The sequence below is a fragment of the Ensifer sp. ENS06 genome, from assembly GCF_014852205.1.
Taxonomy (GTDB): domain Bacteria; phylum Pseudomonadota; class Alphaproteobacteria; order Rhizobiales; family Rhizobiaceae; genus Ensifer; species Ensifer adhaerens.
Genome location: NZ_JACVBC010000001.1, coordinates 1,742,447 through 1,799,078, shown reverse-complemented (window position 1 = coordinate 1,799,078; position 56,632 = coordinate 1,742,447). Strand labels below are relative to the sequence as shown.

Below are 56,632 nucleotides of genomic sequence, written 5' to 3'. Positions count from 1 at the left end.
GGCGCCTTCACGCCGATCCGTGACTGGTTCGCCGGTCTGCCGGAAGCCAAGGCACGCGGATATCAGCCGGGCCGATTCTCCTTCAACGTCAAGGGCGGCCGCTGCGAGGCCTGCCAAGGCGACGGCGTCATCAAGATCGAGATGCACTTCCTGCCGGATGTCTACGTCACCTGCGACGTCTGCCACGGCAAACGCTACAACCGCGAAACGCTCGACGTGCATTTCAAGGGTAAGTCGATCGCCGACGTGCTCGACATGACCGTCGAGGAAGGCGTCGACTTTTTCGCCGCCGTTCCCTCGGTGCGCGACAAGCTCGTCACGCTCAACCAGGTCGGCCTCGGCTATATCAAGGTCGGCCAGCAGGCCAACACGCTCTCGGGCGGTGAGGCTCAGCGCGTCAAGCTCGCCAAGGAACTGTCGAAGCGCTCGACCGGTCGCACGCTCTACATTCTCGACGAGCCGACCACCGGCTTGCATTTCCACGATGTCGCCAAGCTTCTTGAAGTTCTGCATGAGCTCGTCAACCAGGGCAATTCGGTCGTCGTCATCGAGCACAATCTCGAAGTCATCAAGACTGCCGACTGGGTGATCGACTTCGGCCCTGAAGGCGGCGACGGCGGCGGCGAAGTCATCGCCAAGGGCACGCCGGAAGACGTGGTCAAGGAAAAGCGGTCCTATACCGGCCAGTTCCTGAAGGAGCTGCTGGAGCGCCGGCCGATGAAGAAGGTCGAAGCAGCAGAGTAAGTCTGCCGATCTGGTCGGCGCGCTTTAGGAGTGATCACGGCATGATGCGGCCTGCTCGTCTGGAAGATCTGGCCGCCGTGCAAAGCGTGACGGAGGCGGCCTATGAGCCCTATCGGACGCTCTTTGGTGGGCCGCCGCTCCCGGTCACCGAGGACTACGCGCCTCGCATCCTTCGCGACGAGGTCTGGCTTCGGGAGCGAGATGAGGTTGTCTCGGCGCTTGCCGTTTTCGAACGACACGCCGATCACCTTATGATCTTCAGCCTTGCGGTTGCCCCGGCCTATCAGCGCCAGGGGTTCGGCATCGAATTGCTGCGCTTCGTGGATGCCAAAGCAGCCGAGTGGGGCTTGCCGGAGGTGCGGCTCTACACCAATTCGCGCATGGAGCGAAACATCGCGCTCTATCGCGCCTATGGATTTCAAGAAACGGGTCGCCGACCCAATCCCTATCGTTCAGGGTGGACACTCGTGGACATGACGAAATCGATCAAAGACTGAAAAGCACGCGGTCAAGCGATGGCCGTTGATGAGGAGGATGGCATGGCAAAATCCGGAAAGATCCGCATTGGTATCGGCGGCTGGACCTTCGAGCCCTGGGAAGGCACCTTCTATCCCGACACGCTGGCAAAGAAGCGGCAGCTCGAATATGCCGGCAAGCAGTTGCGGGCAATCGAGGTGAACGGCACCTACTATTCGTCGCAGAAGCCGGAGACCTTCGCCAAGTGGGCGTCGGAAGTGCCCGATGATTTCATCTTCTCCCTGAAGGCGAGCCGCTTCGTCACCAACCGCAAGGTTCTCTCGGAAGCCGGTGAATCCATGGAGCGATTCCTGACGCAGGGACTGACCGAGCTAGGGCCACATCTCGGCCCCATCCTCTGGCAGTTCGCGCCGACGAAGAAGTTCGAGCCCGACGATTTCGAGGGCTTTTTGAAGCTTCTGCCGGAGAAGCAGGACGGCTTGCCGCTGCGCCATGTGGTCGAGGTCCGCAACCCGACCTTTCAGTCTCCGGATTTTGTCTCCCTGTTGGAGAAATACGGCGTCGCCGTGGTGCTCGCCGAGCATGCGGACTATCCGATGATCGCCGATGTCACTGCCGATTTTGTCTATCTGCGCCTGCAAAAGGGCAGCGACGACATCAAGACTTGCTATGCTGCCGACAAGCTCGACCTCTGGGCCGAGCGCGCCAAGGCGTTTGCGGCTGGCGACGAGCCGAGTGGGCTTGAAAAAAGTGCGCCTGATCGCACGGCCAGGAAGGAGCCGCGTGACGTGTTTGCCTACTTCATCACCGAGGGCAAGGTGAATGCGCCGAACGGCGCACGCGAGCTGCAAAAGCGCGTCGATTGAGATCAGCAGGGCCAGACCGCGCGCAGACGCGTCTGGCCCGCCTAGGGCGCATCCGCGCCCGAGAGCCCGACCACGCTTGGAGTTTCGGGCCTGTCGCAAGACGTTGATGTTCAGGCGTGCCGAGGCCGCGCCGACGTCGGCTGCGAACCAAATGCCGGTGCTTACGGGACCGCCAAAAAACGAATCACTGCCCCACCCCATATCGCTTTCACCGATGCAACCGAGCCTGCCGTAAGGGACACTTTTTATGCGGGTTTTTACCCGTCAAAATTTCGATTGCGTGCCGACCGTTGCGTCAGTCTCACAGGCAACCTCCGGAAGTGCCTGATTTTCATGGCGTTGACCGATGTCCCCGTTTTCCACAGCCGGTCCACACAACATCTAGGGCTCAAACTTCCGTCACAAACCACCCCTTGACGCCTCCGGACGATTCACGGTTAATGGATTTCACGTTGCAACGGCGGCGGACCGGATTGTTCAAGTCCCGGTTCCTCTCCCCAAATCGGCGGTTCTGAAAGGCGGCAGTCATGGATTTCACCATGGGGTCGCCCTGAGGATTTCTGTGCGATTTTTCGGGTCCACCGGGGCAATATTTGGCTGGCATCAAGAAGTTGTTGATACTATATTTAGTATTTGCAGACAGCCTATCTCACAAGATACAGGGTCACCCAGTTATGGGTTTCTCTCCAAGGACGGAAGCTGAGACTGGCTGCGGGATGCCCTCGCGGCCGGGCGGGGACAATTGCGCCTGTGGCGGGCGCTAGGCAACACGAAGGACCAGGGACAATGAAGATCGAACGTCGTTTCACAAAAGCCGGGCAATCCGCTTATGCGGAGATCGAATTCCGCAAGGCTACGAGTGAAATCAAGAACCCCGATGGTTCGATCGTTTTCCGCCTTGCCGATATCGACGTGCCGGCTCAGTTCAGCCAGGTTGCCGCCGACATTCTCGCCCAGAAGTATTTCCGCAAGGCCGGCGTTCCCGCCAAGATGAAGCGCGTCGAGGAGAACGATGTCCCCTCCTTCCTCTGGCGCGCGGTTCCCGACACGGATGCGCTGAAGGCGCTGCCGAAGGATGAGCAGTACGGTTCCGAAACCGATGCCCGTCAGGTCTTCGATCGCCTGGCCGGCACCTGGGCCTATTGGGGCTGGAAGGGCGGCTACTTCGACACCGAGGAAGACGCTTCGGCCTTCCAGGACGAACTTGCCTACATGCTCGCCACCCAGCGCGTCGCGCCGAACTCGCCGCAATGGTTCAACACAGGCCTCCACTGGGCCTACGGCATCGACGGCCCCGGCCAGGGCCACTTCTATGTCGACCCCTTTACCGGCAAGCTGACCAAGTCCAAGTCGGCCTATGAGCATCCGCAACCGCATGCCTGCTTCATCCAGTCGGTCGGTGACGATCTCGTCAACGAAGGCGGCATCATGGATCTCTGGGTGCGTGAAGCGCGCCTGTTCAAGTACGGTTCTGGCACCGGCTCCAACTTCTCTTATCTGCGCAGCGAAGGCGAAAAGCTCTCGGGCGGCGGCAAGTCCTCCGGCCTGATGTCGTTCCTGAAGATCGGCGACCGTGCTGCCGGTGCCATCAAGTCGGGCGGCACCACCCGCCGCGCCGCCAAGATGGTCGTCGTCGACATCGACCATCCGGATATCGAGGAATACATCAACTGGAAGGTCAAGGAAGAGCAGAAGGTTGCCGCCCTCGTCACCGGTTCCAAGGTCGTCGCCAAGCATCTGAAGGCGATCATGAAGGCCTGCGTCAACTGCGAAGGCACCGACGACGCCTGCTATGACCCGAAGCAGAACCCGGCGCTGAAGCGCGAGATCCGCGCCGCCAAGCAGGCGCTGGTTCCGGAAAACTATGTCCAGCGCGTTATCCAGTTCGCGAAGCAAGGCTACAAGGACCTTGAGTTCAAGACCTACGACACCGACTGGGATTCGGAAGCCTACCTCACGGTTTCGGGCCAGAACTCCAACAACTCGGTCTCGATCAAGGACGACTTCCTGCGCGCCGTCGAAGCCGATGGCGACTGGCACCTGACCGCCCGCAAGGACGGCCGCGTCATGAAGACGCTGAAGGCGCGCGACCTCTGGGAATCGATCTCCTACGCCGCCTGGGCGTCGGCCGATCCGGGCCTGCACTTCAACACGACCATGAACGACTGGCACACGAGCCCCGCTGCCGGCCCGATCCGCGCATCGAACCCGTGCTCGGAGTACATGTTCCTCGACGACACCGCCTGCAACCTCGCCTCCCTGAACCTGATGATGTTCAAGGATGCGGCGACCAAGCGCATCAACATCGCAGACTACGAGCACGCCGTCCGCCTGTGGACGATCGTTCTCGAAGTCTCGGTCATGATGGCGCAGTTCCCGTCCCGCGAGATTGCCGAGCTTTCCTATGAATACCGCACGCTCGGCCTTGGCTACGCCAACATCGGCGGCCTCTTGATGTCCTCGGGCATTCCCTATGACTCGACCGAAGGCCGCGCCATCGCCGGTGCGCTGACGGCGATCATGACCGGTGTCTCCTATGCCACCTCGGCCGAGATGGCCGAAAAGCTCGGTCCGTTCCCGGGCTTTGCGCCAAACCGCGACAACATGCTGCGCGTCATCCGCAACCATCGCCGCGCCGCCTATGGCGAGACGACCGGTTACGAAGCGCTTTCGGTCAACCCGGTCGCGCTCATCCATGCCGACAATCCGGACCAGGACCTCGTCATCCACGCCATGAGCGCCTGGGACAAGGCACTGGAACTCGGCGAAAAGCACGGCTATCGCAACGCCCAGGCAACGGTTATCGCACCGACCGGCACGATCGGCCTCGTCATGGACTGCGACACGACCGGCATCGAACCTGACTTCGCGCTGGTCAAGTTCAAGAAGCTCGCCGGCGGCGGCTACTTCAAGATCATCAACCGCGCCGTTCCGGAAGCGCTGCGCTCTCTCGGCTACAGCGAAAGCCAGATCGCCGAAATCGAAGCTTACGCAGTCGGTCACGGCAACCTGAACCAGGCTCCGGCGATCAACCCGTCGACACTGAAGGCCAAGGGCTTCACCGACGAGAAGGTGGAAGCCGTCAACGCCGCCTTGAAGTCCGCTTTCGACATCAAGTTCGTCTTCAACCAGTGGACGCTCGGCGCCGACTTCCTCAAGGGCACACTGAAGGTCTCCGACGAACAGCTCGCCGCGATGGACTTCAACCTGCTCGACCACATGGGCTTCTCCAAGAAGGACATCGAAGCGGCGAACATTCACGTCTGCGGCGCGATGACACTCGAAGGTGCACCGTTCCTGAAGAACGAGCACCTGCCCGTCTTCGATTGCGCCAACCCCTGCGGCAAGATCGGCAAGCGTTATCTCTCGGTCGAAAGCCACATCCGCATGATGGCGGCCGCCCAGCCGTTCATCTCGGGCGCGATCTCCAAGACGATCAACATGCCGAACGAGGCGACCGTCGAGGACTGCAAGAACGCCTACATGCTTTCGTGGAAGCTGGCGCTGAAGGCAAACGCGCTCTACCGTGACGGCTCCAAGCTGTCGCAGCCGCTGAACGCCTCGCTGATCGAGGACGACAAGGACGAGGATGCGCTGGAGGATCTGATCCAGGCGCCCGCCGCCGCCCAGGCCGTCACCATCACCGAGAAGATCGTCGAGCGCGTCATCGAGAAGGTGATCCGCGCCCGCGAAAAGCTGCCGAACCGCCGCCAGGGCTACACCCAGAAGGCCGTCGTCGGTGGTCACAAGGTGTATCTGCGCACCGGCGAATTCGGTGACGGCCGCCTCGGCGAGATCTTCATCGACATGCACAAGGAAGGGGCCGCCTTCCGTGCGATGATGAACAACTTTGCCATCGCCATCTCGCTCGGCCTGCAGTACGGCGTGCCGCTCGAAGAATATGTGGAGGCCTTCACCTTCACCAAGTTCGAGCCGGCCGGCATGGTCCAGGGCAACGACGCGATCAAGAACGCGACGTCGATCCTCGACTACGTCTTCCGCGAACTGGCGGTTTCCTATCTCGGCCGTCACGACCTCGCCCATGTCGACACGTCAGACTTCGGCAATACCGCGCTCGGCAAGGGCATTCAGGAAGGCAAGACCAACCTGATCTCGACCGGCTGGACCCGCGGCTACAAGCCGACGATCGTCGGTGGCACCGGTGACCGGGCCTCCAGCGAGCCGAAGGGCTCGTCGACGGCAGCCCCTGCCCGCGCCTCCTCTGGCGCAACCGTGACGGCGATCGCCGGAAACACGGTGCGCAAGATCGAGACGACGACGGCGATCGCAACGTCCGAAATCGTCGCCTTCAAGCGCGACTATGAAGAGCGCGCTGCGGAACTGGCAGAAGAGATCGCCGACGAAGTCGAGCAGGAAGTAACCGCCCTCTTCTCCGACAAGGCGGCCGCCGAAGCGGCATCGGCCAAGTCGGACGCCAAGAAGGTGGAAGCTGAGCGCCGCGCCCGCTCGATCATGCAGGGCTACACCGGCAACATGTGCACCGAATGCCAAAACTTCACGATGGTGCGCAACGGTACCTGCGAGAAGTGCGACACCTGCGGCGCGACGAGCGGCTGCAGCTAAGCGGCCCGTCGTCGTTGATGACGACGACGACCACCATCATTGCCAACCCGAGGTTTTCCTCGGGTTGGATTTCTCTAGAGAACAAAACGAGAATTTATAGACCGAACCACCATTCGACCAAGTTCCCATCATGCTCACCCCGATCATAGACATCCTTCTCGAAGACCCCAGTCAGAATGACCTCAGCGGCATCGTTGCGCCGCTGGATGCCTATAACGATGCCCATAGCGGCATGGTCGATCTGCCCGGTTTTGCAATCGTGCTTCGCGATCCGGAGACGAAAGTCGCGACGGGCGGGCTCTATGCGACGGATGGCTATGGCTGGGCCTTTATCCGTTACCTCGCCGTCCCTGATGAGTACCGCGGCCAGGGCCTTGGCCGGCGCCTTGTCGAAGAAGCGGAGAAGATCGCACGCCAGCGCGGCTATGTCGGCCTTTGGCTCGACACCTTCGAATTCCAGGCCAGGCCCTTTTATGAAAAACTCGGCTTCGAAGTTTTCGGCGAGCTTGAAGGCGGTGATGGGGCGATTGCGCGCTACTTTCTAAAGAAGCGATTCTGACGCCGGAAAGCCACGATCCGAAGAAGCAACCGCGATTTGGGGGCCCGAAAGCGAGAGTATGCGGCTGCCCCAACGGTATACACGGCCCGACGCTTATTCCGGACGGACGCCCTTGTTGCCCTGTAGCGCGTTTGTGGTCACCCGAATCGCCGGCTGCCGTTTACGTCCTTGCCGATGATCTCCCGGATAATGGTCAGGGTTTCCTTCGCCGCCTCCCTGGGTGCGAGTGCGGTATCGGCGACGTTGCTGACCAGCTTCGTCATATCGTGATCGATATCCTTCTCAGCCCAACGCTTGCCCTTCGCAACCGTGATGTAGACCGAGTAGGCGTGGTGCATGGTTCCGGGCCGCTCGCCGATGATGTGGAGAATTCCGCGAAACGTGTTGGGATCGGCGTCGGCAAACAGCATCTCGCCAATCCGGTAGCCGGCCCGCACTCTGCCGCTGGTGACCAGGATATTCTTGTCGCTCACCGACACGCCGGCATCGCCGAGCAGCCTGCGCATCTCCTCCAGGTAGGGCGAAAGATGGCCGTCATCCATGATGGCCTTGGCGTTCAGACCATCTGAGATGACAATCTGGCCCTTGGGCATATCGCCTTTCCAGGACGTCCTGATCGCGTCAATCGCCCTGATTGAGTCCGGGCTCAGCGTTTCACCGGTCGTCGGATGCGCGATGTAGTCGTTCCGGTCCTTGGACAGGGTGCGAACCGGAACGACGCTGGGCACTGCCGCTATGAACTCCGGCGTAAGCTCGGCCCAAAGAGAGAGTTTGGCGTCGTCATAAAGACCCCTCACTTTCGTCGCGAGCGACGGGTTGAGATCCCATATCTTCTCACCGTGGCCCGTGGCCAGGTCGACGCCTCTTGCCTCGACCTCCGTCATCATCCGCCTGCCCTCGGCGTAAACGGCGTCCTTGGAGCGCTTGTCCCCCTTGGCGAGGCGGTACTGATAATAGACCCAAAGAGGATCGCCGTATTTTGACGTGTAGCTGTTGTCCTTGCCGACAATTCCAAGGCGTTTGTAGAAATCCCACATCGCATCGTTGACCTTGAAGCCGAACTTATCCCTCACGCGTACGTGGTCCTGAAATGCGGTCGTGAGATAGCTCAACATCGGGTCGTTCTTGGTCGGCAGAGCAATCAGATAGGCCGGATTGGCCGGCATGATCTGATCCTGGCACCAATCCAGATCGTCCAGGCTGACGGTCATGTGCAGGGTCGTGCATATATCGAGACCGATGGTCAGCCCATGGAGCTTGCCCATGACCATGTCCTCGAGGCAGCACCGAACGAGTTGTTCTCGGCTCTTGAAGACCTCCGGCCCAATGAAGCCGGCGACGTCGTTGACATGCAGCCATGCGCCTTTCGGCTGCACTTTCGCAAGCTCCATGCCGACAGCCCGGCTGAACCCGTACTTCCGGGACTCAAGCACCATCATGTCGACGCCGTTTGCCGCGCCGTTGGTGAATTCCGAGCCCTGTCCGGTTTCGAAGTAAAGGCCGTACCGCTCCCCTGCCTTGGCGCGCGCATATTTCAGGATCTTCTCATTGGTGATGTCGAAGATCTTGTTGCAATCATCCGTACCGGCAAGGCTCTGGAACACGGTGGAAACTGTGCCGGGGAAGTCTTCGCTTACCTCACCTTGGACGTCGATGTGAGCGAGCACGCACCACGGAATGACGTCGACCAGCTTGAACGTATCCACGATGTCCTTGAGCGCCCGCTCCACCGTGACGACGCTGTCGACGGTGCTGTCCACCGGGTTGGTGCCGATGACGATGTCGCCGGTCGCATAGGAAAACGCATCGAAGACCTGCCACATGATGTCGTCGGGGTGGTCGGTCGGCGAATTCGGCTGGATACGTGCGCCCATGTATCCCTTGGCCCCCAACTTGGTGCCGGGCATGACATTGAAAATCTTCTGGCTGACGGCGATCAACTCTTCATTGCTCATCAGCTTCGGCACGCAGCCGATGGTATCGCTGGTCAGGCCATGCATGACGCCTTTGATCTCATCTTCCGATTTGGTCAGAAGAAATTCCTTCAGCTGGCCCATCGTCCAGTCTTTCAGCTTTTCTTGTTGAGCCCTGTCGGTGGTCTGCCAAATCAGTCGTTGCAGATCGTCCTCAAACAGCGGGTGCTGATCGAGGTCTGCGATCTTCGTTCTTGCCAGGAGGGCTCGGGCGTTCGTTCGGGACGTATCATTTTCCGCAGCCACAGCGATCGTCTGGTCTCCTTCCTTGAACGCATTCGCGCATCCCAGAACTTGCCGATAGGTCGTCTCGTCAAAGCCGCCCTTGATCCTGCTGATATAGGCAAAGATGTCCTCATCCTGCTTCACGTCGTCGATCACGAGGTTGCTTGGGCCTGGCGCGGCACGGGCAGCATGACCGTAGGCTGTAAGCGTGGCCGCCGCAGTTCCCGCCACCAGCAGGAGATCGCGCCTGGACAGTGCATGCTGGTCTGAGAACATGCCTTTGCTCATTGCCATTTCCTTTCTGCAAAAGGTCTATCGGCATCTCGCCCGACGGCCCTCTGGTGACCGGCGATCTAAGGAAGGCGCATAAGAGTAAATGCTCGACACGTGTCCCTTGGGCATCGACACGGACCCGGCGAGCCTCGACCAGCCGGGCCTGTCAAAGTCGATTACTGCAGGCTCATCACGATGCGACCGTCGATCTTCCCGGCTTCCATGCGGCGGAAGATCTCATTGATATTCTCGAGGCTATCCCACGAGAAATGCGGCGCGACTTTGCCTTCAGCGGCGAACTGGAGCGACTCTTCCAGGTCCTGGCGGGTGCCGACGATCGATCCACGCACGGTGATGCGCTTAAGAACAGTCTCAAAGACCGGCACCGAGATCATACCTGGGGGCAGGCCGACGAGCGCCATGGTGCCGCGCGAACGCAGGAAACCGAACGCCTGTTCCATCGCCGCGGGCGAGACTGCAGTCACAAGCGCTCCATGCACGCCGCCGGTGGCCTTGATCACCTGCTCGACCGCATCCTTGGCCTTGCCGTTGACTGTCAGGTCGGCGCCCAATTGCTTTGCAAGTGCCAGCTTGTCGTCGAAGATGTCCGCCGCGACGACATGCATGCCCATCGCCTTTGCGTACTGCACGGCCATGTGGCCAAGCCCCCCGATGCCGGAGATGGCAACCCATTCACCGGGACGGACTTCCGTTTCCTTCAACCCCTTGTAAACGGTGACCCCGGCACACAGAACCGGCGCGGCAGGACCGAACTCCAGCCCATTGGGCAGGCTGCCGACGAAATCAGGATCCGCCAGGCCATATTCGGCGAACGTCCCGTTGACCGAGTATCCCGTGTTCGACTGGGCCGCACACAGCGTCTCCCAACCGGTGCGGCAATGCGGACAGTAGCCGCAGGCGCTGTGAAGCCAGGGAACGCCGACCCTGTCGCCCTCTTTCACTCTTTTGACACCGGCGCCGACCGCCGAGACATAGCCGACACCCTCGTGCCCGGGAATGAATGGTGGGCTGGGCTTCACCGGCCAGTCGCCATTTGCAGCATGGAGATCGGTATGGCAAACGCCCGTTGCTTCGTATTTCACCAGGATCTGTCCCGGCTGCGGCGTGGGCACTGCCACTTCCTCGATCGTCAGGGGCGCGCCGAATTGCCGAACGACGGCTGCCTTCATCGCCTGAGCCATTTGCCAATCCTCCTCCAATCGCCGGGCCACGGAGAGGTTTCTTATGGGAACAGTGGGCCGGCAGGGGCCTATCTCACATACGAAAATCGTGTAATTGGCTCGAGCATCATGGCGCTCACAGCCAGTGCCCGGACGTCATTTCCTGCTTGGCGTATACCGCCAACATTTCAACGCAGTTCACGTAGCGCCATCGTCAGGTTGCAGCGTAAACCCGCCGGCAGAGTTCGACAATGGGTGGAGTGCAGAAGCGGTTCAGAGACCGACTGCCTTCGGCGCCCGGCCGGATCGAACAACGCATATCGTGCAACGGCGCTCGAGCGGGCGCGCTGGCGCGCGTATTGACAGGATCGGCGCCGGTCGTGTTGACTGAATGCTACGGGGCCGTAGCTCAGTTGGGAGAGCGCCGCAATCGCACTGCGGAGGTCGAGGGTTCGACTCCCTTCGGCTCCACCAAAACGATCAGAAGGTGCCCGGTTGCCGAGGTATCGGAACAGCGGCTGATTTGTCATCAGCAGATCGCCAGTTCGAGTCTTTCCGGGGACACCACCATGCTAAGCCACCGTTCGGCCTTCGCGAAACGCTGCCCGATCCCGTGGCCACCTGTTTTCAGAGGCTGAACGGATCCCGCGCCGATCGCTTCTCGCTCGGTGCACTGAACGGGTCGGCTTTCTTCTCCTTGGACTTGCGGCCCTCGTCGGCGATGATCTCGTCGACCGCCCTCTGGCACTTCATCAGCTCGTCGGCCGCCGGGCCGGTGCCGCGCAGGCTGAGATTTGCGATGACGCGATCTTCAAACGCGATGGCCAAGGCCCGCTTGCGCACGAAGCCCGTCAGGAACTCGGCGTCGGTGACGTTCACGAACAGAAACTTTTCGCTCGCATCACCGGCAGCGGTCGCCGAAGCGCTCCAGGGATCGGTCTTGTCGAAGCGGAAGGTCAGGTCGTACTCTTTGCCGACCTCGAGCGACCTCCAGTCGTCGCTGGCGAAGCTCATATAGAGCGGCGACTCGGAGCCCTTGGGATAGAACCCAAGGCGCAAGGTGACCCCGCCGTCGAATACCGACGAGATGAAGCAGGAGCCCTCCATCGAGGTGTCGGAAGCAACGGTCCAGCCGTCGACATCCTTCCACTTGATGATTTCGGACTCCTCAGCCGCGGCCGATCCCGCGGCGATCAGACAGCTTACCAATCCGACCAGCAATCTACGCATGCAAAACCCCCGTTTGCCCGCATTTTGATAGGTCCCCGCATCGCTGTCGAGGGTGCCTAGCCGATACCAGGCAATATTTTAGGAATATTCACCTCTCCGCGGCAAGCGGACTGCCCATCACATGGCGAAAGGATCTTTCGATGACTTGGTCTGGCCGCCGCCGGCAAAGGGATCGTTGTTCGGCGCATTGCCGCCGGCGCCCGCAAAGGGATCGTTCGCCGCTCCCTGACCGCCATTCGGGATCAAGGCGCTCACCGCCTCCTGGCACTTGAACATCTCGCTTACCGCCTTCATCGAATCACGCAGGCTGAGGCTCGCGACGACGCGCCCCTCGAAGGCCAGCGCCAAGGTGTTCTTGCGAACGAATTCGGTAAAGAAGTCGGTGTTGGAAAAGTTGACGACAAGGGCCTTGGCGCCGGTCAGATCAACACCGAACGCAACGGCCGGCCACTGACGACCACGGTCGAGCTGCAAGGCAACATCGTATTCCCGCTGCGGCTCGATGGATTTCCATTCGGCATTGCCGATCGAAAGAAACGCCAGGTTCGTCGATCCCCGCGGATAAAAGCCGATACGAAGGATAGCGCCGGCGTCATAGCTCGTCGCCGCGTAACACGAGCCTCCCAGGGAAGGATCGGATCCCACCGTCCAGGCGTTGATCCGTTTCCAGATATTCGAACGCCCTTCTTCGGCAGACGCCGCTCCAGCCGTGAGCAACAGGCCGAGCACCACCAACGACAATCTATGCATGCAACCACCCCACTTTCCACGCAAAGTTATCTTTTTTTAGAGGCCTGTCGAGACGGTGAAGGCCCTTCCCCGCAGGGATTTTTGCGCGCCCCAGGCCCGATGCGAAAGCTGGCAGCTCCGATGCATTCTCCGCGCCGGTCCATGAAGAACGGCCGAGACGAGGTTGAGATGGAGCGGCTGGCGCAAATCAGCCACAGCCTGCGGGCAAAGAGCTGTTGAACATGGCAGAGTGATCGCCATGCTTGCTGGACTTCGGAACGAAAGCGCGGTTCACATCGTTTACCAACCCGTAGTCCCACCCCTTCATCAAGTGGACGATCACCGTGCTTGCCGCCCTGCTTCTCGCTTCGATAGTCGCATCGCCCAATATGCCTGACGTCAAGCTCAGTGCCGCGACGGTGGATGAACTCCAGACCGATTTCGAACGGGCCGTGCCGTGCCATCAGATCGATGGACGCAATGTTTGGAAGGGCGCGCTCGCGTTCTACATCCAGTCCTTCGTTTATGACGGCGATACGCCCGTTGCGACCGATGCGGCCGACGCAGTGCTTCCGGAAGACAACAGCGCCGAGACGGTGAAGGAGTTCGAAGACGCCTGCTCGGCCTCGCAAGCGACTTAAGTCTCTCCGCGAAGAGAGCCGCGATTCGTTCGAATCACGCGCGCGACCGGCCTGCCCGGCGCTGTTTTGGGACGCAACCGTCGCCGAAAACCGCCCCGCTCCCGCAAAAGTGACCAATCGACCCCCACAGAAGCAGCCAGTTGCCTGAATTCACGGAATTTTAGGCACTTGCGGAACACATATGGAACAGATAGTGTCTGTTCTTGATTTGTTTCACGCCTCTGGAGCGACGTGCCATGCTGACCCGCAAGCAACAGGAATTGCTTCTGTTCATCCACGAACGCATGAAGGAGTCGGGCGTACCGCCGTCTTTCGATGAAATGAAGGATGCGCTCGACCTGGCGTCGAAGTCCGGCATTCACCGTTTGATCACGGCGCTCGAAGAACGCGGGTTCATTCGCCGGTTGCCGAACCGGGCGCGCGCGCTCGAAGTCATCAAGCTTCCGGAAGCCTACGCCGCCGGCCAGCAACAGCCGCGCAGAGGCTTCTCGCCGAGCGTGATCGAGGGCAGCCTCGGAAAGCCGCCGGCCGCCGCTCCTGCCACGCCGAAGCCGGCGCCGGTCGCCGAAAGCACGTCTGTTTCCGTCCCGGTGATGGGGCGCATCGCTGCCGGCGTGCCGATCTCGGCGATCCAGAACAACACCCATGACATTACCGTTCCGCTCGACATGATCGGCAGCGGCGAGCATTACGCCCTCGAAGTAAAGGGCGATTCGATGATCGAGGCCGGCATCTTCGATGGCGACACGGTGATCATCCGCAACGGCAACTCGGCCAATCCCGGCGACATCATCGTGGCGCTCGTGGACGACGAGGAAGCGACGCTGAAGCGCTTCCGTCGCAAGGGCGCGTCGATTGCGCTCGAAGCGGCCAACCCCGCCTACGAGACGCGCATTTTCGGACCAGATCGCGTGAAGATCCAGGGCAAGCTCGTCGGGCTGATCCGCCGCTACCATTGAATTCCAGGCAGAACGCCGAATCAAAAGAGCCTCGCCACTGAAAGTGGCGAGGCTCTTTCCATTTAAGGCGACCTGAAATCCAGATCGCTTATTCGTGGATCGTGTATTCGCCGAGTTCGCAGAGATCCTGCGTGTCCTCGGTCGTATCGAGGGCCGAGCCTTCCTCGAATTCGAATCGCATGTCGTATTTGCAGACGTCCCGCCCGTCGGCAATCGTGATCTCCATGCTCTCGCCGGGGTTCAGGACCTGCCGACCGAAAACATCGTCTTCCCATTCATTGACGCCGACCGGCGACGTATAGAAATTCGTCAGTACCGCGCCGGTGTTGTTCTTCAGCTGGAAAACCAGGTCGTCCGCGCGCGCCTCAATAGCGGTCGCAGCAAAACACGCCAACGCCGTCAGGATCAGTCTCTTTTTCATTGATGCCATTGCCTCCGTTCTTAATGTTGACGGACGCTACCGATGCGGTTGATCTCAGCGGAGTCATCGTTCCCCCTCTACCGAATTCACCGAAGCGATAAGATCCGACGGAGGCATAGGAGACGTGGCTTGCGCGGACGTGGGGTCGCGAATATTACCGCGCTGCCCTAAGGCAGAACGTCAAACCAAACTTCACGAGGTGAGATTTTTGGAGGCCTCGCCCGGAATTGAACCGGGGTACAAGGATTTGCAGTCCTCTGCGTCACCACTCCGCCACGAGGCCTCACAGCTCGGATAACCAAGCGTTGGCGCGGATTTAGAATGATTGCAGAAAAACCGCAAGAGGCATTTTCTGAAAAACGCGCCGTCGAATTGCAGGACGGATACTTTCCACAGAACGATCGACGATGTCCGCCGATCGTCTCCCAGGTGATCTCAGCACCAGGGCGTCGGGCGCCCTTCCCACGGCCGCACGAGCCCCTCGGAAACGAGTACACGTCCAAGAGATTGGTCACCGCGTGTGACCAGGCGCAGTTTCTCGCCGGCCTTGGCATCTGATCGCCCTCCCGCCGAGATCAGCCTGAAGTCGCCTGCATTCAGCAATTCGCGCAGGCGCTGCTTGGCGTAGAAGCCGCGCGAACGCTCCTTGTCGCAGCTTGCCTGGCGGATTCGCGGTGCATCGACATCGGCGACGCGGATCGTCTCGCCATGGAAGACGAAGGTCGCGCCATCGATCACGCAGTTGTCGTTGCGAATGCCGCAAAAATAGAACTGATCGGTACGGATGGATGCCGTCTTCACCTCTTCATTCGGCCGCACGAGAGGGGTTGGCGGCGTGACGCCGACATTCACCGACGGCACCGGGGCGGCCAGGACAACCTTCGTCGCTGGGTTGGGCTTCGGATTTGGTTTGTGCCTATCCGCCAGCTGCGCAACGCGCTCCTGCGCTTCAGGAACCGCGCGCTGAGGCTTCGGCTTCGTTTCCGATCGCGATGCAAAGGCCATGACATCCGAAACCACCGGCCAGTCCCGCAACTCGGCGCGATGGTCGTAGGCCATGACGCCGCCAAGGGTGAGCGCTGCGGCCAGATACCACGGCGCCATGCCGCCCTGTTTGCTGGTGCTTCGGCCCGAACTGCGGCGTCGACGTTTCGTAGTGGCTTTGGCCATCGGTCCCCATCCTGATTCGAGACCGCATTATGCGTTTGATGGGTTGCCGAAAAGTTTTCGAAAGCACCCCAACAGAGGGGAAGACCGCGAGGAACCGGTCATTCGCCTGCGCGGCCACGGCCCTTGTTGAGAGATTCGGAATTGGTACGTGACGGCCGCGAGGAACCGAAAACTGCCGACCGCCCTGCCTCGACAACAAGATCGTTAAATCGGCGTCCGGCTCAGGAGCCGTTCGAGGAGTTGGCCTTCCCGCGCCAGCGCGCCCACCAAACGGCCAGACGACGACGGCGGCGGCGAACCGAGGGAATGTCGTGGGAAAGCACGATCAGGCCCAACGGTATCATCCAGAAGCCCAGCACGGGCAGGAAACCGAGAAAACCGCAGAACACCAGCAGCGAACCCAGCAGGATGCGCAGCAGCGGAGAGTCGGGCAGCGCGATACGCCATTTGCCCAGCACGATCTGTCGTGTTTGCGGATCAATGCCAAAATGCGTCTGCTTCCTGTTTTTATTCATCATTCCCTATCCGGCGTGTTTTCCCACAATTGGGGACTTCTCCACAGCCTCGCAACGGAACTTGTCATTTTTTTTTAAAAAAGCGCTTGGCAAATCAGAAAAGCATGCGTATTAGCAGCCTCACTTCTGAAGCGCACAGCACAACAGCGGCGCGGATGATCCCTGGTAGCTCAGCGGTAGAGCATTCGACTGTTAATCGACAGGTCGCCGGTTCGAATCCGGCCCGGGGAGCCACTTTCTAAAAGAGCCATTTGCAGCGATGCGAATGGCTCTTTTTCATTTTGCACCTATGTTCTCCAGGTGATCAATCCCCAACCTCCCGATGGTTCTTCATGACAAAGGCCGCGGCGCCGCCCATCATCGTCTGGTTCCGCAAGGATCTCCGCCTGGCCGACAATCGCGCCCTCTCGGCTGCCGCCGGCGAGGCAGCCGTCATTCCCCTCTATATTCGCGAACCCGCCGACAGCGGCAACGGTCCGCTCGGGGCGGCGCAGGCGTGGTGGCTGCACCATTCGCTCGAGGCCTTGGGCGCAAGTCTCGCGCGGCACGCTTCTCGCCTCGTTCTTCGATCAGGCGCGCCGCTTGACGTGATTGTCGAGATTGCGCGCGCAAGCGGTACGGAGCGCATCTACTGGAACCGGCGCTACGACCCGAACGGCATCGCCACGGATACCGCGCTCAAGAAGGCGCTGGCCGAGCGGGGAATCATCGCGGAGAGCTTTGCAGGACAATTGCTGCATGAGCCCATGCGGCTGCTGACAACGACGGGCGGCCCCTACCGCGTGTTCACGCCGTTCTGGCGCGCGCTCGAACTAAAAAACGAGCTGGCACCGCCGATCGACCGGCCGCACCATATCGCAGCCCCGGGAGCATGGCCGCGATCGGAACGCCTTGACGACTGGTCGCTGCTGCCGACGAAACCGGACTGGGCGGCGACATTCAGCGAGGTCTGGACGCCGGGCGAAGACGGTGCGGCCACCCGTCTCGAGGAATTCGTCGATGAGAAGCTCGACGCCTACAAACGCTGCCGCGACATTCCCGACGCGGATGGCACATCCCTGCTCTCGCCTCATCTCGCCTTTGGCGAAATTTCGCCGGCGCAGGCCTGGCATGCGGCAGCTGGGCCCCAGGCCGATAGCGGCGAAGGGGCGGCCACCTTCCGCAAGGAACTCGCCTGGCGCGAATTCTCCTATCATCTGCTGTTTCATTATCCTGAGCTTGGCCGCCGCAACCTCGACCGTCGATTCGACCGCTTCCACTGGCTGAACGACGAGGACGATTTTACTCGATGGACCAGCGGACTCACCGGATATCCGATCGTCGATGCCGGCATGCGCCAGCTATGGCGTCACGGCTACATGCACAATCGCGTTCGCATGATTGTCGCCTCCTTTCTCATCAAGGACCTGCTCGTCGACTGGCGCAAGGGAGAAGCCTGGTTCCGTGACACGCTGGTCGACGCGGATCCGGCCAACAATGCCGCAAGCTGGCAATGGGTCGCCGGATCGGGCGCGGACGCCGCACCGTTCTTCCGCATCTTCAACCCGGTCCTGCAAGGGGAGAAATTCGATCCCGACGGTCTCTATGTGAAGCGCTTCGTGCCAGAGCTGGAGCGCCTCCACCCGCGCTATGTCCATCGCCCCTTTGCAGCGCCCGCCACGGCCCTTGCCGAAGCCGGCATCGAACTCGGCACAACCTACCCGAATCCGATCATCGACCATGCCCTCGCCCGCGATCGGGCACTGGCAGCCTTCCGGCAGATCACAAGCGCACCGGGAGTTTCCGAGGAGACGTAGAGCCTCCGGTAGAATTCCTCAGTTGGCGTCTCGCCCGATTGCGGCTAGGCTCACGTTACGGATGCAACAGCTGAGGGGGTGGTGTATGCGTAACCTGGAAGCCGATTTTGCTGCATATGCCGGTGCGCTGGAGCTATCTTCCGAAAATCTGGCGACGGCCGTGCGGGATTTTCCGCTCAAGGCGCGCATGGTGCTTGGCGCCCTGGTGCACCTTCAAGTGGGAACGTTGATGCTCGCCACGCCAGACGGCCGCAGGCTCGTGATCAAAGGCGCCAGGGCCGGCCCCAGCGCCATCCTCAACCTCAACAACTGGAACCTGCCGCAGCGTGCTATCTCGGGCGGCACCATCGGGGCTGCGGAAAGCTACATCGACGGCGACTGGGACAGCCCCGATGTCGGCGCCTTTCTCGAACTGTTCCTCGTCAACGCCGAAATCGGCAGGAATTTTCCGAACCGTGCGCGCGGGCTCCTGCGCCTTTTCGACAAGTTCCTGCACTGGCGCAATGCCAACACCCACTCCGGCGCGCGCCGCAACATCTCGGCCCATTACGACCTCGGCAACGCCTTCTACAGCGAATGGCTGGATCCGAGCATGACCTATTCGTCTGCGCTTTATGCAACGGGCGCCAATGATCTTCGCTCAGCGCAGAAAGCCAAATACCGCGCGCTCGCGGAAGCGACGAACCTGCGCACCGGCGATCATGTGCTTGAGATCGGCTGCGGCTGGGGCGGCTTTGCCGAATTTGCGGCAACGGAAATCGGCTGCAAGGTCACCGGGCTGACGATCAGCCGCGAGCAACTGGCCTTCGCACGCGAACGCATGCAGCGTGCGGGCCTTGCCGACCGGGTCGAATTGAAGTTCCAGGACTATCGTGAAGAAAAGGGTACCTATGACCGCATTGTCTCGATCGAGATGTTCGAGGCCGTCGGCGAAAAATTCTGGGCAACCTATTTCTCGCAGCTGAAGCGGTGCCTGAAACCCGGGGGCAAGGCCGGACTGCAGATCATCACGATCAAGCCCGAATCCTACGAGGAGTATCGTTCCAATCCGGATTTCATCCAGAAATACGTCTTCCCGGGCGGGATGCTGCCAACGCGCGAGCATCTGGTCGAGCTTGGCCGCAATGTCGGCCTGCGGATGATCAACGACTTCGGCTTTGGCGTCGACTATGCCCGCACACTCGGCGAATGGCGGGAGCGGTTCTGGGCGGTCTGGAACAGGATCGAGCCGCTCGGCTTCGACCTGCGCTTCAAGCGGCTGTGGGAGTTCTACTTCTACTACTGCGAGGCCGGGTTCCGTGCCCGCAACATCGACGTCCGGCAGATCGTCTTCGAGTGAAGCGCACGGGGCGTCTTTACCGCGTGACCCGTAGCGCTTAAGAGGCGGTCGATCCAAGTTTCTGTTCAAAGGTACAGCATGCGTCTTGCATGGTTTTTCCTCGCGCTCGCCATCGCGACCGAAGTGGTGGGCCTGACGGTGATGAAGGCCGCTTCCGAAAGCGGCTCCTATCTCGGCCACATCGTCATGTATGTCTCGATCGCACTCTCCTACGTCTTCCTGGCAAAGGCGGTGAAGACGATATCGGTCGGCGTCGCCTATGCGATCTGGGAAGGTTCGGGCGTCGCCATCATCACCCTGGTTTCGGTTTTCGTCTTCGGCCATGTGCTGACCGGACGCGAAATGCTCGGGCTTTCGATGGCGATCGTCGGCATCCTGCTCGTCAATGCCGGCGAGTATCATGATGAGGACGAGGCAGCGCGTGAAGGAGCCGCCGATGAGCGCGCCTAGCATCTACTTCGTTCTCGCGGTCGTGGCCGGCATCCTCGATATTGCGGCCAACCTCGCCTCGACGAAATCGGAAGGGTTCGCCCGCCGCGGCTGGGGCATCCTTTCGATTCTGCTAGTGCTCGCCGCCTTTGCCTTCCTGGCGGAAGCCATCAAGGGCATGGAGCTCGCCATCGCCTATGCCGTACTTGGCGCAACCGGGATCTTCGGGACGGCCATCTGCGGCCGCTTCCTGTTCGGTCAGAAGCTGAAGCCGATCGGCTGGGTCGGACTGGCGCTCATCTTCGGCGCGGTACTGGTGCTTCACACCGCCTGACGGGGACGGCCGCCGGGTCCGGCGCGCTTCTGTCCTTCCATGGCCTCCGCCTTGCCGCGGGTCAGCCAGTTCAGCAGGCGGAAATAGAGGCTGTAGGGCAGCAGGTCCATGAGCTTCACCGCGTAGGCAAACCGGCGTGGGAAGGCAATTTCGAACCTTCGCGACTTCAGGCCGGCAACGATGCGCCTTGCCGCCTCTTCACTGTTCACCGGCGCCGGTCGCAGAAAGCGAATGCGCGCGGTCCCGGGCGTATCGACGAAGCCGGGGCTGATGATCTGCAGCCGGACGCCGAGCCGGTCGAGATCGAACTTCAGGCTTTCCGCCATATTGATCAGCGCGGCCTTGGTGGCGCCATAGGCGGCACTGGTCGGCAGTCCGCCGTAGCCGGCCACCGACGAGACGATGGCGATGTGTCCGTACCCCTGCGTCTTCATGTGGTCCACCGCCGGCAAGAGACAGTTGACGACGCCGTTGAGGTTGACGGCAAAGCTCTTCTCGAAGGCCTCGCGGTGAAGCTCGTCTCCGCGCACCGGCAGCGCGACCCCGGCGTTCAGCACCACGAGCGAAAGGTGCCCATGATCATATTCGATCGCCGCCATCACCCGCTCCATGTCGGCAGGGTCAGTGACATCGCCGTCGAGCACGGTGATCCGCCCTTCGCTTGCTGCTTCATGCTGCAGGTCCACGAGCCTGTCGTGGTTTCTCGCCGTCACGACGACGGAATAGCCTTCCCGCACCAGCGCGAGCGCCAGTGCCCGCCCGGTTCCCGAGCTTGCGCCCGTCACCCAAGCCAGTTTCTGTTCCGATTTCGTAGATTGAATACTCATCACTCACTCCTCGGCACGCGCCGGGAAACACGTACGCATCTCCTTCTGTGGGCGAAAAATGACTTGCCCGGCCCTTCTTCGCGGCAGCGCTCCTTGCCGCCGGCTCTCGCAGTCCCTGGAGACGATTTTTGTTCGGGACAGAGCGACGGCGAAACGCTATTTCTTGCCTGAAGTGCAGGCTGAGCCGAAAACACGCCAACATTTCGGCGGTCCCGGAACGTTGTCGATATTCGCTGGCCGCCGTTCGCTTTTACCTGGTACGTGCCGCCTTACCGCGGTGCCTGTCCTCAAACACGAGGTTCTGAAAATGGCCATTCTCCCGTCCGTGCTCGAAGCAATCGGAAACACGCCTCTGATCCGGCTGAAATCCGTATCCGACGCGACAGGCTGCACGATCCTCGGCAAGGCCGAGTTTCTGAACCCCGGACAATCGGTGAAGGACCGCGCGGCGCTCTGGATCATTCGCCATGCGGAGCGCACCGGCCAGTTGCGGCCGGGCGGTGTCATCGTCGAAGGTACGGCCGGCAATACCGGCATCGGCCTGGCGCTGGTCGGCCAGGCGCTCGGCTACCGCACCGTCATCGTCATTCCGGAAACCCAGAGCCAGGAAAAGAAGGACGCCCTGCGGCTGCTCGGCGCCGAGCTGGTCGAAGTACCGGCCGTTCCCTACAAGAACCCCAACAACTACGTGAAGATCTCCGGCCGCCTCGCCGAGCAACTGGCCAAGACCGAGCCAAACGGGGCGATCTGGGCCAACCAGTTCGACAACGTCGCCAACCGTGACGCCCATGTGGAGTCCACGGCGCCCGAGATCTGGCGCGACACGGACGGTAAAGTCGACGGCTTCATCTGCGCCGTCGGCTCCGGCGGCACGCTGGCCGGCGTCGCCCAGGGCCTCAGAGCCAAAAACCCCGCGGTCAAGATCGGCCTGGCGGACCCGCAAGGGGCGGCCCTCTACAATTTCTACGCCAATGGCGAACTGAAATCCGAAGGAAGCTCGATCACCGAGGGCATCGGCCAGGGCCGAATCACCGCCAATCTGGAAGGCTTCACTCCCGACTTCTCGTACCAGATTCCCGATTCGGAAGCCGTGCCTTACGTCTTCGACCTGATCGAGCGGGAAGGCATTTGCGTGGGTGGCTCGACGGGCATCAACATCGCCGGGGCCGTGCGGCTCGCCAAGGACCTCGGGCCGGGACATACGATCGTGACGATCCTGTGCGACTATGGTAACCGCTATCAGTCGAAGCTCTTCAACCCGGACTTCCTCGCCTCCAAGGGGCTGCCGGTGCCGACGTGGTTGAAGACGGCTTCCAACATTGCAGTGCCATACGAATCAGTTGGATAGGAATGCGATGACCAGGACCGTGACTGCCCTCTTCCGTGACGACTTCTACCTCTCGACATGTGAGGCCAGCGTCACCGGAATCCTCGAAGATGGCGGGATCGAGCTTGATCAGACCTGCTTCTATGCCACCTCCGGCGGCCAGCCTGGCGACACGGGTTTTCTGGAGCGCGCCGATGGCAGCCGCATCGACATCGCGGTCGCCCGCCATGGGGAGACCAAGGATATCATCATCCATGTGCCGGCCGAGGGCCAGCCGGCGCCCGAGATCGGCGAGAAGCTGGTTCTGCACATCGACTGGCCGCGCCGCTACCGGCTGATGCGCATGCACACGGCCTGCCATCTGCTTTCGGTCGTCTGCCCCTTCCCGATCACCGGAGCGTCGGTCGGCGAGGACGAGAGCCGTGTCGATTTCGACATGAACGAGACGATCGACCGAGACGAGGTCACAACAGCGCTGATGAAGCTCGTCGATGAAAACCACCCCGTTTACGTCCAGTGGATTACCGACGACGAGTTGGCCGCCAACCCCGGCATCGTCAAGTCGAAGAATGTTCGCCCGCCGATCGGCCTTGGGCGCGTCAGCCTTGTCTGCATCGGCGAGAACTCGGCGGTCGACAGCCAGCCCTGCGGCGGTACGCATGTGTCGGAGACGCAGGAAGTCGGCCCCATCCACATCGCCAAGATCGAGAAAAAGGGTAAGGAGAACCGCCGGTTCCGTATCCGCTTCGGCACCGCCGAAGACCGCGCATCAGTTTGAGTAAGGAGTTGCGATCGTGACCAACAACAAGAGCGCCTTTGTCGTTTCCGCCGATTGGCTGCAGGAGCGCCTCGGCGATCCCTCGATCCGGATCCTCGACGCGTCGTGGTACCTGCCGGCACAGAAGCGCAACCCGAAGGCGGAATACGACGCCGGCCACATTCCCGGTGCTGTCTTCTTCGACCAGGATGCCATTGCCGACCATACGAGCGGCCTGCCGCATACGCTGCCTTCGCCGGAAGCCTTTGCTGAAGCCGTCGGCACGCTTGGCGTCAGCGAGACGGATACGATCGTCGTCTATGACGGCCCGGGCATCATGACGGCGCCGCGCGTCTGGTGGGAACTGCGCATCATGGGTGCCAAGAATGTCTATGTGCTCGATGGCGGCATGGACGGCTGGAACCGGGAAGGCCGACCCGTCAGCACGGATGTCCCCTCGCCCAAGCGGGCCACGTTCAAGCCGAGCTTTACGCCCACCGCCGTTACCTCCTTGGCCGGAATGAAGCAGATCGTCGCCGACGGCACGATCCAGATCGCCGATGCCCGTGGCGCCCCGCGTTTTTATGGCGAGGAAGCCGAGCCGCGTGCCGGCCTTCGTTCCGGTCACATGCCCGGCGCCCACAGCCTTCCTTCCGGCGTCTTTTCGGAAAACGGGAAGCTCAAGGATCTTGAGAACCTCCGCCAGACCTTCGCAGCGGCCGGCGTCGATCTTTCGAAGCCCGTGGTCACGACCTGCGGATCGGGCGTAACTGCCGCCATCATCACCCTGGCGCTACAGTCGCTCGGCCACACCGACAACACGCTCTATGACGGATCCTGGTCGGAATGGGGTGGCCGCACCGACACCGCCGTCGTCACAGGTCGCGAGTGACGCCATGCGCCCTCCGAAGCTCGCCTCACTGACGGCGCACGTCACCGAACTCGAAATGACCGCTCCGCCGAAGCAGAGCCTGCCGATGCCGGTCAATATCCAGACGGCGATCCTGCGCGTCTCCGACATTCCGCTCGGCTACTATCGGTTTCTCTATCTGCGCGTCGGACGTCGCTGGCACTGGACCGAACGGCTGCGGATGAGCGACGAGGATCTGGCAGCACTGCTTGGCGACAAGCGGAGGAGCGTGACGGTTCTTTACGTCAACGGCGCGCCGGCCGGATTCTTCGAACTGCATCAGGGCGACGACGATGTGGTCGAACTTGTGCATTTCGGGCTGATGGAACACGCACTCGGCCTCGGGCTCGGCAAATGGTTCCTGCTGCAGACGCTGTTTGCCGCCTGGGCGCTGAATCCGAGCAAGCTGAAGGTGACCACCAACAACCTCGACCATCCCCGCGCGCTGCAGCTCTATCAGCAATTCGGCTTCTCGCCAGTCGCGACCCGCGAGGCCACGGTCGAGCCTTTGACCGATGCCGAGCTTCTGAGCCTGGTGAAAAACCTCTGACGAACACCATCCGGCAAGTTCCGGGTGTCCCGATGGCTGCGGCCGGTGCACTCTCCTGATCGAACAATTCAAGCCGATCAAGGAGATACACCATGTCGCTGCGCTATATTCCGATGTCTGACGCGGAAGCCCGCCGGATGAGAGAGGGCGGGCTGGACGCGTATGGCAATGCGCCGGAGCGACAGATCTCCGATGGCGACGGCGTACCGTGCCGTCATTGCCTGGATTATGTCGAAGCCGGCGCGCCCTATTTGGTTTTCGCGCTTCGACCGTTTTCCTCATTGCAGCCTTACGCGGAAACCGGCCCGGTGTTCATGCACGCCGAGGCGTGCCCGGCGCATGATGGCGAAACCCTGCCGCCGATCCTGAGCTCGCGTGACAGCTATCTCCTGCGCGGCTACGGCCCCGACGAACGGATCGTCTATGGGACCGGTGACGTCATCACCAGGGAACAGCTTGAAACTCGAGCGAATGAACTACTGGCACGATCCGACATTTCAGCCGTCCATGTGCGCTCGACCATGTACAACTGCTACCAGTGCCGGATCGTCACCGCCTGACGCCTTCGTGGCAATCGGCCCGGCATCGCTTGCCGGGCCGCTGGATCAATTCCGTCAGGCGACGTTCAGCGCCGCCTCCGGCGCATAGGCATCATAGCCGAGCGCTTCGGCGACAGGCGCGTTGGTGACGCGACCGCGGTGCACGTTGAGGCCGGCGCGCAGATGCCGGTCTTCGGCAATCGCTTTCAGGCCCTTGTCGGCGAGCTGCAGACCATAATGCAGTGTCGCGTTGTTGAGCGCATGCGCCGAGGTCACCGGCACGGCACCCGGCATGTTCGCAACGCAGTAATGCACGATGCCGTCGACTTCATACGTCGGATCGGAATGGGTCGTGGCATGCGAGGTTTCGAAGCAGCCGCCCTGGTCGATGGCGACATCGACGATGACGGCCCCCTTCTTCATGCCGGTCAGCATTTCGCGGGTCACAAGCTTTGGTGCTGCTGCCCCCGGGATGAGCACGGCGCCGATGACAAGATCGGCTGAAAACACTTCCTCTTCCAGCGCGTCGATGGTCGAATAGCGCGTGTGCACGCGACCGGCAAAGAGATCGTCGAGCTGGCGCAGACGCGGGATCGAGCGATCGATGATGCTGACGTCAGCGCCAAGACCCGCCGCCATGCGGGCGGCATGCAGGCCGACGACACCGCCGCCGATGACGGTCACCTTGGCCGGCAGCACGCCCGGCACGCCACCGAGCAGGATGCCGCGGCCACCATTGGCCTTTTGCAGCGAGGTCGCACCGGCCTGGATCGCCAAGCGCCCGGCAACTTCCGACATCGGCGCAAGCAGCGGAAGGCCGCCGCGATCGTCGGTGACGGTTTCATAGGCAATCGCCGTGACGCCGGAATTCAACAGGCCCTTGGTCTGTTCCGGATCGGGCGCAAGATGCAGATAGGTATAGAGAATTTGGCCTTCGCGCAGTTGCGCCCATTCGGAGGGCTGCGGCTCCTTGACCTTGACGATCATGTCCGACTTTTCGAACACGTCCTTCGCCGTCGCGACGATTTTCGCGCCAGCGGCACGGTACGCATCGTCGTCCGCGCCGATCCCTGCCCCGGCCTTGGTCTCCACGATTACCTCGTGGCCATGGGCAACATATTCACGCACCGAGCCGGGCGTCAGGCCGACACGATATTCATGGTTTTTGATTTCCTTCGGGCAACCGACACGCATCCTTGCGTTCCTCTCCTGTTGGGCTTTGCGCCGCTTTTGATGAGGCAATCAGCAAAACACGCCGACAATCGAATGTCCTTGCAAAGACGAAAGCCAGCGCGCATTGATTTCGAAGAATGTTGCGACAATGGGCGCAGGATTGAGGGAAATCACGAATGAGCGAACTTGATGCCATCGATCATGCGATTCTGCGCATTCTTCAGCAAAACGGCCGGATCTCGAATGCCGACCTCGCAGCGAAGGTCGGACTCTCTCCGTCCGCCTGTTCTCGGCGCGTCGACATCCTGGAAAAATCGGGAACGATCGCCGGATACCATGCGCGGATCGCCCACAAGGCGCTCGACTACCAGATCATGGTCATCGTGCATATTTCGCTCTCGGAGCAGTTCGCAAAGACGCTCGCCGAATTCGAGGCAGCGGTAAAGCTCTGTCCGAACGTGCTTGTCTGCTACCTGATGTCGGGAGAATATGACTACATCCTGCGGGTCGCGGCCAAGGATCTGCAAGACTACGAACGCATTCACCGTGACTGGCTTTCGGCCTTGCCCCATGTGGTGAAGATCAATTCCAGCTTCTCGCTGCGCGAAATCATCGATCGGCCCAATGTCGGCATCTGAAAGCGGCCGAAAACCTATCGGCCGACGACGCAATTGCGGCCGCGTCCCTTGGCGGCGTAGAGCCTCAGATCGGCCTGCGCCAGTAAATCCTCGACAGAGACCCCATCGGCAGGCGTCGAAGAAAGCCCGATACTCGCCGTAACCGAGCGACCGTCCGGCGTCGCAATCTGATCTGAGATCGCAATCCGGATCTCCTCGGCGCGGCGCAGCGCATCGGCATGCATCATTGCCGGACACAGGATCACGAATTCCTCGCCGCCATAGCGAAACAGCCGGTCGACCGGGCGCAATTTCGACTTCATCGTTTCCACCAGACGCTGCAACACACGGTCCCCTTCCAGGTGGCCAAATCGATCGTTCACACCCTTGAAGTGGTCGACGTCGATGATCATCAGCGTCACGGCTGCGTTTTCGGCGCTCGCGGCGCGCAGCATTGCCGGTGCCTCGGCCTCGAACCGGCTGCGGTCGAGCGAGCCCGTCAGCGTGTCCTGCCCGGAGCGCGACAAGAGGTCCTCGTAGCGCTCACGGAAGGTCAACGTGTTGAAGATGTCGCCAAGCGGCCGGTCCGACATGGCAAGCGACGGGTGGCGCGAGAGGTTGAGATAAAGTCCGACGGAAATGGCATAGAAGGGTGCTGCCAGCATTTTCGCCATCCAGCCGCCCCAGAAGACCTCGGCCGGGGCGCCGTTCCACCAGCGCAGCGCCGCATAGAAGGCGGCCTGATCGAAGGTGAGCACCACGAAACCGCAGATGAGGAAACGGACGGTCACGAAGTGACGCAACCACCGCCCGAGGCGCTCGTAGAGCAGGATGATCATCAGCGCATCGAAGTAGAGGATCGTCGTTCCCCAGACCATCAGCCACCCCATCTCGTCGATGAAGGCGAGGTCGGCGGAGCGCTCCGCCACGATCGACACCGTATCGTGCTGCCGCAGCAGAAGGCTGAGCGCCACCGTCAGGAAATTGCCGGCGAGCAGACCATAGATCGGCTGGCGCACCGTTGCTGCGTCCTCCTTCACATAGAGGAGGAGGATCATCATCAGCTTGCCGGAAAACAGGACGGCCGATCCGGGAGAAATCACGCCGAACGGCAGTTGCACATAGAAGACCGCAGCGAGATAGGTTTCGATGAAGTGCATGACGCCGAGGGCGGCGACAAAGACCCCGAGACCCAACCGGGCACGAAGGTGCAAAAGCCCGATCATCGCCGTGACGTAGACCAGCGCCTCGCCGACGAAGAGAAGAAGGTTGGCGTTTGGCATGTGCTTGAGAAAGTTCCGTTTCCTCAAGCACCGTTAACCAGGAAACTTGAAGAAAACTTTACCGGATGTCCGCTGTCGCTCAACCTTTCAGTGCGAAAATCTGCCGCTTTCGGAAACGTCGGCTTTCCGGCATAGTCGGCGCCCACCCACCGTCGTTCGCCTTCCGACGAACAAAACTCCCGATTGCATCCCGTTTCCATGAAGACCCGCATTCTTGATCAATGGAGGACCGCATGACATCGATGACTTCCCCGCTTAACCTCACGCGCCGCTCGCTTCTTGCGGGGGCCGCAGCGTCCTCGGCACTCGTCATGTTGCATCCATTCTCGGTTCGCGCTGCCGCCAACCAGGCGCATCTCAGGATCATGGAAACGACGGACCTGCACGTCCACGTCTTCCCCTACGACTATTACGGCGACAAGCCGAACGACACGGTCGGACTTGCGCGCACCGCCTCCATCATCGACGCCATCCGCGCCGAAGCGACCAACTCCATCCTCGTGGACAACGGCGACTTCCTGCAGGGCAACCCGATGGGCGACTACATCGCCTATCAGCGTGGCATGAAGGACGGCGATCTCCACCCGATCGTCGCGGCCATGAACGTGCTCGGCTATGACTGTGGCACGCTCGGCAACCACGAATTCAACTATGGCCTGGACTTCATGTTCAAGGTGCTGAACGGGGCGAACTTCCCGCTCGTCTGCGCCAACCTGACGAAGGGAGCGCTTGCCGCCAGTGCGCGGGAGGACGAGCTGTTCCTGAAGCCCTATGTCATCCTCGACCGCAAGGTGAAGGACGGTTCCGGCCAGGAGCATCAGATCCGCATCGGTCTCATCGGCTTCGTACCGCCGCAGATCATGACCTGGGACGCCAAGCACCTGGAGGGCAAGGCCAATGCCCGCGACATCGTCAAGGCGGCGGAAGCCTGGGTGCCGCAGATGCGCGAGGAAGGCGCCGACATCGTCGTGGCGCTCTCCCACTCCGGCATTGGCCAGGAAGCCTATGCGGAGAACCTCGAGAACGCATCCGTTCCGCTCGCCGCGATCGAAGGCATCGATGCGATCGTCACCGGTCACAGCCATCTCGATTTTCCTGGGCCGAAGTTCGACGGTGTTGGCGGCGTCGACAACAAGAAGGGCCTGATCTCCGGCAAGCCCGGCGTCATGGGCGGCTTCTGGGGTTCGCATCTCGGCGTGATCGACCTCTTGATCGAGCGTGAGGGTGGAGCTTGGCGCGTCGTCAGCTCGACAAGCGAAGCGCGGCCAATCTATCGCCGCGTTGAAAAGAAAGTCGTGGCTGAAGTCGCCGATCGACAAGACGTTCTGGCCGCCGCACAAAAGGACCACGAGGCGACGCTTGCCTATGTGCGCACGCCCGTCGGCAAGACCAGCGCGCCGCTCTATTCCTACTTCGCCCTGGTTGCCGACGACCCGTCGGTCCAGATCGTCAGCCAGGCGCAGACCTGGTACATCAAGGACATGCTGAAGGACACCGAGCACCGCGACCTGCCGGTGCTTTCGGCCGCGGCCCCCTTCAAGGCCGGCGGCCGCGGCGGCGCCGATTACTACACCGACGTTCCGGCCGGCGACATCGCGATCAAGAACGTCGCCGATCTCTACCTTTATCCGAACACGGTGCAGGCCGTGGTCATAACAGGCGAACAGGTGCGCAACTGGCTGGAAATGTCGGCCGGCATCTTCAACGAGGTCAAGCCGGGGGCTTCCGACGCGCCGCTGATCAACGGCGGCTTCCCGTCCTACAATTTCGACGTCATCGACGGGGTCACCTATCAGATCGACCTTTCCGTACCGCCGAAGTTCGACAAGGACGGCAACACGATCAACGCCGCCTCGAACCGCATCAAGAACCTGCAGTTCAATGGACAAGCGATTGATCCGGCGCAGAAATTCGTCGTCGCCACCAACAACTACCGGGCCGGCGGCGGCGGCAACTTCCCCGACATCACCGCCGACAAGGTGGTGTTTGTGGCTCCCGACACCAACCGCGATGTGGTGGTGCGCTACATCATCGGCCAGGGCACGATCAATCCGTCGGCCGACGCCAACTGGACCTTCGTTCCGCTCGCCGGGACGAGCGTGACATTTGACAGTGGACCGAAGGCACGGCAGTTCCTGGCACAGGTGAAGGGCGTGACGATCGAGGACGCTGGCGACGCCGCCGAAGGTTTTGCGCGCTTCCGCATTAAGCTCTGAGCCCCCAACCGATCAGTGTGGGCTGCCGCTTGCGGCCGCCCACACACTTGGCGCGCAGTCGACCAGCCGGCTGAACCGCCGACACAAGTCCACGGCATTCCTACCGCAAGACATGAGCTTCGACAGGCAAGCTTATGTTTACATTAGATTATCTTGAAGAGACAGGCCGGCTCAGACCTGGCGCGACGAGGCGTCGTCGGAAAACAGCGACGGGCCAGTCTGGTCGATGATCTGGCGCCCCTTGCGCAGCGCCGCGTCGATCGCGTCCTGCTCGGACGTGAAGAGATCGGCACGGATGAAGCTGCGAACCTTGGCGCCGCCTTCGGCCGAGGCCTTCTCGATGTTACCCGCCAGACGGTACTGCGAGCCCTCGCGCATCGGTGTCGCACGGATGGTGCAATCCGCATAGGCCTCGGATTTCCCCGGTGCTGCCTGCGCCTGGTCTTCGGAGTTGCCGGATCGGCCGAACAATTTCGAGAAAAACGATGCCATGCCCAAGACTTAGACGCCGCGGCCGACACTGTCAAAGCCTAAGTGCCGATAATTGACCGCGACGCCCACTCCCGTCAGATGATGAGGTTGGAAAGGATCTCGTTCTCGGTAATGTCCTGGTAGCGCAGCCCCGCGGCGTCGAAGCGAGCCTTCAGCACCGGGAAATTCTCGGCATGTTTCGTCTCGATGCCGATCAGGATGGAACCGAAGTTGCGCGCTGACTTCTTCAGATATTCGAAGCGCGAGATATCGTCCTCGTCGCCGAGCAGGTTGAGGAAGTCGCGGAGCGCGCCCGGCCGCTGTGCCATGCGCAGGATGAAGTACTTCTTGAGGCCGGCGTGGCGCATCGCCCGCTCCTTGACGTCAGGCAGGCGCTCGAAATCAAAGTTGCCGCCGGAAACGACCGCGACCACCGTCTTGCCCGCAAGCGTCTCCGGTCCCAGCGCTTCCAGCGCCGAGATCGAAAGAGCGCCAGCCGGCTCAAGCACGACGCCTTCGACATTCAGCATGTCGATGATCGTCTGGCAGATCGCGTTCTCCGACAGCAACATGACCTGGTCAGGCGAGAAACGCCGAAGTGCCGCAAAATTGAGGTCGCCGATGCGCCCAACCGCGGCACCGTCGACGAAGTTGTCGACCTGATCGAGGGTCACGACGCTGCCGGTTTCCAGGCTTTCGCGCAGGCTCGGCGCACCCGACGGCTCGCAGAAGATGAAGTGATCGGCTGCAACCTTATCCTTGAGGTAGCCGGTGACGCCGGCGGCAAGACCGCCACCGCCAACCGGCAGCACGACGAGATCCGGAACCACCTCTTCCGGCAGTTGCCAGGCAATTTCCGCCGCGACGCTTGCCTGTCCCTCGATGATGTCGGCGTGGTCGAAAGGCGGCACCATGACACCGCCGATTGCGTCCACGTGATCGCGGGCCGCCTTGTAGCACTGGTCGAAGATATCGCCGACCAGCTTGATGGTGATGAACTCGCCGCCGAACATCCTGGTCTTGTCGATCTTCTGCTGCGGCGTCGTCACCGGCATGAACACGACACCCGGAACGCCGAAATGGCGGCAGACGAAGGCGAAGCCCTGGGCATGGTTGCCGGCCGAGGCGCAGACGAAGGTCTTACCCGAGGCGCCGGCACCGATCGCCTTGCGGAAGAAGTTGAAGGCGCCCCTGATCTTATAGGAGCGAACCGGCGAAAGATCCTCGCGCTTCAGATAAATATTCGCACCGTAGCGTGCGCTCAAATGCTCGTTGAGCTGCAGCGGCGTCGGCGGGAAGATCTCCCGCAAGGCTTCGGTTGCGGTTTCGACATCCTGCTTCATCACGTGCGGTCTTCCGTTGAGTTGGTCGCTGGCCGTCGCTATTGCACATCGCAACGCCCGAAGCCATGGCTTTGACTCGAATCGGGCCGGCGTTGAAAATGACGCACTGACCGTTCCGCCGGCACGGCCACACTGTTCTTCCGGGAAATAAACGCTTGAACGCAACCCTGATCCGGCATGCCGTGCACATTTCGGCGATCCTCGGCATATATCTTGCCTGCGCCATGTTGGTGCCGGCGATGGTCGATCTCTATTACGGCCATTCGGATTGGCAGATCTTTGCCGCTTCGGCGTTCATGGTCGGCGGCCTTTCGCTTGCGACCTTCATGGCGACGCGCATGGGCCCGCCGCCCTTCTCCAAGAAGTTCGGCTTTGTTCTCGTCAATATGCTGTGGGCCGTGTTCTCGGTTGTCGGCGCGATCCCGCTCTGGCTGTCATCGATGAAGCTCGATTTTGCCCAGGCACTGTTCGAATCCGTCTCGGCCATCACGACGACCGGTGCGACAGTGATCGTCGGTCTGGACGATGCGCCGCCCGGGCTCCTCCTCTGGCGGTCACTTTTGTGCTGGCTCGGCGGCATCGGCATCGTCGTGCTCGGCCTGTTCATCATCCCCTATCTCAGGGTCGGCGGCATGTCGTTCTTCAAGATGGAATCCTCCGACACCGGCGACAAACCATTTGCCCGGCTCGCGAGCTTCAGCCGCGCTTTCCTCGCGATCTATGTCGTCATCACGCTTCTCTGCACGATCGGCTATTTCCTGACGGGCATGAACCGCTTCGATGCGATCAACCACGCGATGTCGACGGTGGCGACGGGTGGCTTTTCCACCCATGACGCATCCTTCGCCTATTTCGGCAGCATTCCGCTGCTCTGGACCGCCACCTTCTTCATGGCGCTTTGCAGCCTACCCTTCTCGATCCTGATCGTGCTCGTCGCCCGTGGCAGGCTGGATGCGCTGCGCGACCCGCAGATCATCGTGTTCCTCGGCTATCTCTCGGCCTTCTCGATTGCCGTTGCCGTCTATCATCGGCTCGCCAATGGCGTGGAATTCCATCTGGCTCTGGCACACTCCTTCTTCAACATCACCTCTATCCTCTCGACCAGCGGCTATGCCAGCCAGGACTACAGCCTCTGGGGGCCCTTCGTCGTCATCGCAGCCTTCATCGCCACCTTCATGGGCGGTTGCTCCGGCTCGACCGCCGGTGGCATCAAGGCCTATCGCTTCATCGTGCTCTTCAATGCGATCCGGTCGGGTTTGAACAAGATCGTCTACCCCAATGCGATCTATGCGGTGCGCTATGGCGGCAACACCGTCGACGCGGACACGCAACGCTCCATCTTCCTGTTCTTCATCACCTATATGCTGCTCTGGGTGCTCGGCAGTCTCGCCATGGGCGCGCTCGGCTACGATCTGGTCACCGCAACCTCGGCCGTCATTACCTGCCTTTCCAATGTCGGCCCGGGCCTTGGTCCGATCATCGGGCCGGCCGGCAACTTCTCGACGCTCGGCGATCCCGAACTCTATCTGCTGTCGCTGATGATGCTGCTCGGTCGTCTCGAAGTGCTGACCGTGCTGGTAATCCTGACGCCGGTCTTCTGGAAGCATTGACCATTCGCCTGGCGGCCCTATCGTCTTGACTCGGTGCAGCAGATGCCGAAAGTCGGTCGAAACCGGCGATGGGGGAACGTCATGGTGAAACATATACGTCGTCTGGCGATGCTGACCGCCGCCGTGACGCTTTCGGCTGGTCTCGCGGCCCATGCCGGCCCGCTTGCCGACGCGGCGGTGCAGGCCGAAAAGCTCGCGGCTTCCGGCGACGCGGCGAAAGCCCATGACCTGCTCCGCCAGGCGATGAGCGACTTTTCGCAAACGTTGCCGCTGGCGATCGGCAAGGCGGTTTTCGTGACCAAGGCGCCGACTGGCTACGCCATGTACGATCCGCGCGAGGGCGCAGTCTTCAAGGAGGGAGAGTCGCTGATCTCCTATATCGAGCCGATCGGCCTCACCTGGAAGGATTCGGCAACGAAAGGCCAACTCGAAAGCCACTTCACCGTTGATTTCGATATTCTCAATCCGAAGGGCGACGTGCTCGCCGGCCAGAAGGCGTTCGGCGATTTCACCTTCACCGGCCACCTCAGAAACCAGGAAATCTATTCGACGCTGACCATCGACGTTTCCGGCGCGCCTGCCGGCGACTATGTGCTGCGCTTCCACTTCAATGACGTCAACAGCGGCAAAAGTGCCAGCGTCGACCAACCCTTCAAGATTGCCGGACCGTAATATTATGCCCCATACTGTAACGACCGTCGGCTTCGATGCCGACGATACACTCTGGCAGAACGAGCAGTTCTTCCGGCTGACGGAAGCGCGCTTCGCCGAGCTTCTGAGGCCGCACACCGACACCGAACATCTCTCCGACCGGCTGCTTGCCGCAGAGAAGCGCAACCTTGGGCTCTACGGCTTCGGCATTAAGGGCTTCGTGCTCTCCATGGTCGAAACCGCCGTTGACGTTACCGGTGGCAAAGTCCCCTCCTCGGTCATCGCAGAAATCCTCGCCGTTGGGCGCGACATGCTCGTGCACCCGGTCGAGCCGCTGCCGCATGTCAAGGAAACCCTCGAGGCGCTTCACGGCCATTTTCGCCTTGTCATGATCACCAAGGGCGATCTCTTCGACCAGGAGCGCAAGCTCGCCGCCTCCGGCCTTGGCGACTACTTCAACGCCGTCGAGATCGTCAGCGACAAGACCGTCGCCACCTACGAGCGCATCTTCAAACGCCACGGCGACGGAGCGCTGAAAAGCATGATGGTCGGCAATTCGCTGAAGTCGGATATCGTGCCTGCACTCGGTGCCGGAAGCTGGGGTGTCTATGTCCCGCACGCGCTCACCTGGTCGTTCGAACACCACGATAAGCCGGAGGACCATCCGCGTTTTCGCGAGATTGCGGATCTCGGCGGGTTGGCCACGGTCCTTGAGCGCTTGACACTGAAGGCTTGACTGTCGTCCGCAAGCGCCAAGTCGATTGGAACTATAAGATGATTCGTATCGATGATACACGCATCAGCTTATCGTCCCCATGGTGGCTTAGATGAGGGGAACCAATGTTGGCGCTTGTTTTCGGTGCAGCGATATCGATGGTGGTGGTGGGCATGCTCATTGGATGGCTGCTGAGGAAGGTTTCGGCTTTGAGCGTCTTTTCCTCGCGCCTCGCGGGTTTGGCGGTTCTGTTGTTTCCCGCACCCGCCATCTACTCGTTCAATTCGGGCTGGCCGTTTGTCGACGCGTTTATCGTCTACGGCCTTGGGGCGCTGATTGCCGCGGCCGTCTTCACTTTCATGAAGACGAGAGAACAGCGCGCCTAAGCGCGTTGTCCACCCCGAAACCCCCGATCACCCTTGACTGTTTGACCTGAGTGTTTGATCTAGGCTGTATGCGGGCGTGGCGAAACTGGTAGACGCAAGGGACTTAAAATCCCTCGGCCTTGGCTGTGCGGGTTCGATCCCCGCCGCCCGCACCAGGCAATCGGTTTTCAAGGATCAACAGGATAGGCGCATCCGACGCTCTCAGGAGAGCGATACGTTGCGCCGGCGAGACTGGCCGCTCAGTTGTTGTAGTAATAACAATCGCATTCCGCCTGGTAGGCGTCGTCGTGCCAGACGCGGACGGCGAGTTTCGTTGCGCATCCCTGGTTTTCCAGCCTGAGGCCGAGAAGCGAGACCGCTGCCGCCTTGGAATTGGGGGCGTCCACCTCGATTGCCGATCCGACCTGGTGGACACCCTGCCGCGGGGTCCAGGTGAAGATCTGAACGCTGTAGTGCATCGAATATCCTCCGTGGAGAGATGGTGTGCACGCAATACTAAACGCTATGTGTTCGCAATGAGCCGGTCGCCTTGACCGTTTCAGCCGTCTTCGACGGTCGCTTCAGGCCGATCGCCGCCATCCGTGTGTTCGAAGTGCCAGTGGCCCTCTTCGTCTTGGAAGCTGATCTCCTCGTCGTCGCCGCCGACTTGCTGTTCGGCGGCGGCGGCCTTGGCGGCGGCAAGCGCCGTTTCGCGGTTGGGAAAGGGTTCCGAAAAGGCGTCGGCGGCCTTATAGGCCCATCCGCCGTCATGAGGAACGATGGTGTACGTAATTCGCGCCATACTTCCCTCCCGATAATCCGAAAGACGTTTCCGTCTTCGGCGGGCCGTTGCCGCACGGCCCTGCATTCCTCCTCGTCAAAGGCATACTCAATGCCGAACGCCGCGGATATTAGCACAAGTGTGGTACGAATTGCCACATTCGCGAATCACCCGGAAAGGCTAGCCGCAAAACAAAAAGGCGGCCCCTTGCGGCGCCGCCTAAGCTCTTGAAACGATTGCGTCGAAATGATCAGGCCGAAAGCTTCGCAGCGATCTTGGCGACGTGCGCGCCCTGGAAGCGGGCCGCCTGGAGTTCGACCTCGGACGGCTGGCGCGAGCCGTCGGCATCGGTGATCGTCGAGGCGCCATAGGGCGAGCCGCCCTTGATTTCGTCAAGGCCCATCTGGCCCTGGAAGGCGTAGGGAAGACCAGCGACGACCATGCCGTGATGCATCAGCGTCGGAATGAAGCCGAGGATGGTGGATTCCTGACCGCCATGCTGGGTGGCCGAGGACGTGAAGACCGAGCCGACCTTGCCGACCAGCTTGCCAGACGCCCACAGGCTGCCCGTCTGATCGATGAAGTTGCGCATCTGCGAAGCAACGGTGCCGAAGCGCGTGCCGGCGCCGAAGATGATCGCGTCGTATTGGGCAAGCTCCTCGACATGGGCGATCGGCGCGGCCTGGTCGAGCTTGAAATGAGAGGCCTTGGCGATCTCGTCCGGCACCAGTTCCGGAACGCGCTTGACGTCGACTTCGGCGCCGGCAGACTTGGCGCCTTCGGCCACGGCGTAAGCCATGGTTTCGACGTGTCCGTATGCCGAATAGTAGAGAACGAGAACCTTGGCCATAATTGCTCCTTTGGATACAAGCGATCCCACTTGATCACTGCTGCGCGGAAGATTTATCAAAATGCAGCCGCATGCCAGGAGCCGTCCGGGAAACAGACTGTTCTCGCAATGTGAACAATAATAATTCACTGTTAAATGACTGACTAAACAAACAGGATCACCCGATGAGCAGCATAAAAGTCGTCACTGCCGCCATGGTCGCCATCGGCGACGAACTTCTGTCGGGGCGAACCAAGGACAAGAACATCGGTCACCTCGCCGACATGATGACCATGGTCGGCATCGACCTGAAGGAAGTGCGCATCGTCGCCGACGACGAGGCGGCGATCGTCGAGGCGATCAATGCGGTGCGCAGCCGCTACGATTACGTCTTCACATCCGGCGGCATCGGCCCGACGCATGACGACATCACGGCCGATGCCGTGTCTCGCGCCTTCGGCGTCGAATGCATCTACGAGCCCGAAGCGATGGCGCTGCTCGGAGCCATGTACGAACGCCGCAACATGGAGTTTACCGACGCGCGCAAGCGCATGGCGCGCATGCCATTCGGTGCACGCCATATCCCCAACCCGGTATCGACAGCGCCTGGCTTCGCCATCGGCAACGTGCATGTCATGGCCGGCGTGCCGCAGGTCTTCCAGGCCATGCTCGACGCGCTGCTGCCCGGCCTGAACGTCGGCTCGCCCCTCCTCTCCCGCACCGTACGCTCGCCCTTCGGCGAGGGCGATATCGGCAGCCCGCTGACCGAAGTGCAGAAGAACCATCCGGAGACGAGCATCGGCTCCTACCCGAAATTTGACGGCAAGACCTTCTCGACGGATATCGTCGTGCGGGCCCGCGATCCGGAAGCGCTTGCTGCAGCGGAGGCTGATGTCCAGGCGATGATCCAGGCAATCGCCGATGCGCGGGCAAAGGGATAGCGCGAAGCCCTTGCACTCAAGGCCTCAATGCCGTTATTGCATGTCGGCAAATCAGGATGACGCGTTCCCGCCTGCCCGATCTGCCGGACGCTTCGCCTTACCCTCGTTCAGACAAGCCGGAGCCCACCCATGTCGCTGCCCGATAAAGCCTTTCCCGTTTCCTGGGACCAGTTCCACCGCGATGCCCGGGCGCTTGCCTGGCGGCTAGCCGACAACGGCCAGGAATGGCGTGCCATGGTTTGCATCACCCGTGGCGGCCTGGTTCCGGCCGCGATCATTTCGCGCGAACTCAATATCCGGATGATCGAAACCGTCTGCGTCGCCTCCTACCATGACTACGACACGCAGGGGCAGATGAAAGTGCTGAAGGGCATCACGCCTGAAATCACCAAGGACGGCGGTGAAGGCGTGCTGATCGTCGACGACCTGACGGACACCGGCAAGACCGCGGCCGAAGTACGGGCAATGCTGCCGAAGGCGCATTTCGCTGCCGTCTACGCAAAGCCGAAGGGCCGGCCGCTCGTCGATACCTTCGTGACCGAAGTCAGCCAGGACACCTGGATCTATTTCCCCTGGGACTTGGGCTTCACCTACCAGGAGCCGATCGCCAAGGGCACGCGCGGCTAACTGCGCATACGTTCCGGATGCGGCGTACGTCGCCTTTTCAAGCGGTGACTTGTCGGGGCGCGCGTTTTCGATCAGCTGATCGGCGGTATCGCGCCGATTAGCGCTTCAGCGGTCAAGCCTGGCCCTGCCTTGGCGCCCGCTGCGCCATGGCGCCAGACCGCGGCGGCCGCCGCCTCGAAGGCCGGCATTCCTTTCGCCAGATGCGCGCCGACGATGCCGGCAAGTACGTCCCCCGATCCGGCGGTTGCCAGCCACGGCGGCGCATTGTTGTTGACGACGGCCCGTCCGTCCGGCGCGGCAACGACGGTGTCGGCGCCCTTGTAGACGATCACGGCATGGCTCGCCCGCGCCGCGGCCTGCGCCTTCTCGATTTTCGAAAGCCCATGGTCTCCGGCGATCTCCGGAAAGAGGCGAGCGAACTCGCCGTCATGCGGCGTCATCACCATTTGCCCGCCGCCTTTCGCCAGCGCCGCGAACAGTTCGCCGGGGTTTGTCTGGAACGAGGTGATGCCATCGGCGTCGAGCACCAGAGAGCGATCGCAGAGCGCAAGCGCAAAGTCCCTCGCCGTCTTGCCGATGCCAAAACCGGGCCCAAGCACGAAGCTTCCCAGGCGCTGGTCCTGTAGCCATTTGGTAAGCTCCCGCCTTCCGTCTATCTCCTTCACCATCACCGCCGTCAGATGAGACGCATTGATGCCGAGCGCGGCCTTGCCGGTGGCGACGGTAACCAGGCCAGCGCCAGCCGCAAGGCCCGCTGCCGCCGAAAGTCGCGCCGCGCCCGTTGCCTGGCGGTCGCCTGAGAAAACGGCCAGATGCCCGCGCTTGAACTTGTGCGTCGAGGCCGCCAGGTCACCTCCCCAGCCCGCCCAGAGGAACGGCGCGTTGAGGCGCAGCGAACCTGCGCCGGCACGCACAATGCGCGCGGGAATGCCGATATCGAACACCTTGAGTGTGCCGCAGAGGGATCGCCCGGGCAGAAGCCAATGACCGGGCTTGGGCGCCATGAACGTGACAGTGTGGCGAGCGGCAAAGGCGGCGCCCCGGATCTCGCCCGTCCGGCCGTCGATGCCGCTCGGCAGATCGATGGCAACGACCGGAACGCCGCTGGCATTGACCCGTTCTATAAGGTGAACGACGTCGTCAGGGAGGTCGCGTGACAAGCCCGCCCCAAAGAGCGCATCGATGACGACATCGCCAGCCTGTGGTTCGAATGCAGAGATTGGCGCAGCAGGACCACTCCAGTCGGACCAGGCCCGCGCTGCATCGCCTTGAAGCCTGGCGGGATCGCCGAGGACGAACACCGCGGCATCCGCCCCGCTTTCGGCAAGGCCGCGGGCTGCGATGTACCCGTCACCGCCATTGTTGCCTGGACCGCAGAGCACGACGAAGCGGCGGGCATCCGGAAAATGTCGCAGGGCCGCCGCCGTCACCGCCAGTCCGGCGTTGCGCATCAGCGTAAAACTATCGATGCCGGATTGGGTTGCCGCCCGGTCGATTGCCGTCATTTCGGCGGGCGTGATCAACAGGTGCTGAAGGTCGGAGCGCATGGGCCAGACTTATCCATGCCCACGCGCGTGAAGCAAGGCCTCAGCTCCCCCTTCACGATTGCCTTAAAATCATGCATTTGCACATAATTGTTGCTCAAATAACAAGCTTTGCGCCAGCAATGACGCGGAGGCGCCGCAAAAAGCGGGCATCTCTAGATCGGAAATCATAAAAAATAGGCAGATCGCGCCCGCCGAAGGTATGGAAATCCCGCAATCGGCGCGCCGACAGCAGATTTTTTGTCGTTCTGACAGATTTTCGCAGAAAAACTGGCATGCAACGTGCATATTCAGGGCGAGCGGGCATGATCCTGCTTTCAAGGGAGAAGCGGAGAGACATTTTCTCATGAAAAAGATCGAAGCGATCATTAAGCCCTTCAAGCTCGACGAAGTGAAGGAAGCCCTTCAGGAAGTCGGTCTGCAGGGTATCACCGTCACGGAAGCCAAGGGCTTCGGGCGGCAGAAGGGTCACACGGAGCTGTATCGCGGCGCCGAATACGTGGTGGACTTCCTGCCGAAGGTAAAGGTCGAAGTCGTGCTGGCGGATGAAAACGCGGAGGCCGTCATCGAGGCGATCCGCAACGCCGCGCAAACCGGCCGCATTGGTGACGGAAAGATTTTCGTTTCCAATGTGGAAGAAGTCATCCGAATTCGCACGGGCGAAACCGGCCTCGACGCCATCTGACATCACGGGCCGTTCGGCCCGGTTCTTTTCAAATCCTCGTCATCTCACACAGGGAATAACGGCAAATGACGACTGCAAGCGATATTCTGAAGCAAATCAAGGACAACGACGTCAAGTTCGTCGACCTGCGCTTTACCGATCCCAAGGGCAAGCTGCAGCACGTAACGATGGATGTGGTCTGCGTCGACGAAGACATGTTCGCCGATGGCGTCATGTTCGACGGTTCCTCGATTGGCGGCTGGAAGGCCATCAACGAGTCCGACATGGTGCTGATGCCCGATCCGGAAACAGCGCATATGGACCCGTTCTTCGCGCAGTCGACGATGGTCATCATCTGCGACATTCTCGATCCGGTTTCGGGCGAATCCTACAACCGCGACCCGCGCGGCACGGCCAAGAAGGCTGAAGCCTACCTCAAGGCATCCGGCATCGGCGACACCGTCTTCGTTGGCCCGGAAGCAGAATTCTTCGTCTTCGACGACGTCAAGTACAAGGCCGACCCGTACAACACCGGCTTCAAGCTCGACTCCTCGGAACTGCCGTCGAACGACGACACCGATTATGAAACCGGCAACCTCGGCCACCGCCCGCGCGTCAAGGGCGGCTACTTCCCGGTTCCGCCGATCGACAGCTGCCAGGACATGCGCTCTGAAATGCTGACGGTTCTGTCCGAAATGGGCGTCACCGTCGAAAAGCATCACCACGAAGTGGCGGCCGCCCAGCACGAGCTCGGCGTCAAGTTCGACGCGCTGGTGCGCAACGCCGACAAGATGCAGATCTACAAGTACGTCGTGCACCAGGTCGCCAATGCCTATGGCAAGACGGCAACCTTCATGCCGAAGCCGATCTTCGGCGACAACGGCTCGGGCATGCACGTACACCTGTCGATCTGGAAGGACGGCAAGCCGACCTTCGCCGGCGATGAATATGCCGGCCTGTCGGAATCCTGCCTCTACTTCATCGGCGGCATCATCAAGCATGCCAAGTCGCTGAACGCCTTCACCAACCCGTCGACGAACTCCTACAAGCGTCTCGTCCCGGGCTATGAAGCACCGGTTCTGCTCGCCTATTCGGCACGCAACCGTTCGGCTTCGTGCCGCATCCCGTTCGGCACCAACCCGAAGGCCAAGCGCGTAGAAGTCCGCTTCCCGGACCCGACCGCCAACCCCTACCTCGCCTTCGCAGCCATGCTGATGGCCGGCCTCGACGGCATCAAGAACAAGCTGCACCCCGGTAAGGCCATGGACAAGGACCTTTATGACCTGCCGCCGAAGGAACTGAAGAAGATCCCGACCGTTTGCGGCTCGCTGCGCGAAGCGCTGGAAAGCCTCGACAAGGACCGCAAGTACCTGACGGCCGGCGGCGTCTTCGACGACGACCAGATCGATTCCTTCATCGAACTTAAGATGCAGGAAGTCATGCGCTTCGAAATGACCCCGCATCCGGTCGAGTACGACATGTACTACTCGGTCTAAAACCATTGGAACCGGCGGCATCGGCAACCGGTTCAAGCCGTGCTCAAGGGCCGGCGGCTCCTCAAACGGAGCCGCCGGCCTTTTCTTTGGTGCGCACGATTGCGAGCGCACTGAACAAGGAGCGGCACGAAACCGTCGAATTGTGTGATATTATGTTGCCAACAACTTTTGCGCGTCCGCGGGACACGCGCGGCGAGATCGATCAATGGAGGGTGTAGGGAATTCCCTATTGATGTTTTGGGTTCGCCAACCCAGATAATCTCCTGAAAGGATGTGTTGCGTCATGAAACAGAGAAACGCCAAATTCGAGATCGGACAGGTGGTTCGCCATCGGGTTTTCCCGTTCCGCGGCGTCATTTTCGACGTCGACCCGGAATACGCCAACACCGAGGAGTGGTGGAACGCCATTCCGCAGGAGATCCGCCCGAGCAAGGATCAGCCCTTCTATCACCTGTTCGCCGAGAACGACGACAGCGAGTATGTCGCCTACGTCTCCGAGCAGAACCTGGAATTCGACGACAGCGACCGGCCGATGCGCCACGCGCAAGTCGATGCCCTGTTCGACAAAGATGGCGTCGGCCACTACAGGCCCAAGGCGACGTTCCGGCACTAAGGCACTGCGCTCTCGAACAAATGAAAACGCCCGGACCGCGAGGTCCGGGCGTTTCTTTATGAGTTTGCGGAGGACCGCTTAGTTCTGCTTGGCAGCCTTCTGGGCTTCTTCAAGCTTCTTGCGCGCGTCCTCGGCCTTCTTCTGCATTTCTTCCTGCAGCAGGCGCTGACGCTCTTCGAGCTGCGACTGCTCGATCGGCTCGCCGTCGAACACACCGGTGAAGCCCGTCAGGGCCATCTTGATCGGGTTCGGAGCGCGCTGGAAGTTGACCGAGGTGAAGACGACCTCATTGCCCTTCTTCAGGCTGGCGATCAGCTGGTCGGAAAGCGGCGCTTCTGCAACGCACTTGTCGGGCATGCAGATGGCGTAGTCGAGCTTGACCGGCTTGCCGCCGTCGATCTGCATCTGAACGCCGGTCGGAATGAGGCGCGCGGACGGTACGGAAACCTGCATGATCTTGCGGTTGACCTTGCCGGAGACGGTGATGAGGCCGACAGCGGTCACGAGCTGGCCGTTGTTGGCGGTCAGCAGGTTCTGAACGATGCAGACATCGTTGTCTTCCTGCTTGGTGCAAACCTTGAACCAGCCCTGCGGCGGCTTGCCGCCAGCCTGCTGTGCAGACGCAACGCTCGGAACGCCCGCAGCAGCTACAGTGAGCGCCAGCGCTGCCATGCCCGAACGTTTTGCAATATTCGACTTGAAGATCATTGTGATTCCGTCTCCTGAAATCCGGTAACGGAACAGTTGTTCCGCAGGTGAGTATCGTCAGCCGCCGTTGTCCTGTTGGCCAAATAAGGCAAATGCATGACCCCGTTTCCGGAAACACCTGTTACATTGGCTCGCTTCGATTATCCAGTGTTTCCTGTCATTTTTTGACTTCATACTAGGCGGAATTTGGACCGCGGATCGGTTGGATTCATCCGTCGGCATTGGTAACGTTCGGGGAATCGGCCTGTTGATACCCCTCACGGGAGGTGACCTTGCGTGCAATTCTTTCCGGTCTGGCGCTGATCCTGACCGCCACTTCATTCGGCACTGCTGCGGCAGCCGCTCCCGTGCATGCGATTGCCATGCACGGAGAGCCGGCGCTGCCTGCCGATTTCAAGAACTTTCCCTACGTCAATCCGGACGTAAAAAAGGGTGGAAAGATCTCCTATGGCGTCGTCGGCAGCTTCGACAGCCTCAATCCCTTCATCCTGAAGAGCATGCGCACCACCGCGCGCGGCATGTGGGATCCGGAATACGGCAACCTCGTCTACGAATCGCTGATGCAGCGTTCGCGCGACGAGGCCTTCACCATGTATGGCCTGCTCGCCGAAACAGTGGAGTGGGATGACGACCGGACCTTCATCCAGTTCAATCTCAACCCGACGGCCCGCTGGGCCGACGGGCAACCTGTTACCGCCGAGGACGTGATCTTCAGCTTCGAGCTGCTGCGTGACAAGGGGCGTGTCCCCTTCAGCAACCGCATGGCCAAGGTGGCGAAGCTCGAAAAGGTCGGGGAGCGCAGCGTGCGCTTTACCTTCACCGAGGATGCCGACCGCGAGCTGCCGCTCCTGCTCGGCCTGTCGCCGGTGCTGCCGAAACATGCCATCGACCTTGCGACCTTCGACCAGACCACGCTGAAGCCGCCGCTCGGCTCCGGCCCCTACCGCGTCGCAGAGGTGAAACCGGGCGAGCGCATCGTCTACAAGCGAAACCCGGACTATTGGGCCAAGGACCTGCCCTCGAAGGTCGGCCAGGACAATTACGACGAGATCTCCGTGGAGTATTTCCTCCAGGAGAACTCGCTGTTCGAAGCCTTCAAGAAGGGCGAGATCGACATCTATCCGGAAGGCAGCGCCACCAAGTGGGCGCGCGGCTACGATTTCCCGGCGGTTCGTTCCGGCGAGGTCGTCAAGGAAACCTTCACGCCGAAGACGCCGTCCGGCATGCTCGGCATCGTCTTCAATACCCGCAGGCCAATGTTCGACAACTTGAAGCTCCGCCAGGGCCTGGCGCTGGTCTTCGACTTCGAGTGGGTCAACAAGAACCTCTTCGACAGCGCCTATACGCGCACGCAGAGCTACTGGCAGAACTCGGCGCTGAGCTTTCTCGGCGCACCGGCCGACGACCGCGAACTCGGCCTGATCGGCGACGCCCGCGATCGAATCAACCCGGCGATCCTCGACGGCACCTATCGCCTGCCGGTGACCGACGCGTCCGGGCGCGATCGCAACGTGCTGCGTGTTGCTGTCTCGCTGATGCGCGAGGCCGGCTATCAGATCAAGGACGGCAAGATGGTCGACCCGCAGGGCAAACCGCTCGCGTTCGAGATCATGAGCCAGAATGCCGGCCAGGAAAAAATCGCCCTCGCCTACCAGCGATTTCTCGCACCTCTCGGCATCCAGGCGTCCGTGCGCACCGTCGACGATTCGCAGTACCAGCAGCGCAGCCAGTCCTTCGACTACGACGTGATCATCAAATCCTTCCCCTCGACGCTGTCACCCGGCATCGAGCAGGCCGGGCGCTGGACCTCACAGGCGCGCGACCGGCAGGGCAGCGACAACTTCGCCGGCGTCGCCGACAAGGACGTTGACCGGATGGTCAATAACATCCTGCAGGCCCGCACGAGCGAAGACTTCACGGCGGCGGTGCGTGCGCATGACCGGTTGCTCGTCAACAATTCCTATCTGGTGCCGCTCTATCACCTCGACGCACAGTGGGTGGCGCGACGCAAGCATATCGGCCGGCCCGATACCATGCCGCTCTACGGCTACCAGCTTCCGACCTGGTGGGATCAAAACGCACAATAGAGGGTTGGTTCCCTTTTGGTAACGCATTGAAAGCCGGATGAAACCGGCTTATCTCGCCTTCAACCGAACAAGGAAAGGCGCCCACACCATGCAAACCGTCAGCATCGATATTGTTTCGGACGTTGTTTGTCCCTGGTGTTATCTCGGCAAGGCGCGGCTCGACCAGGCGATTGCCAATCTTCCGGACGTGCTGGTCACGGTCAACTGGCGCCCCTACCAGCTCAATCCCGACCTGCCGCCCGAGGGGATCGATCACAAGCGGCATCTTGCCGAGAAGCTCGGCGGCCAGGCGGCCGTCGATCGCGCCCACGACACGCTGCGCGAACTCGGCAATGCCGACGGCATCGCCTTCGACTTCGATGCGGTGAAGATCAGCCCGAACACGCTTGACGCTCATCGGCTTGTCCGCTGGGCCGCGACCAACGGCGAGCAGGCGCAGTCGGCCGTCGTCGGCTTGCTGTTCAAGGCCAATTTCGAAGAAGGCCGCAATGTCGGTGATCACGCGGTCCTGCTCGATATCGCCGAGCAAGCAGGGCTCGATCGCCCCGTCGTTGCGGCTCTGCTTGGCTCCGATGCCGACAAGGATGCGGTCAAGGAAGAGGTTGGCATGGCCCGCGAGATGGGCGTGACCGGCGTTCCCTGCTTCATCCTCGAAGGACAATATGCCGTGATGGGCGCGCAATCGGTCGATGTATTGACGAATGCGCTGCGCGAAATCGCCGGGATGAAGGCGAGCGGCAAGCCGAACTGATCTCGGCACGACCTGAAACAGACTTGCTCGACAGACCTTGACCGTACTGCCGCACCACGCGGCAGTACGGTTTTTTCTTATTTCGCCAGCCCGGCGAGCTGCGTCATCACCATTGCTGCACCGGACAGGCGCTTTTCCGGCGTCGCCAGTTCGCGCTGGAAGAAGATGCTCTGGTCGGGCCGGATCTTCGAAAGCGTGCCCTGCTTGGCGATGTAACCCACCAGTGCCGCAGGGTTCGGGAATTCCTTGTTGCGGAACTGCACGACGACGCCCTTCGGCCCCGCATCGAGCTTCTCGACATTCGCCGTGCGGCAGAGCGACTTGATGTAGACGATCTTCAAGAGATGCTGGACCTCGATCGGCAGCGGACCGAAGCGGTCGATCATCTCGGCGCCGAAGCCGTCGATCTCCTCCAAGTCCGTCAGTTCGCCGAGACGACGATAAAGGCCGAGCCTCAGATGCAGATCCGGAACATAGTGTTCCGGGATCATGACGGGCGTTCCGACCGAAATCTGCGGCGACCAGCCGGTGTCGTGGATTTCTTCCTCACCCTTGAGTTCGGCGACCGCTTCCTCGAGCATCTGCTGGTAAAGCTCGAAGCCAACCTCCTTGATATGGCCCGACTGCTCTTCGCCGAGCAGGTTGCCAGCGCCGCGGATATCGAGGTCGTGACTTGCGAGCTGGAAACCGGCACCGAGCGTGTCGAGCGACTGCAGTACCTTCAGCCGGCGCTCGGCCATGCCCGTCAGCGTCTTGTTGACCGGCAGCGTGAACAGCGCAAAGGCGCGCACCTTCGATCGGCCGACGCGGCCGCGGAGCTGGTAGAGCTGCGCAAGACCGAACATGTCGGCACGATGCACGATCAGCGTGTTGGCCGTCGGTACGTCGAGACCGGATTCGACGATCGTCGTTGACAGCAGCACATCGTAACGGCCGTCATAGAAGGCGTTCATGATGTCTTCGAGCTCGGTTGCCGGCATCTGGCCGTGGGCGACGGCTACCTTCAGCTCCGGAACGTCCGACTTCAGGAAATCATGGATCTCCGACAAGTCGCTCAGGCGCGGGCAGACATAGAAGCTCTGGCCGCCGCGATAGTGCTCGCGCATCAGCGTTTCCCGGATCACCAGCGCATCGAAGGGCGAGATGAAGGTGCGCACCGCCATGCGGTCGACCGGCGGCGTCGTGATCAGCGACAGTTCACGCACCCCGGTCAGGGCAAGCTGCAGCGTGCGCGGGATCGGCGTCGCCGAAAGCGTTAACACGTGCACGTCGGACTTCAGCTCCTTCAGCCGCTCCTTGTGCTTGACACCGAAGTGCTGTTCCTCGTCGATGATCAAGAGGCCGAGATTGGCAAAGTTGACCGACGTGCCGAGCAGCGCATGCGTACCGACGACGACATCGGTCTTGCCATCGGCCACTTCCTTCTTCGTCAGCGCCAGTTCCTTGGAACCGACGAGGCGCGACGCCTGCTGGATGCGGATCGGCAGCCCACGGAACCGTTCGGAAAAGGTCTTGAAGTGCTGGCGGGCAAGCAGCGTCGTCGGCACGACGACCGCGACCTGAACGCCGTTCATGGCAGCGATGAAGGCGGCACGAAGCGCCACTTCCGTCTTGCCGAAGCCGACGTCGCCGCAGACGAGGCGGTCCATCGGACGGCCGCTGGCGAGATCTTCCCGCACCGCCTCGATCGAGTTCAGCTGGTCTTCGGTCTCGTCATAGGGGAAGCGGGCGGCAAACTCATCATAGACGCCGTCCTGTGCGGCGAGCACCGGCGCCCGGCGCGTATGGCGTTCGGCGGCGATGCGAATGAGGCCGCCCGCCATATCGAGCAGCCGCTTCTTGAGCTTGGCCTTGCGCGCCTGCCAGGCGACGCCGCCGAGCTTGTCGAGGATCGCATCGGTGCCTTCTGAACCGTAGCGCGACAGAAGCTCGATGTTTTCGACCGGCAGGAAAAGCTTGGCATCGTCGGCATAGACGAGCTCGAGGCAATCATGCGGGGCGCCGACCGCCTCGATGGTGCGCAGGCCGACGAAACGGCCGATGCCGTGTTCAGCGTGCACGACATAGCTGCCCTCGTCGAGACCAGCCACCTCGGCGATGAAGTCGGCGCCGCGCTTGCGCCGCTTCGAGCGGCGGACCATGCGGTCGCCCAGAATATCCTGTTCGCCGATAATGACGAGATCGCCCGTCTCGAAACCGGCTTCGATGCTGAGCACGGCCGAGGCCGCCTCGCCCGGCTTCAGCGACTTGATCTCGGCGAGTGCCTTGATGGGCTTGACGTTGCCGAGACCGTGTTCGGCGAGAACCTGGAGCAGGCGATCGAGCGATCCTTCGCTCCAGCCTGAAATCACCACCTTGGCGCCCTTCGAGCGCCGCTCGGCGATGTACTTGACCGCCTGATCGAAGACGTTGACGCGTTCGTCTTCGGCTTCGCCCTCACCCGCCGACTTCGCCCAACGCATGCCCTGGCGCGCATCGACCGAGATGACCTGGCGGGCTTCGCCCTCGTGCTCGTTGAAGGGCGACAGGCGAATGGCGTCGCGTGAGCTCAGGCCGGCGTTGAAGCCCTGCGAGCTCAGATATAGCAGCTCCGGCGGAACCGGCTTGTAGGGCGTACCCTGGGTGGCCTGCGCCTTGCCCGGAGACGCCGAGGCCAAACGGGCGTCGTAATAGTCGAGAATGAGCTTCGAGCGCTCAGCCGCAGCTTCGCGCGCCAGATGATCGGTGACGATACGGAAGCCGTCGAGATAGTCGAAGACTGTCTCCAGCCCGTCATAGAACAGCGGCAGCCAATGCTCCATGCCGGCATAGCGCCGGCCTTCGGAGACAGCCTGGTAAAGCGCGTCGTCGCGGGTCGTCGCGCCGAACAGCGACAGGTAGTGCTTGCGGAAGTGGCTGATCGTTTCGGGCGTCAGCGACACCTCGCTCATCGGATTGAGATCGAGGGAGCGGACCTGACCGGTGGTGCGCTGGCTTGCCGGATCGAACGAGCGGATTGTTTCGAGCGTATCGCCGAAGAAATCAAGGCGCAGCGGCTCGCCGCTCCCCGGCACGAAGACATCGAGGATGCCGCCGCGCACTGCGTATTCGCCAACCTCACGCACGGTCGCGACACGCTCGAAGCCGTTGCGCTCCAGCCGCATCGCGATGTCGTCCATACGCACCTGATTGCCCGGACGGGCCGAAAACGCCAGGCTCTGGATCACGTCCTGCGGCGAGATCTTCTGGAGGGCGGCGTTGACCGTCACCAGCACGATCGCCGCATGCGGCTTCTTCTTGTGCGCAATCAAGGCGCTCAGCGCCGCCAGCCGCCGTGCCGACGTGTCGGCGCTCGGCGAGACGCGGTCATAGGGAAGGCAGTCCCAGCCGGGAAGAGTGAGCACCGGAATGTCTGGCGCGACGAATGAGAGGACCTGCTCAAGATCGGCGATCCGCTGGCCGTCCGAAAGAATGTAGGCGACCGGCTGGCCGGCGCGGGCGAGCTCAGCAAGGATCAGCGCCTCGGCCCCGGAGGGCACCGGCCCGATCGTGATCTCTCGCTGTGCTTCGACAATCTTCTTCGGATCAAGGCCAGCCAGCATCATCGGTCTATTTCATCCCTTCGGGAAGCTTGTCGAAATCCGGACGATAGGCAGCGATGCGCTGAAACATCTGCGTCTGATAGCAAGCCGGCACCGGCTGTTCGCCGATGATCCACTTGACGAGATCGTTGTCTTCCTCGCCCATGATCGTCTCGAGTTCATCGAGTTGTGCTTCAGAAAGCGTCGAGAGCTCAGCCTCTGCAAATTGCCCGAGGATCAAATCCATCTCGCGAATGCCGCGATGCCAGGCGCGAAACAGGATCCGCCGTCGACGCGGATCGAGATCGGCGCTGGTGCGAGAGATGCCGGTCATGGGAAATTCCTTCCTGCCGCCCGCGATGACGCCTGCACGCTCGGACGAACGCGCGAGGCCTTTGGGGTACGGTTTGTCGTCAACGGCTCTATAAACTCTGAATAGCCGATTGTCAGCCTTGCCAAAGCCCGAATTATCATCGCAATTTCATCGCCATGCGCCCCGCCCTGCTAGATCCGCTCTTCTCCCCGCTCGACACGCTTCCAGGCATCGGCCCGAAGATCGGCGAACTCTATGCCCGTTTGCTCGGTCGCGAGACGATCGAAGACTGCCGCGTGGTCGATCTCGTTTTTCACGCGCCGCATTCGTTGATCGACCGGCGCCAACAGCCTGGCATCGCCCACGCGCCTCAAGGGGTTATCGTCACCATCACCGGTCGGGTCGATCGCCACCAGCCGCCCCCACGCGGAAAGCCCAACCTGCCCTATCGCGTCTTCCTGCATGACGAGACCGGGGAGCTGGCGCTCACCTACTTCCGCGTCAAGGGCAACTGGCTGGAAAAATCGCTGCCGGTCGATGAGACAGTCATCGTCAGCGGCAAGGTCGACTGGTTCAACGGCCGCCCCTCCATGGTTCACCCTGACTATGCGGTCCGGGCAAGCGAGGCGGAAAACCTGCCGCTGGTCGAGCCGGTCTACGGGCTGACAGCAGGACTTTCACCAAGGATATTGCGCAAGTCGATCGAGGCCGCCGTCGCCCGCGTTCCGGACATGCCCGAATGGATGGACGACGCGCTGCTGACGCGACAAGGTTTCAGCACCGCAGCCGAAAGTTTCCGCGCGCTGCATGATCCCCGCGACGCGACCGACCTTGATCCGCAGGCACCTGCCCGCCGCCGCCTCGCCTATGACGAGTTTCTCGCCGGGCAATTGTCTCTGGCTCTCGTTCGCCAGCGCCTGCGCAAGGTCGCGGGAGTACCGGTTCACGCGACCGGTGTGCTTTCCCGTCCGGTCATCGACGCCCTTCCCTTTTCCTTGACAGCCAGTCAGTCGACGGCGATCGCCGACATCCTGAAGGACATGGCCGGCACCGAGCGCATGCTCCGGCTGCTGCAAGGCGATGTCGGCTCCGGCAAGACGATGGTGGCGCTGATGGCGATGCTCGCCGCCGTCGAATCCGGCGGTCAGGCGGTGCTGATGGCGCCGACCGAAATTCTCGCCCGCCAGCACCATGCGACGCTTGCAAGGATGGCCGCATCCGCCGGCATCGCCATCGACGTTTTGACCGGCCGCACCAAGGGCAAGGAGCGCGACGCCATTCTCGAGCGCATCGCGTCCGGAGAAACGCGCATGGTGATCGGCACGCATGCGCTTTTCCAGGACACGGTGAGCTACAAGGAGCTGACACTGGCGGTGGTGGACGAACAGCATCGCTTCGGCGTTCACCAGCGCCTGCGCCTGACCGCCAAGGGCATCTCGCCGCATATGCTGGTCATGACGGCAACGCCGATCCCGCGCACGCTGGTGCTTGCCGCCTTCGGCGACATGGACGTTTCGAAGCTCACGGAAAAGCCCGCCGGACGCAAGCCGATCCAGACGGTGACGATCCCGACGGAGCGCGTTGGCGACATCGTCGATCGGCTCGACGCCGCCCTTCGCGAAGGCAAGAAGGCCTACTGGATCTGCCCGCTCGTGGAAGAGTCCGAAGCCGTCGACGTCATGTCGGCCGAAGAACGATACGAAGGCCTCGCCAAGCGCTTCGGCAACAATGTCGGCCTGGTACACGGCCGTATGAACGGGGCGGAGAAGGACGCCGTCATGCTCGCCTTCAAGAACGGCGAGATCCGCCTGCTGGTTGCGACAACAGTCGTGGAAGTCGGCGTCGACGTGCCCGACGCAACGATCATGGTGATTGAGCATGCGGAACGCTTCGGCCTTGCCCAGCTTCACCAGTTGCGCGGCCGCGTCGGCCGTGGCGACGAGGCATCGACGTGCATCCTGCTCTACAAGGGGCCGCTCGGCGAAACCGGCCGCGCGCGGCTCTCGATTCTGCGCGACAGCGAGGACGGCTTCCTTATCGCCGAGGAAGACCTGAAGCTGCGCGGCGAAGGCGAGTTGCTCGGCACGCGCCAGTCAGGCACGCCCGGTTTTCGCATCGCCAGCCTGGAGGCCCACGGCGATCTGCTCGAAATCGCGCGGAAGGACGCCGCCTACGTGATCGAGCGCGATCCGGACCTCACTTCGGAGCGCGGCGAAGCGCTCCGCACGCTGCTCTATCTCTACCGCCGCGATGAGGCGATCCGCTTCCTGCGCGCCGGCTGACCGACCACCCTGCCAAGGCGACGATCACGGCGGCCCGGCATCAAGATACGGGAATCTCAGTCTTCTGCTGACCGATTTTCAAAGGTGCATTGGCGAGCGGCTTCTGGTCGGGCGTCACGAGCCCCCCCGAGATCAGGAGCTTCGCCGCGTCCTCCGCGCTCATGTCAAGCGGGATGATCTTGTCGCGCGGGATGAACAGCAGGAACCCCGCCGTCGGGATCGGGGTCGGCGGCAGGAAGACCGCGACCATGTCCATGCCGCGTTCCTTGAATTTCGAGGCGATCTCGCCTTTCACATCCGTTGCGATGAACACCAGCGACCAGATGCCCGGGCTCGGATACTCGATCAGCCCGGCCTTCTTGAAGGAGGAGGACTGTTCCTGCAGCACCGTCTGGAATATCTGCTTGGTGGACTTGTAGATCGTGCGGACGAGAGGCGTCCGATTGAGGAGCGACTCGGCGAAATTCACGATCGACCGACCGACGAGGTTTGCGGTCATGAAACCGACGAAGGTGATCACGAAAATAGCGACGAGCAGACCGAAGCCGGGAATGGCGACGGGCGAATAGGTGTCCGGATTATAGAAGTTCGGCAGGTAGGGCTTCACCCAACCGTCGGCCCAGTCGATGAAGGTGCGCACGAGCCAGACGGTGATCGCGACCGGTGCGCAGATGATCAAACCCGTCAGGAAGTAGTTGCGCAGCCGGGTGCCGATATAGCCGCGTTTCGAATGTTCCGTCATGCTTCTTCCGTCTCAACCTCACTCGACGCCGAAGGCCGGATGATAGGCGACCGTACCGGCCGCCATCGCGCCGGAGAGAGCCAGCGCCATGAAATATTGCGGCGCACAACCGGGGAATACAAGAGCCGATTCGTTACGGAAACCGAACTTTTGATACAAGGCCGGATCGCCGACCACGACGCAGCCGGCGGCCCCTTCCGCCCGCAGCCATTCGAGCCCTTCGAGGATCAGCTGCCGGCCGATGCCCTGGGCCTGAACGTCCGGCTTGACCGAGACCGGCCCGAGCCCGAACCAGCCAGGCTCTTCCGGCGTCAGAGTGACGGGCGAAAAGGCGATGTGCCCAACGATTTCCTCGTTCATCTCGGCGACCAGCGACACGCTCAGCGCACCGGACTCACGCAGTCGCTCGATGATGAAGGGTTCGCTCTGGTCGCTGTGCGGATGCCCTTCGAATGCGGCCGCGGTCACGGCATGTATCGCCGCTTCGTCGCCGGGGCGCTCGTGCCGGACATAGATCATTCGACGGTCACCGATTTGGCGAGGTTGCGGGGTTGGTCGACGTCGGTGCCCATGAACACCGCCGTGTGATAGGCAAGGAGCTGGATCGGCAGCGAGAAGATCATCGGCGCGATGACCTCATCGACATCAGGCAGCACGATCGTCGCCATGGTCTCGAGCTTCGAGGCGGCGGCGCCCTTCTCGTCGGTGATGAGAATGATCCGGCCGCCGCGGGCCGCGACTTCCTGCATGTTGGAAACGGTCTTCTCGTAGAAGCGGTCGTGCGGCGCGATGACGATAACCGGCATGTTCTCGTCAATCAGCGCGATCGGTCCATGCTTCAGTTCGCCGGCGGCATAACCTTCCGCATGGATATAGGAGATCTCCTTGAGCTTGAGCGCCCCCTCCATCGCCAGCGGGAAGCTGGTGCCGCGGCCGAGGTAGAGAACATCGCGGCACTTCGACAGCTCGCGCGAAAGAAGCTCGATCTTCGGCTGAACGGCGTTCAGCACCTGCCCCATGATACGCGGCATTTCCGCGAGATAGCGAACCAAGACCTGCTCTTCCTCAGCACTCACCGTGCCGCGGGCGCGACCGGCGCCGATCGCGAGCGACGCCAGCACTGCGAGCTGGCAGGTGAAGGCCTTGGTCGAGGCGACACCGATTTCCGGACCGGCAAGGATCGGGAAGACCGCGTCGGATTCACGCGCGATGGTCGATTCGCGCGTGTTGACGACGGCGCCGATCTTCAGGCCGAGATCCTTGCAGTAGCGCAGCGAGGCCAGCGTATCAGCGGTTTCGCCGGATTGAGAGATGAACAACGCGGCCGCCTCGGAAGGCAGCGGGATCTCGCGGTAGCGGAACTCGGACGCGACATCGATTTCCACCGGCAGGCGGGCGTAACGCTCAAACCAGTACTTGCCGACGAGGCCAGCGAGATAGGCGGTGCCGCAGGCGGAAATCGCAAGGCTCGGAACCTTGGCGAAATCGATCGTGCCTGAGAGCGCCTTGATGCGGTTGCCGGCAAAATCGATGTAGTGGCTGAGCGCGTGCGCGATCACCTCCGGCTGCTCATAGATCTCCTTCTCCATGAAGTGCCGGTGGTTGCCCTTGTCGATCATGTAGGCGGCGGCCGTAGACAGCTGCTTCGGCCGGTCGACGACGTTGCCGTCGAGATCGAAGATATGCACGCCGTTCGCCCCGATCACCGCCCAGTCGCCATCGATCAGATAGGTGATCTCGTTGGTGAAGGGCGCAAGCGCGATCGCGTCGGAGCCGAGGAACATTTCGCCGCGGCCGTGACCGATCGCAAGCGGCGGGCCGTTCCGCGCCGCCATGATCGTCGAAGGATCGTCCTGGAAGAGCACGGCCAGCGCATAGGCGCCGGTGACGCGCTTCAGCATCGCGTGCATGGCTTCGCGCCGGCCGAGGCCTTCGCGACGGAACTTGGAGAGCAGATGGGCCACAACCTCGGTGTCGGTGTCCGTCTCGAACTTTGCGCCACTGGCGATCAGTTCGTCCTTCAGCTCGGCGAAGTTCTCAATGATGCCGTTGTGGACGACGGCGACCCCGTCGGTGAAATGCGGGTGGGCGTTGCGTTCGGTCGGCGCGCCATGGGTTGCCCAGCGCGTGTGGGCAATGCCGATCGTGCCGGCAAGCGGCTCTTCGCGCAGCCTGATCTCCAGATTGACGAGCTTGCCCTCGGCGCGCCGGCGCTCCAGCTTGCCGCCAATGACGGTGGCGACACCGGCGGAATCATAACCGCGGTATTCCAAGCGCTTCAGCGCATCGACCAGTCGTTCCGATACCGGCTGGTTGCCAACGATGCCTACAATACCGCACATAGTCGTCTCCGAATTCGTCCCCGCGCCGCGATCGGCGCCCCTGTTCAACGAGGGCGGAAATGCCGCCCGGCGCGCTGTCTTGGTAAAGCATTTGCCGGTCGAGGCAATCCGCCCCGATTTCACTTTCGATTTCAATGTTTAACGCCGCCGCATGTTCCCGCGAATCCTAGCAGAATCAAGCGACATGCAGCAAATCCGAGGCGAACCCGCGGACACGCGGGCACCACGGGCCTAACCGGCAGCCTTCGCCGCCTTCTTGGCTGCCTTCACCGCCTCGTACCGCTCGCGCAGCAGCCGTGCCCGGCCAGGCTTGATCTCCTGGCGTGCGCGGCCAAAGGCGACGGCGTCGGCCGGCACATCCTCGGTGATGACGCTGCCGGAGGCGACCAGGGCGCCGTCACCGATCGTCACCGGCGCAACCAGAGACGAGTTCGAGCCGATAAAGGCATTTTCGCCGATCCGCGTCTCGTGCTTGTTCACACCGTCGTAATTGCAAGTGATCGTGCCCGCGCCAATGTTGGTGCCTGCGCCGACGAAGGCATCGCCGATATAG

Annotated in this window: 53 protein-coding genes and 4 tRNA genes (2 of these 57 cut by a window edge); 33 read left to right on the top strand and 24 right to left on the bottom strand. The window is 61.6% G+C overall.

Features of this window, described 5'->3' with window-relative positions; all coding sequences use genetic code 11:
* The 5 genes from uvrA to IB279_RS08900 form a co-directional block, all read left to right on the top strand.
* Positions 1-744: the 3' end of an excinuclease ABC subunit UvrA gene (uvrA, locus tag IB279_RS08920; RefSeq protein WP_034791261.1), read on the top strand. It extends 2,178 nt beyond the left edge of the window; the window shows 744 of its 2,922 coding nt (coding positions 2,179-2,922); its start codon lies off the left edge, out of view; its stop codon occupies positions 742-744.
* A 44-nt stretch (positions 745-788) separates the two neighbouring features.
* Entirely contained in the window at positions 789-1,241 is a 453-nt protein-coding gene (locus IB279_RS08915) for an N-acetyltransferase (RefSeq protein WP_113188742.1), read from the top strand.
* Positions 1,242-1,283: 42 nt separating this feature from the next.
* Positions 1,284-2,087: a DUF72 domain-containing protein gene (locus IB279_RS08910; protein ID WP_113188741.1), complete on the top strand. Its 804-nt coding sequence runs from the start codon at positions 1,284-1,286 to the stop codon at positions 2,085-2,087.
* Between the two features lie 786 nt (positions 2,088-2,873).
* A complete protein-coding gene (locus IB279_RS08905; RefSeq protein WP_089045908.1) occupies positions 2,874-6,671 on the top strand; it encodes a vitamin B12-dependent ribonucleotide reductase in 3,798 nt (1,265 codons plus the stop codon).
* 130 nt (positions 6,672-6,801) lie between these two features.
* Positions 6,802-7,230 carry an N-acetyltransferase gene (locus IB279_RS08900; protein ID WP_060517123.1) on the top strand — a complete coding sequence of 143 codons (429 nt, stop codon included), beginning with the start codon at positions 6,802-6,804 and terminating at the stop codon, positions 7,228-7,230.
* 137 nt (positions 7,231-7,367) lie between these two features.
* Here IB279_RS08900 and IB279_RS08895 read toward each other — a convergent pair whose 3' ends face one another.
* Both IB279_RS08895 and adhP read right to left on the bottom strand, forming a co-directional pair.
* Positions 7,368-9,716, bottom strand: coding sequence for an ethanolamine ammonia-lyase (locus tag IB279_RS08895; RefSeq protein WP_113188677.1), 2,349 nt, complete (start codon positions 9,714-9,716; stop codon positions 7,368-7,370).
* Positions 9,717-9,877: 161 nt separating this feature from the next.
* Complete coding sequence (adhP, locus tag IB279_RS08890; RefSeq protein ID WP_034791206.1) at positions 9,878-10,903, bottom strand: alcohol dehydrogenase AdhP; 1,026 nt, start codon at positions 10,901-10,903, stop codon at positions 9,878-9,880.
* Between the two features lie 377 nt (positions 10,904-11,280).
* Between adhP and IB279_RS08885 the strand changes: the two genes are divergently transcribed.
* Positions 11,281-11,356: transfer RNA gene (locus IB279_RS08885), tRNA-Ala, on the top strand.
* Positions 11,357-11,509: 153 nt separating this feature from the next.
* Here IB279_RS08885 and IB279_RS08880 read toward each other — a convergent pair.
* Together IB279_RS08880 and IB279_RS08875 are read right to left on the bottom strand one after the other, a co-directional pair.
* Positions 11,510-12,112: a hypothetical protein gene (locus IB279_RS08880; protein WP_162741263.1), complete on the bottom strand. Its 603-nt coding sequence runs from the start codon at positions 12,110-12,112 to the stop codon at positions 11,510-11,512.
* A gap of 117 nt (positions 12,113-12,229) precedes the next feature.
* Complete coding sequence (locus IB279_RS08875; protein WP_060517113.1) at positions 12,230-12,862, bottom strand: hypothetical protein; 633 nt, start codon at positions 12,860-12,862, stop codon at positions 12,230-12,232.
* A gap of 323 nt (positions 12,863-13,185) precedes the next feature.
* On the opposite strand from IB279_RS08875, the gene IB279_RS08870 reads away from it, so the two are divergent.
* Together IB279_RS08870 and lexA are read left to right on the top strand one after the other, a co-directional pair.
* Positions 13,186-13,482 (top strand): hypothetical protein, encoded by a 297-nt coding sequence (locus IB279_RS08870; protein WP_034791202.1) that lies wholly within the window; start codon positions 13,186-13,188, stop codon positions 13,480-13,482.
* Between the two features lie 236 nt (positions 13,483-13,718).
* Complete coding sequence (gene lexA / locus IB279_RS08865) at positions 13,719-14,441, top strand: transcriptional repressor LexA (RefSeq protein WP_034791199.1); 723 nt, start codon at positions 13,719-13,721, stop codon at positions 14,439-14,441.
* An 88-nt stretch (positions 14,442-14,529) separates the two neighbouring features.
* Here lexA and IB279_RS08860 read toward each other — a convergent pair whose 3' ends face one another.
* The 4 genes from IB279_RS08860 to IB279_RS08845 all read right to left on the bottom strand — a co-directional run bounded on the left by IB279_RS08860 (position 14,530) and on the right by IB279_RS08845 (position 16,547).
* On the bottom strand, positions 14,530-14,871 hold the full coding sequence (locus IB279_RS08860) for a hypothetical protein (protein WP_060606451.1): 342 nt from the start codon (positions 14,869-14,871) through the stop codon (positions 14,530-14,532).
* A gap of 200 nt (positions 14,872-15,071) precedes the next feature.
* A tRNA-Cys gene (locus IB279_RS08855) sits at positions 15,072-15,145 on the bottom strand.
* Positions 15,146-15,297: 152 nt separating this feature from the next.
* Complete coding sequence (locus tag IB279_RS08850; protein WP_113188675.1) at positions 15,298-16,032, bottom strand: thermonuclease family protein; 735 nt, start codon at positions 16,030-16,032, stop codon at positions 15,298-15,300.
* Positions 16,033-16,253: 221 nt separating this feature from the next.
* Positions 16,254-16,547, bottom strand: a complete 294-nt coding sequence (locus IB279_RS08845) for a hypothetical protein (protein WP_034791391.1) — start codon at positions 16,545-16,547, stop codon at positions 16,254-16,256.
* Positions 16,548-16,706: 159 nt separating this feature from the next.
* Between IB279_RS08845 and IB279_RS08840 the strand changes: the two genes are divergently transcribed.
* The 5 genes from IB279_RS08840 to IB279_RS08820 all read left to right on the top strand — a co-directional run bounded on the left by IB279_RS08840 (position 16,707) and on the right by IB279_RS08820 (position 20,445).
* A tRNA-Asn gene (locus tag IB279_RS08840) sits at positions 16,707-16,781 on the top strand.
* Between the two features lie 98 nt (positions 16,782-16,879).
* Positions 16,880-18,343, top strand: a complete 1,464-nt coding sequence (locus IB279_RS08835) for a deoxyribodipyrimidine photo-lyase (protein WP_113188674.1) — start codon at positions 16,880-16,882, stop codon at positions 18,341-18,343.
* An 85-nt stretch (positions 18,344-18,428) separates the two neighbouring features.
* The gene (locus IB279_RS08830; RefSeq protein ID WP_113188673.1) at positions 18,429-19,682 is read left to right on the top strand and encodes a cyclopropane-fatty-acyl-phospholipid synthase family protein; all 1,254 of its coding nucleotides are present in this window, start codon (positions 18,429-18,431) and stop codon (positions 19,680-19,682) included.
* A 78-nt stretch (positions 19,683-19,760) separates the two neighbouring features.
* A complete protein-coding gene (locus IB279_RS08825; protein WP_060517105.1) occupies positions 19,761-20,132 on the top strand; it encodes an SMR family transporter in 372 nt (123 codons plus the stop codon).
* Complete coding sequence (locus tag IB279_RS08820; protein WP_034791131.1) at positions 20,119-20,445, top strand: SMR family transporter; 327 nt, start codon at positions 20,119-20,121, stop codon at positions 20,443-20,445. Before IB279_RS08825 ends, IB279_RS08820 begins: the two co-directional genes overlap by 14 nt.
* On the opposite strand, the gene IB279_RS08815 is transcribed toward IB279_RS08820, so the two are convergent.
* Positions 20,433-21,275, bottom strand: a complete 843-nt coding sequence (locus IB279_RS08815) for an SDR family oxidoreductase (RefSeq protein WP_051659213.1) — start codon at positions 21,273-21,275, stop codon at positions 20,433-20,435. The genes IB279_RS08820 and IB279_RS08815 overlap by 13 nt on opposite strands.
* Positions 21,276-21,579: 304 nt before the next feature.
* Here IB279_RS08815 and IB279_RS08810 point away from each other — a divergent pair, with 304 nt between their 5' ends.
* From IB279_RS08810 to IB279_RS08790, 5 genes are all read left to right on the top strand, one after another.
* On the top strand, positions 21,580-22,620 hold the full coding sequence (locus IB279_RS08810) for a cysteine synthase A (RefSeq protein ID WP_060517101.1): 1,041 nt from the start codon (positions 21,580-21,582) through the stop codon (positions 22,618-22,620).
* A 7-nt stretch (positions 22,621-22,627) separates the two neighbouring features.
* Positions 22,628-23,377: an alanyl-tRNA editing protein gene (locus tag IB279_RS08805; RefSeq protein ID WP_113188672.1), complete on the top strand. Its 750-nt coding sequence runs from the start codon at positions 22,628-22,630 to the stop codon at positions 23,375-23,377.
* Positions 23,378-23,393: 16 nt separating this feature from the next.
* Positions 23,394-24,248: a 3-mercaptopyruvate sulfurtransferase gene (gene sseA / locus IB279_RS08800; RefSeq protein WP_162741262.1), complete on the top strand. Its 855-nt coding sequence runs from the start codon at positions 23,394-23,396 to the stop codon at positions 24,246-24,248.
* A gap of 4 nt (positions 24,249-24,252) precedes the next feature.
* Positions 24,253-24,816 carry a GNAT family N-acetyltransferase gene (locus tag IB279_RS08795; protein WP_034791121.1) on the top strand — a complete coding sequence of 188 codons (564 nt, stop codon included), beginning with the start codon at positions 24,253-24,255 and terminating at the stop codon, positions 24,814-24,816.
* Positions 24,817-24,908: 92 nt separating this feature from the next.
* Positions 24,909-25,376: a DUF1203 domain-containing protein gene (locus IB279_RS08790; RefSeq protein ID WP_113188671.1), complete on the top strand. Its 468-nt coding sequence runs from the start codon at positions 24,909-24,911 to the stop codon at positions 25,374-25,376.
* A gap of 54 nt (positions 25,377-25,430) precedes the next feature.
* Here the strand turns inward: IB279_RS08790 and ald are convergent, their stop codons facing one another.
* Entirely contained in the window at positions 25,431-26,549 is a 1,119-nt protein-coding gene (ald, locus tag IB279_RS08785; RefSeq protein ID WP_060517092.1) for an alanine dehydrogenase, read from the bottom strand.
* A 155-nt stretch (positions 26,550-26,704) separates the two neighbouring features.
* Between ald and IB279_RS08780 the strand changes: the two genes are divergently transcribed.
* The gene (locus IB279_RS08780; RefSeq protein ID WP_192339148.1) at positions 26,705-27,166 is read left to right on the top strand and encodes an Lrp/AsnC family transcriptional regulator; all 462 of its coding nucleotides are present in this window, start codon (positions 26,705-26,707) and stop codon (positions 27,164-27,166) included.
* Between the two features lie 14 nt (positions 27,167-27,180).
* On the opposite strand, the gene IB279_RS08775 is transcribed toward IB279_RS08780, so the two are convergent.
* Complete coding sequence (locus tag IB279_RS08775; protein WP_192339147.1) at positions 27,181-28,428, bottom strand: diguanylate cyclase; 1,248 nt, start codon at positions 28,426-28,428, stop codon at positions 27,181-27,183.
* A gap of 242 nt (positions 28,429-28,670) precedes the next feature.
* Between IB279_RS08775 and IB279_RS08770 the strand changes: the two genes are divergently transcribed.
* On the top strand, positions 28,671-30,644 hold the full coding sequence (locus IB279_RS08770) for a bifunctional 2',3'-cyclic-nucleotide 2'-phosphodiesterase/3'-nucleotidase (protein ID WP_113188740.1): 1,974 nt from the start codon (positions 28,671-28,673) through the stop codon (positions 30,642-30,644).
* 171 nt (positions 30,645-30,815) lie between these two features.
* On the opposite strand, the gene IB279_RS08765 is transcribed toward IB279_RS08770, so the two are convergent.
* Positions 30,816-31,136 (bottom strand): HlyU family transcriptional regulator, encoded by a 321-nt coding sequence (locus IB279_RS08765; protein WP_113188669.1) that lies wholly within the window; start codon positions 31,134-31,136, stop codon positions 30,816-30,818.
* A gap of 74 nt (positions 31,137-31,210) precedes the next feature.
* Entirely contained in the window at positions 31,211-32,458 is a 1,248-nt protein-coding gene (gene ilvA / locus IB279_RS08760) for a threonine ammonia-lyase (protein ID WP_090295555.1), read from the bottom strand.
* A 155-nt stretch (positions 32,459-32,613) separates the two neighbouring features.
* Here ilvA and IB279_RS08755 point away from each other — a divergent pair, with 155 nt between their 5' ends.
* The 5 genes from IB279_RS08755 (at position 32,614) to IB279_RS08735 (ending at position 35,975) form a co-directional block, all read left to right on the top strand.
* Positions 32,614-34,068: a TrkH family potassium uptake protein gene (locus IB279_RS08755; protein ID WP_034791099.1), complete on the top strand. Its 1,455-nt coding sequence runs from the start codon at positions 32,614-32,616 to the stop codon at positions 34,066-34,068.
* 81 nt (positions 34,069-34,149) lie between these two features.
* On the top strand, positions 34,150-34,740 hold the full coding sequence (locus IB279_RS08750; RefSeq protein WP_034791097.1) for a hypothetical protein: 591 nt from the start codon (positions 34,150-34,152) through the stop codon (positions 34,738-34,740).
* A 4-nt stretch (positions 34,741-34,744) separates the two neighbouring features.
* A complete protein-coding gene (locus IB279_RS08745) occupies positions 34,745-35,455 on the top strand; it encodes an HAD family hydrolase (RefSeq protein WP_210187439.1) in 711 nt (236 codons plus the stop codon).
* Between the two features lie 104 nt (positions 35,456-35,559).
* On the top strand, positions 35,560-35,820 hold the full coding sequence (locus IB279_RS08740; RefSeq protein WP_113188668.1) for a hypothetical protein: 261 nt from the start codon (positions 35,560-35,562) through the stop codon (positions 35,818-35,820).
* A gap of 70 nt (positions 35,821-35,890) precedes the next feature.
* Positions 35,891-35,975, top strand: a tRNA-Leu gene (locus IB279_RS08735).
* Between the two features lie 84 nt (positions 35,976-36,059).
* On the opposite strand, the gene IB279_RS08730 is transcribed toward IB279_RS08735, so the two are convergent.
* The 3 genes from IB279_RS08730 to wrbA all read right to left on the bottom strand — a co-directional run bounded on the left by IB279_RS08730 (position 36,060) and on the right by wrbA (position 37,430).
* Entirely contained in the window at positions 36,060-36,278 is a 219-nt protein-coding gene (locus IB279_RS08730; protein ID WP_034791089.1) for a hypothetical protein, read from the bottom strand.
* Between the two features lie 80 nt (positions 36,279-36,358).
* Entirely contained in the window at positions 36,359-36,601 is a 243-nt protein-coding gene (locus IB279_RS08725; RefSeq protein WP_034791085.1) for a DUF2188 domain-containing protein, read from the bottom strand.
* A gap of 229 nt (positions 36,602-36,830) precedes the next feature.
* Positions 36,831-37,430 carry an NAD(P)H:quinone oxidoreductase gene (gene wrbA / locus IB279_RS08720; RefSeq protein WP_034791083.1) on the bottom strand — a complete coding sequence of 200 codons (600 nt, stop codon included), beginning with the start codon at positions 37,428-37,430 and terminating at the stop codon, positions 36,831-36,833.
* A 164-nt stretch (positions 37,431-37,594) separates the two neighbouring features.
* Here wrbA and IB279_RS08715 point away from each other — a divergent pair, with 164 nt between their 5' ends.
* Positions 37,595-38,350: a competence/damage-inducible protein A gene (locus tag IB279_RS08715; protein ID WP_112975409.1), complete on the top strand. Its 756-nt coding sequence runs from the start codon at positions 37,595-37,597 to the stop codon at positions 38,348-38,350.
* 129 nt (positions 38,351-38,479) lie between these two features.
* Positions 38,480-38,977, top strand: a complete 498-nt coding sequence (gene gpt / locus IB279_RS08710) for a xanthine phosphoribosyltransferase (protein WP_034791068.1) — start codon at positions 38,480-38,482, stop codon at positions 38,975-38,977.
* A 71-nt stretch (positions 38,978-39,048) separates the two neighbouring features.
* On the opposite strand, the gene IB279_RS08705 is transcribed toward gpt, so the two are convergent.
* The gene (locus tag IB279_RS08705; protein WP_113188667.1) at positions 39,049-40,524 is read right to left on the bottom strand and encodes an NAD(P)H-hydrate epimerase; all 1,476 of its coding nucleotides are present in this window, start codon (positions 40,522-40,524) and stop codon (positions 39,049-39,051) included.
* Positions 40,525-40,867: 343 nt separating this feature from the next.
* Between IB279_RS08705 and IB279_RS08700 the strand changes: the two genes are divergently transcribed.
* The 3 genes from IB279_RS08700 (at position 40,868) to hspQ (ending at position 43,294) form a co-directional block, all read left to right on the top strand.
* Positions 40,868-41,206, top strand: coding sequence for a P-II family nitrogen regulator (locus IB279_RS08700; protein WP_003528058.1), 339 nt, complete (start codon positions 40,868-40,870; stop codon positions 41,204-41,206).
* 65 nt (positions 41,207-41,271) lie between these two features.
* Positions 41,272-42,681, top strand: coding sequence for a type I glutamate--ammonia ligase (gene glnA, locus IB279_RS08695; RefSeq protein WP_034791062.1), 1,410 nt, complete (start codon positions 41,272-41,274; stop codon positions 42,679-42,681).
* Positions 42,682-42,964: 283 nt separating this feature from the next.
* Positions 42,965-43,294 (top strand): heat shock protein HspQ, encoded by a 330-nt coding sequence (hspQ, locus tag IB279_RS08690; protein WP_034791060.1) that lies wholly within the window; start codon positions 42,965-42,967, stop codon positions 43,292-43,294.
* A 78-nt stretch (positions 43,295-43,372) separates the two neighbouring features.
* On the opposite strand, the gene IB279_RS08685 is transcribed toward hspQ, so the two are convergent.
* Positions 43,373-44,002, bottom strand: a complete 630-nt coding sequence (locus IB279_RS08685) for an invasion associated locus B family protein (RefSeq protein ID WP_034791027.1) — start codon at positions 44,000-44,002, stop codon at positions 43,373-43,375.
* 272 nt (positions 44,003-44,274) lie between these two features.
* Here IB279_RS08685 and IB279_RS08680 point away from each other — a divergent pair, with 272 nt between their 5' ends.
* Entirely contained in the window at positions 44,275-46,089 is a 1,815-nt protein-coding gene (locus IB279_RS08680) for an extracellular solute-binding protein (RefSeq protein WP_113188739.1), read from the top strand.
* Between the two features lie 88 nt (positions 46,090-46,177).
* A complete protein-coding gene (locus IB279_RS08675) occupies positions 46,178-46,840 on the top strand; it encodes a DsbA family oxidoreductase (RefSeq protein ID WP_113188738.1) in 663 nt (220 codons plus the stop codon).
* 77 nt (positions 46,841-46,917) lie between these two features.
* On the opposite strand, the gene mfd is transcribed toward IB279_RS08675, so the two are convergent.
* Positions 46,918-50,421, bottom strand: coding sequence for a transcription-repair coupling factor (gene mfd / locus IB279_RS08670; RefSeq protein ID WP_113188737.1), 3,504 nt, complete (start codon positions 50,419-50,421; stop codon positions 46,918-46,920).
* A 7-nt stretch (positions 50,422-50,428) separates the two neighbouring features.
* The gene (locus IB279_RS08665; protein ID WP_034791024.1) at positions 50,429-50,734 is read right to left on the bottom strand and encodes a succinate dehydrogenase assembly factor 2; all 306 of its coding nucleotides are present in this window, start codon (positions 50,732-50,734) and stop codon (positions 50,429-50,431) included.
* Positions 50,735-50,889: 155 nt separating this feature from the next.
* On the opposite strand from IB279_RS08665, the gene recG reads away from it, so the two are divergent.
* Positions 50,890-52,995, top strand: coding sequence for an ATP-dependent DNA helicase RecG (gene recG, locus IB279_RS08660; RefSeq protein WP_113188666.1), 2,106 nt, complete (start codon positions 50,890-50,892; stop codon positions 52,993-52,995).
* A gap of 40 nt (positions 52,996-53,035) precedes the next feature.
* Here recG and IB279_RS08655 read toward each other — a convergent pair whose 3' ends face one another.
* From IB279_RS08655 to glmU, 4 genes are all read right to left on the bottom strand, one after another.
* Positions 53,036-53,737: a DUF502 domain-containing protein gene (locus IB279_RS08655; RefSeq protein WP_034791018.1), complete on the bottom strand. Its 702-nt coding sequence runs from the start codon at positions 53,735-53,737 to the stop codon at positions 53,036-53,038.
* A gap of 18 nt (positions 53,738-53,755) precedes the next feature.
* The gene (locus IB279_RS08650; protein WP_060582204.1) at positions 53,756-54,253 is read right to left on the bottom strand and encodes a GNAT family N-acetyltransferase; all 498 of its coding nucleotides are present in this window, start codon (positions 54,251-54,253) and stop codon (positions 53,756-53,758) included.
* Positions 54,253-56,079 carry a glutamine--fructose-6-phosphate transaminase (isomerizing) gene (gene glmS, locus IB279_RS08645; RefSeq protein WP_113188665.1) on the bottom strand — a complete coding sequence of 609 codons (1,827 nt, stop codon included), beginning with the start codon at positions 56,077-56,079 and terminating at the stop codon, positions 54,253-54,255. Before glmS ends, IB279_RS08650 begins: the two co-directional genes overlap by 1 nt.
* Positions 56,080-56,310: 231 nt before the next feature.
* Positions 56,311-56,632, bottom strand: the 3' portion of a protein-coding gene (gene glmU, locus IB279_RS08640; protein ID WP_192339146.1) for a bifunctional UDP-N-acetylglucosamine diphosphorylase/glucosamine-1-phosphate N-acetyltransferase GlmU. It continues 1,049 nt past the right edge of the window; 322 of the gene's 1,371 nt are visible here — the last part of the coding sequence; its start codon lies off the right edge, out of view; its stop codon occupies positions 56,311-56,313.

Bases quoted from the DNA above. Each gene is read 5' to 3' on its own strand.
- IB279_RS08915 (WP_113188742.1), top strand. From the start codon at position 789: ATGCGGCCTGCTCGTCTGGAAGATCTGGCCGCCGTGCAAAGCGTGACG.
- IB279_RS08910 (WP_113188741.1), top strand. From the start codon at position 1,284: ATGGCAAAATCCGGAAAGATCCGCATTGGTATCGGCGGCTGGACCTTC.
- IB279_RS08905 (WP_089045908.1), top strand. From the start codon at position 2,874: ATGAAGATCGAACGTCGTTTCACAAAAGCCGGGCAATCCGCTTATGCG.
- IB279_RS08900 (WP_060517123.1), top strand. From the start codon at position 6,802: ATGCTCACCCCGATCATAGACATCCTTCTCGAAGACCCCAGTCAGAAT.
- IB279_RS08895 (WP_113188677.1), bottom strand. From the start codon at position 9,716: ATGAGCAAAGGCATGTTCTCAGACCAGCATGCACTGTCCAGGCGCGAT.
- adhP (WP_034791206.1), bottom strand. From the start codon at position 10,903: ATGGCTCAGGCGATGAAGGCAGCCGTCGTTCGGCAATTCGGCGCGCCC.
- IB279_RS08880 (WP_162741263.1), bottom strand. From the start codon at position 12,112: ATGCGTAGATTGCTGGTCGGATTGGTAAGCTGTCTGATCGCCGCGGGA.
- IB279_RS08875 (WP_060517113.1), bottom strand. From the start codon at position 12,862: ATGCATAGATTGTCGTTGGTGGTGCTCGGCCTGTTGCTCACGGCTGGA.
- lexA (WP_034791199.1), top strand. From the start codon at position 13,719: ATGCTGACCCGCAAGCAACAGGAATTGCTTCTGTTCATCCACGAACGC.
- IB279_RS08860 (WP_060606451.1), bottom strand. From the start codon at position 14,871: ATGGCATCAATGAAAAAGAGACTGATCCTGACGGCGTTGGCGTGTTTT.
- IB279_RS08850 (WP_113188675.1), bottom strand. From the start codon at position 16,032: ATGGCCAAAGCCACTACGAAACGTCGACGCCGCAGTTCGGGCCGAAGC.
- IB279_RS08845 (WP_034791391.1), bottom strand. From the start codon at position 16,547: ATGAATAAAAACAGGAAGCAGACGCATTTTGGCATTGATCCGCAAACA.
- IB279_RS08835 (WP_113188674.1), top strand. From the start codon at position 16,880: ATGACAAAGGCCGCGGCGCCGCCCATCATCGTCTGGTTCCGCAAGGAT.
- IB279_RS08830 (WP_113188673.1), top strand. From the start codon at position 18,429: ATGCGTAACCTGGAAGCCGATTTTGCTGCATATGCCGGTGCGCTGGAG.
- IB279_RS08825 (WP_060517105.1), top strand. From the start codon at position 19,761: ATGCGTCTTGCATGGTTTTTCCTCGCGCTCGCCATCGCGACCGAAGTG.
- IB279_RS08820 (WP_034791131.1), top strand. From the start codon at position 20,119: ATGAGCGCGCCTAGCATCTACTTCGTTCTCGCGGTCGTGGCCGGCATC.
- IB279_RS08810 (WP_060517101.1), top strand. From the start codon at position 21,580: ATGGCCATTCTCCCGTCCGTGCTCGAAGCAATCGGAAACACGCCTCTG.
- IB279_RS08805 (WP_113188672.1), top strand. From the start codon at position 22,628: ATGACCAGGACCGTGACTGCCCTCTTCCGTGACGACTTCTACCTCTCG.
- IB279_RS08795 (WP_034791121.1), top strand. From the start codon at position 24,253: ATGCGCCCTCCGAAGCTCGCCTCACTGACGGCGCACGTCACCGAACTC.
- IB279_RS08790 (WP_113188671.1), top strand. From the start codon at position 24,909: ATGTCGCTGCGCTATATTCCGATGTCTGACGCGGAAGCCCGCCGGATG.
- ald (WP_060517092.1), bottom strand. From the start codon at position 26,549: ATGCGTGTCGGTTGCCCGAAGGAAATCAAAAACCATGAATATCGTGTC.
- IB279_RS08780 (WP_192339148.1), top strand. From the start codon at position 26,705: ATGAGCGAACTTGATGCCATCGATCATGCGATTCTGCGCATTCTTCAG.
- IB279_RS08775 (WP_192339147.1), bottom strand. From the start codon at position 28,428: ATGCCAAACGCCAACCTTCTTCTCTTCGTCGGCGAGGCGCTGGTCTAC.
- IB279_RS08770 (WP_113188740.1), top strand. From the start codon at position 28,671: ATGACTTCCCCGCTTAACCTCACGCGCCGCTCGCTTCTTGCGGGGGCC.
- IB279_RS08765 (WP_113188669.1), bottom strand. From the start codon at position 31,136: ATGGCATCGTTTTTCTCGAAATTGTTCGGCCGATCCGGCAACTCCGAA.
- ilvA (WP_090295555.1), bottom strand. From the start codon at position 32,458: ATGAAGCAGGATGTCGAAACCGCAACCGAAGCCTTGCGGGAGATCTTC.
- IB279_RS08750 (WP_034791097.1), top strand. From the start codon at position 34,150: ATGGTGAAACATATACGTCGTCTGGCGATGCTGACCGCCGCCGTGACG.
- IB279_RS08745 (WP_210187439.1), top strand. From the start codon at position 34,745: ATGCCCCATACTGTAACGACCGTCGGCTTCGATGCCGACGATACACTC.
- IB279_RS08740 (WP_113188668.1), top strand. From the start codon at position 35,560: ATGTTGGCGCTTGTTTTCGGTGCAGCGATATCGATGGTGGTGGTGGGC.
- IB279_RS08730 (WP_034791089.1), bottom strand. From the start codon at position 36,278: ATGCACTACAGCGTTCAGATCTTCACCTGGACCCCGCGGCAGGGTGTC.
- IB279_RS08725 (WP_034791085.1), bottom strand. From the start codon at position 36,601: ATGGCGCGAATTACGTACACCATCGTTCCTCATGACGGCGGATGGGCC.
- wrbA (WP_034791083.1), bottom strand. From the start codon at position 37,430: ATGGCCAAGGTTCTCGTTCTCTACTATTCGGCATACGGACACGTCGAA.
- IB279_RS08715 (WP_112975409.1), top strand. From the start codon at position 37,595: ATGAGCAGCATAAAAGTCGTCACTGCCGCCATGGTCGCCATCGGCGAC.
- gpt (WP_034791068.1), top strand. From the start codon at position 38,480: ATGTCGCTGCCCGATAAAGCCTTTCCCGTTTCCTGGGACCAGTTCCAC.
- IB279_RS08705 (WP_113188667.1), bottom strand. From the start codon at position 40,524: ATGCGCTCCGACCTTCAGCACCTGTTGATCACGCCCGCCGAAATGACG.
- IB279_RS08700 (WP_003528058.1), top strand. From the start codon at position 40,868: ATGAAAAAGATCGAAGCGATCATTAAGCCCTTCAAGCTCGACGAAGTG.
- glnA (WP_034791062.1), top strand. From the start codon at position 41,272: ATGACGACTGCAAGCGATATTCTGAAGCAAATCAAGGACAACGACGTC.
- hspQ (WP_034791060.1), top strand. From the start codon at position 42,965: ATGAAACAGAGAAACGCCAAATTCGAGATCGGACAGGTGGTTCGCCAT.
- IB279_RS08685 (WP_034791027.1), bottom strand. From the start codon at position 44,002: ATGATCTTCAAGTCGAATATTGCAAAACGTTCGGGCATGGCAGCGCTG.
- IB279_RS08675 (WP_113188738.1), top strand. From the start codon at position 46,178: ATGCAAACCGTCAGCATCGATATTGTTTCGGACGTTGTTTGTCCCTGG.
- mfd (WP_113188737.1), bottom strand. From the start codon at position 50,421: ATGCTGGCTGGCCTTGATCCGAAGAAGATTGTCGAAGCACAGCGAGAG.
- IB279_RS08665 (WP_034791024.1), bottom strand. From the start codon at position 50,734: ATGACCGGCATCTCTCGCACCAGCGCCGATCTCGATCCGCGTCGACGG.
- recG (WP_113188666.1), top strand. From the start codon at position 50,890: ATGCGCCCCGCCCTGCTAGATCCGCTCTTCTCCCCGCTCGACACGCTT.
- IB279_RS08655 (WP_034791018.1), bottom strand. From the start codon at position 53,737: ATGACGGAACATTCGAAACGCGGCTATATCGGCACCCGGCTGCGCAAC.
- glmS (WP_113188665.1), bottom strand. From the start codon at position 56,079: ATGTGCGGTATTGTAGGCATCGTTGGCAACCAGCCGGTATCGGAACGA.